The following is a 57,271-nucleotide window of genomic DNA, read 5'->3' on the forward strand; positions in this document are numbered from 1 at the left end:
TCGTCGCCAAACGCTCGAACATAAGTAGAATCAACACCGTGCGCCTTGTCTACAAAATTTAAACCGGACAGTAGTGGCACAAGGCCGAGGATGACGTAGAGTGTTTGGCGACCTGTCGAGCGCCTTTTCCGCGCTGCTGGCTTTTCCGGAAAAGCTGCGAGGTTAAAGTGACAGCCCGCGTCGCTGGCAATGGCCCGCAGACCCTCACCGTATATCCAGCAACCGCTCCAGATAACGCCGTTCGATTTCGCCGGGCGGGTTGTTGCCAAGTTTTTCGCGGATGGCCTCGAGGATTTCGCGGGCGCGCTGCACGTCGATCTCGTCAGGTACCTTCACCTGATCGCCGAAATCCGGGCCAGTGGTGCTGCGCGGGCGTCCAAGCGGGTCGCGGCCGTTCTGGCCACCCTGGCCCGCCATGCCTTCCTGCCCCTGTCCGGGTTGCTGGCCCTGCTGGCGCATGGCCTGCATGATCTGGCCCATCATGTCCTGCGCGCCCTGGCGCAGCGCGTTCAACGCATTGCCCTGACCTTCGACCGCCTGTTCGCCCTGGCTTTGGCCGAGCGCTTCGCCGGCGCCCTGCATTTCCTGCTGCGCCTTGCCGAAGTTTTCGCCCGGTTCCATGCCGAGATCGCGAAGGCCCTGCTGCAATTCGCCGAGCTGCTTGCCGAGCGCGTCCTGCTGCGCCCTCAGGTTTTTCAGCGCCTCGCGCAATTGTTCGGCAGTCATCTGGTCGTTTGGCTGTCCGCCCTGCTGACCATTCTCACCCTGCTGACCCTGCTGACCCTGCTGGCCTTGCTGATCCTGTTGTGGCTGTTGGCCGTTTTCACCCATCTGCGGGTCTTCGCCCTCACCGCCATCCTGCGGGTCGCCACGCTGCATGCGGTCGCGCAGGGCCTGATCAAGCTTGAACGTCTCGTCCATCAGCTTCTGCTGCTGTTGCAGAATTTCGCCAAGCTTGTCGATCTGCTGGCGCATCTTGCTGCTCTGCTGTTGCCCCTGCTGGCCCTGACGCTGTGGCCGGCCCGCCTGCAGGTTGTTCATCATACGCTGCAATTGCGAGAGCATCTCCTGCGCCGCGTCGCGGTTGCCCGAACGGGCGAGGTTCTCGATCTGGTTCATCATGTTTTCCAGATCACGCTGGCGCAGCACGTTTTGGGCCTGGTTGTTCATGTTGGCTTGCGGCGCATTCTGCATGCGCTGCGCAAGTTCACTCATAAATTGCTGCATCGCCTCGCGCAGTTCCTGCATCAGCTTGGCGACCTCCTCGTCGGAGGCATTGCGCTGAAGCGCCTCGGAAAGCGCAGTTTGCGCATCGCGCAGGCGTTTTTCCGCCTGCGAAAGATCGCCATCCTCGATACCCAGCGCGATTTCCCAGAGATAATCGGCGGTGTCCTTCAGCATTTCCTGATTATAGGCGAGCCGCATGCGGGTCTGCGCCGATTGCAGCAGGAGATAATGCGTGGTGTTGGGAATGGTTTCTTCCGGGCGCAGGCCGACCGCCTCATTATACGCGATCGCCCTCGGCACCTGCCGCGTATCGAGCGAGAATATCTGCCGCTGTTCGACAATGGAAGCCGCCAGCGGTTCGGAGAAGTTGCGCCCCGGCAGCACCATCTCGTGCGCGGGGCTGCGGCCGGTCTGGCCGGCACCATCCGTTGCCACCAGCGTGATGCGCACGCGTTTGCCCGCCATCGGATGTTCGGTCAGGTTGCGGCTGGTCAGCCCCTTGATCTCGCGATTGTTCTGCCGTGGCAGATCGAGCTTGAATTCCGGCGGCGGATAAAGCGCGGTGGCGCCCTCAGCAACACCGAGCGGCTCGATGATGGCATGGGCTTCCTTCAGGCCGTAATCATCCTTGGCGGTGAATCCCACTTCCAGCGCGCCATTGACGGCCCGGCGCGGCATGTTGTCGAAGGCGATGGTGGGCGGCTGGTCGGGGATGACGTTGAATACCCATTGCTCACCATTGGCGGTAATCATGCCGCTTTCGGTGACATCAAGGGCGAAGGTGCGCGGCGCGACAGGCTGATCCGGTAAGCGTGTCTGCGTCTGAACGGCCACGTCGCCGCTTGCGCTGTCGACGCGCGGCGCCTCGGGGGCAAGCTTCTGCAGGGCGCCCGCCGTCTCGGGCTCGAAGGTCACTTCCTCACCGCCATCGCCACCCGTCATGCGGATCGTCAGTCTGGAGGATTGCGGCACGGAAACCGCGTCGCGGCTGGTCGCATCGCGTCCGGTCAGGAAAATCGGTGCTCGGCCCGTATAGGCGGGCGGCGTCACCCAGGCGTCGAGACGGATATCGGGATTGAGCGGACCGGCAGCCGGCTGGCTGCGGAAGGCATCGGCCACGGTGCCCGCGCCGTTGGAATAGGAAAAACCGAAGGCGGCAGCCAGAAACAGGGCAGGAATGGCGCGTAGTGCCGAGCGGTCGTGGCGGGCAATATCGGGTTTCGGAAGACCGGCATTGAGCGCGGCGATCCGTTCCGCCATGCGGATCTGGTGTTCTTTCCACAAAGCGCGGGAAAAGGGCGTGTCGAAGGCCGGTTCGTCCTCCTGCACGCCGACCGGCTGGTGCGCCAGACCGTTGCGCTCTTCCAGGAGGCGAGATGCGTCATTGTCCGCCGGCCATTTCAGCCGCAGGATCGGCAGGATGGTGGCGATGAAGCTGAAAACCAGCAGGAAAACGATGCCGAGGCGCAGAAAATCCGGCATCTGCCGGAAAAGACCGAACCATGCGAGCGCCAGAAATACGGCGGCGATGGAGAGCGGCCATAGCGTCTTCGGCGCTATTCTTTCCGAAAGCAGCACTATTTTTGCGAAGAAGCGCTTGGCCACAACCCGGCGGGCAAGGTCTGGCCGCTGCGCGAACGCACCGGTCGGGCGCTTTTTGCCTGTCCTGTCCTCTCCGGCTGTGGTCATCAATCCGTTCTCCCGGTTCTGGCCACGTCAAACGCCATTCCCGGAACGGCGTGTTGCTCATACTATTAGGGACAAGGATAACATTCTTTGTGGCGAAGACGAGGGCAGCCAAGTGCTCACCCCCATTTTTTAGGCAGTTTCGCTCAATTGTGATCGGCAGTTCGGGTCAGTCGAGCCACGCGGGCACGGAATCGAGAGCGATAAGCTCTTCATATGTGCCGCGCGGGCGGATGACGTGGAACTTGTCGCCCTTCACCAGCACTTCCGGCACCAGCAGGCGTGAATTATAGGTGCCTGCCTGCACCGCGCCATAGGCTCCTGCGGAACTCACGGCGATGAGATCACCCGGCTGAGGAGCCGCCATCTCGCGATCCAGCGCCAGATAATCGCCCGTCTCGCAGACCGGACCGACGACATCGGCCTTGATGCGCGGCGCATCCAGTGCGGGCTGCACCACCGGGCGAATACCGTGATAGGCCTCATAAAGCGTCGGGCGGATGAGGTCGTTCATCGCTCCGTCGACGATTACGAAGTTCTTTTCGCCGCCATCCTTCACATAGATCACCTCCGTTACCAGAATGCCGGCATTGCCGACGATCAGGCGTCCGGGTTCGGTGATGATCTTGCAGTTGAGGCTCTTCAGTTCGTTCTTGACGATATGGGCATAGGCATCCGGCAATGGCGGCGGGTTGTTGTCCTCGCGGTAGGGAATGCCGAGGCCGCCGCCGATATCGACATGGCTGATCGTATGGCCATCACCGCGCAGTGCTTCGACCAGTTCGCGCAGCAGCCGGAAGGCATCCTCGAAAGGTTGCAATTCGGTGATCTGGCTGCCGATATGCATATCGATGCCGGTAACGTCGATGCCCGGCAGAGTGGCGGCATGGGCATAGACCGCCCGCGCACGCTCATAGGAAATGCCGAACTTGTTTTCCTTCTTGCCGGTGGAAATCTTGGCGTGGGTGCGCGCATCCACATCCGGATTGATGCGGAAGGAGACATGCGCCCTTTTGCCGGCCTTGACGGCGCGCAGATTGAGAACTTCCAGCTCCGGCTCGGATTCGATGTTGAAGCAGTAGATGCCGGCATCCAGCGCGTAATCCATTTCCGCCACCGTCTTGCCGACGCCGGAGAACATGATGCGGCTTGCGGGCACGCCGGCGCCAAGCGCGCGGCGCAATTCACCGCCCGACACGACGTCGATGCCAGCGCCGAGCTTCGCCAGCGTCTTCAGCACCGCCTGGTTGGAGTTGGCCTTCATGGCGTAACAGACCATGGCGTCCACATCGGCGAAGGCGCCGGAAAACACCTTGTAGTGGCGCTCCAGCGTCGCGGTGGAATAAACGTAGAAGGGCGTGCCGACAGCCTTGGCGATCTCAGGCACGGGCACGTTTTCGGCGTGCAGCACGCCGTCGATATAGCCAAAATGGTTCACGGTTTTTTATCCGTCAGAGAAGCTTGTCGAGGATGAACGGCCGTTCCGCCGTCGCCGGTTTCGTCTCGGTTCCATCGGCATTGCGCTTGTTGCGCATTTCGACCGGCGTGCTCGGCGGATCGATATCGCCTTTTCGCCCGCAGGCACTGAGAACGAGGCCGACGGCGAGCGTCATGCCGATGGGAACGATGAGATTACGCGCGGTTTTTGAAAGCATGAGCCTGTCCAAAGGAAATATGTGCCTCTCTGATAACGAAAAACAGGGCGCTTGTGCACCCTGTTTCTTGTGATCGCAGCGTAACGCGAATTTATGAGAGTGGCGGATCGAAAAACAGGGTCGTTTTCGCATCGGATTTTCCGAAAACGCAGCTCTCTTCTGGTCCGATAGGTTAGTTGCGTCCGCGCCACCAGGCGATCTGCTTTCGCACTTCCGAAGGGGCGGTGCCGCCGAAGCTGGTGCGGCTGGCAACCGATGCCTCGACCGAAAGGACGTCGAAAATGCCGCTGGTGATGGCGGGGTGGATCGCCTGCAGGTCTTCCAGTGAAAGATCGGCCAGATCGCAGCCATTCTTTTCCGCCAGCGCCACGGCATTGCCGGTCACATGGTGGGCATCGCGGAAGGGCAGGCCCGCTTCGCGCACCAGCCAGTCGGCGAGATCGGTGGCGGTGGAGTATCCCGAACCGGCAGCTGCGCGCATGCGGTCCTTGCGCACTTCGAGGTCGCGGATCATGCCAGTCATGGCGGCGATTGCCAGTTCCAGGCTTTCGGCGGAGTCGAAAACCTGTTCCTTGTCTTCCTGCATGTCCTTGGAATAGGCGAGCGGCAGGCCCTTCATGACAGTCAGAAGTGCGACCAGCGAACCGTTGATGCGGCCGGTCTTCGCGCGCACGAGTTCGGCGGCGTCCGGGTTCTTCTTCTGCGGCATGATCGACGAGCCGGTGGAAAAAGCGTCCGACAGGCGAATGAAGCCGAATTGCGGCGTCGACCAGATGACGATTTCTTCAGCGAGACGCGACAGATGCGTGGCGCAGATCGAGGCGATCGACAGGAATTCCAGCGCGAAATCGCGATCGGATACAGTGTCGATGGAATTGCGGGTCGGCTCGCGGAAGCCGAGCGCCTTCGCGGTCATGTGGCGGTCGATGGGATAACCGGTGCCGGCAAGGGCGGCTGCGCCGATCGGGCTTTCGTCCAGATGCTCGATGGCGTGGCGCACGCGGGCGCGGTCACGGCCGAACATTTCCACATAGGCCATGCAATGATGGCCGAAGGTTACGGGCTGGGCCGTCTGCAAATGGGTAAAGCCGGGCATCACTGTATCGGCATTTTCTTCGGCGCGGTCGAGGAAGGCGGCGATGAGCCCGGTCAGCATGCTCTCGGTCTTCTGCAATTCTTCCTTGACCCAGAGGCGGAAATCGAGCGCCACCTGGTCGTTGCGCGAACGGGCGGTATGCAGACGCCCCGCCGCTGTGCCGATGAGGGTGGCAAGACGCGCCTCGATGTTCATGTGAATGTCTTCGAGCTTGCGGGAGAATTCGAAGGTGCCGGCCTCGATTTCTGACAGGATCGTGTTCAGGCCGTGAACGATCTTGTCTTTATCTTCCTGCGAAATAATGCCTTTTTCCGCCAGCATGGTGGCGTGCGCGATTGAGCCGCGGATGTCCTGAGCATAAAGCTTCTTGTCGAAGCCGATGGAGGCATTTATCTCTTCCATGATGGCTGATGGCCCGGAAGCGAAACGTCCGCCCCACATCTGGTTGGAGGATTTCTGATCTGTGCCGTCAGCCATGTTCTCAGTGCCCTGGAGTATTCGATGACAGAAAAAAGGCCGTTCAGGCTTCCTTCCGCCAGATTGGTTGCAATTGCTGCCGTTGCCGGTGTCTTGTGCGGCGCGGGCGCGGTCTGGTTCAGGCATATTGGGTCTGAGAGCCCGGTTCAAGGGGCAGCGGTTGCCGAGGCCGGTTTATGTGAAGGTGCGGCAAAGCGTATCGCCTCGCTGAAACCCCTTCTGAAGGGTCAGGTGGCGGCCATGTCGGCCACGGATACGCCACGCATCATTCCCCTGTCCTTCAAGGGGCCGGAGGCGCAGGAGATGTCGCTTGCCGATCTCAAGGGCAAGGCGGTTCTCCTCAATCTCTGGGCCACCTGGTGTGTCCCGTGCCGGGAGGAAATGCCCGCGCTGAACGCGCTTGAGAAAGAAAAGGGCAGCGACGGTTTCGAGGTCGTTGCCGTCAATATCGACACCGGCGTGGACGAAAAACCGAAAGCCTTCATGGATGAATACAAGATCGACGCGCTGAAACTTTACCGCGATAGTTCCATGGGCGTTTTCAACGTGCTGAAAAAGGAAGGGCTGGCCTTCGGCCTTCCCGCCACGCTGCTCCTGGACGAAAACGGCTGCCTGCTCGCCGCCATGAACGGCCCGGCCGCCTGGGACAGCGAGGATGCCAAGGCGTTGATATCGGCAGTGAAGGCCAAATAATTTTTCCAGCCCGTGCGGGAGGGATTTCCCCTCCCGTCGTCTCGCATAATGTCCGAGGAATATCTCTTGCGCCTTAGCGCGTCGGAACGGGTGTCTCGCCGCGATAATCGTAAAAACCGCGACCGGATTTGCGGCCGAGCCAGCCGGCTTCGACATATTTCACCAGCAGCGGGCAGGGGCGGTATTTGCTGTCGGCCAGACCGTCATGCAGCACTTGCATGATCGACAAACAGGTGTCGAGACCGATGAAATCGGCAAGCTGCAGCGGTCCCATCGGGTGGTTAGCGCCGAGCCTCATGGCGGTGTCGATGGCTTCCACCGAGCCGACGCCCTCGTAAAGCGTGTAGATCGCCTCGTTGATCATCGGCAGAAGGATGCGGTTGACGATGAAGGCCGGGAAATCCTCGGCGACGGTGATCGCCTTTTCCAGCGTCCGTACATAGTCTTTCGCCGCGTCGAAGGTCTTTTCATTGGTGGCGATGCCGCGCACCAGCTCCACCAGTTTCATCACCGGTACCGGGTTCATGAAGTGGATGCCCATGAATTGCTCGGGACGGTCGGTCGCGGAGGCGAGGCGGGTGATGGAGAGCGAAGAGGTGTTGGTGGCCAGCAGCGCCTCGGGCTTCAAGACCGGGCAGATCTGCGCATAGATCTTGCGCTTGATCTCTTCGTTTTCAGTCGCGGCCTCGATGACCAGATCCATCGGCGCCAGATCGTTGACATCAGTCGAGCCGCTGATAAGCGCGAGCGCCTCCTTGCGGGCGTCGTCGGAAAGCTTGCCGTTGGTGACCTGACGGGCGAGATTGCCGTTGATCGTGGCAAGACCGGCTTCGATGCCGTCCTTGGAAAGATCGTAAATATGGACCTTGTAACCGGCGATGGCGGAAACATGCGCGATGCCGCAACCCATCTGACCGGCTCCGATGATACCGATATTTTTAAAGGGGGCGGTCATATGCTGGTCTCCTCATGGGATTTCATCTGCGTCATTGGCGGCGATGTTACGCATATCGCCGCAAAAGAGAAGGCGGCGCGTTCAAAAAACGCGCCGCCTTTGGTTAACTGCTTAAAATCACAGTGCCTTCTGGAGTTCCGGCAGAGCCTCGAACAGGTCTGCGACGAGGCCGTAATCGGCGACCTGGAAGATCGGCGCTTCCTCGTCCTTGTTGATGGCGACGATGACCTTCGAGTCCTTCATGCCGGCCAGATGCTGGATGGCGCCCGAAATGCCGGCAGCGATATAAAGCTGCGGTGCGACGACCTTGCCGGTCTGGCCGACCTGCCAGTCGTTCGGGGCATAACCCGCATCCACCGCCGCGCGCGATGCGCCAACGGCCGCACCGAGCTTGTCAGCGACGGGCAGGATGACTTCCTTGAATTTCTCCGAGGAGCCGAGCGCGCGGCCGCCCGAAATTATGATCTTCGCAGAGGTCAGCTCCGGTCGGTCGGAAGAGGCGAGCGCATCGGAAACGAAGGTGGACAGGCCGGGGTTTTCGGCAGCACCGATGGCTTCTACCGGAGCCGAGCCACCCTCTGCCGCCGCCGCAAAAGCGGTGGGGCGCACGGTGATCACCTTCTTCGCGTCGCTTGCCTGCACCGTCTGGATGGCGTTGCCGGCATAGATCGGACGCTTGAAGGTATCCGGGCTGACGACCTCGATGATTTCCGAGATCTGGGCCACATCGAGAAGAGCCGCCACGCGCGGGGTGACGTTCTTGGCCGAAGCGGTGGCCGGTGCGATGATGACGTCATAGGACGGGCTGAGCGAGACGATCAGCGCTGCCAGCGGCTCGGCGAGCGCGTTGGCATAGGATGCGTCGTCGGCAAGCAGTACCTTGGCGACGCCGGAAAGTTTCGCTGCCGCATCTGCGGCACCCTTCGCACCCGAACCGGCAACGAGCACATGCACGTCGCTTCCCGTCCCCTTGGCAATCTGCGTTGCCGCCGTCAGCGTCTTCGCCGTCAGGTCGGAAAGGGTTGCGTTGTCGTGTTCTGCCAGAAGAAGAATGGCCATAAAAATATCTCCCTTTTCCGAAACCTTAGAGGACGCCGTCGGCTTTGAGCTTTTCGACGAGTTCGGCCACAGAGGCGACCTTGATGCCGGCCTTGCGGCCTGCGGGCTCCTCGGTCTTCAGCACCTTCAGACGCGGCGTGACATCGACGCCGAAATCAGCCGGGGTCTTCTTGTCGAGCGGCTTTTTCTTTGCCTTCATGATGTTCGGCAGCGAGGCGTAACGCGGCTCGTTCAGACGAAGATCGGTGGTGACGACGGCGGGAAGTTTCAGTTCAACCGTCTGCAAACCGCCATCGACTTCGCGGGTCACTGCGACCTTGCCGTCCGATGGCACGACCTTGGAGGCGAAGGTGCCCTGGCCCCAGCCGAGAAGGGCGGCCAGCATCTGACCGGTCTGGTTCGAGTCGTCGTCGATCGCCTGCTTGCCGACGATGACGAGGCCGGGCTGCTCGGTTTCCGCTACGCCCTTCAGGAGCTTGGCGACGGCCAGCGGTTCGACCGTCTCGTCGGTCTCGATCAGGATGGCGCGGTCGGCGCCCATGGCGAGCGCCGTGCGCAGCGTCTCTTCCGCCTTGGCCGGGCCGATCGACACGACCACAACCTCTTCGGCCTTGCCGGCTTCTTTCAGCCGCAACGCCTCTTCCACCGAGATTTCGTCGAACGGGTTCATCGACATCTTCACATTCGCAAGCTCAACGCCCGAACCATCCGACTTCACGCGGATCTTCACGTTGTAATCAACAACTCGTTTGACTGGGACAAGGATCTTCATCGGCGGCTTTCCTCAAACTCCTGTCCGCGAGGTGAAAAGACCGCGCGGACCTCCAAAAAAAGGTTGGCGACATGGATAAGCATTTTTCCCGCAAACACAACGGAACAATGTTCATTATCGCATGCACGCAAGGCATATCTTACGTTGACGTTAACGTAAATAAGTTATCTCTTCGTCACGGGCTCATCCGCTCCCGTCATAGCCCCGTTCGATTTGCGACAACCCTGCCGTTTGCGACGGATTCTTGAACTGTGCCGCCCTCGGCGGAACAATAGTGCGGTCGAACAGGGGAACGCCCCGCCTGCGCATGAAAACCACCATTACCGCACCCGCCAATATGCCGCCTACATGTGCACCCCAGGACACGTTTTCCTCCAGCCCGAGTGCCAGCATCAGGAACTGCTGGCCGATCCACAGCGCCAGCGGAATGAAGGCGGGCAGGGGAAGCGGAATGCGCATGAACACCAGCACCCAGACGCGCACCTTGGGATGCAGGAGAAAGTAGGCCGCGACGACGCCGGAAACCGCGCCCGACGCGCCGATCAGCGGCCCTTCCGAGGTGGGGGCGACGAAGCCGTGCAGCAATGCGCCGGCTATGGCGCAGGCGAGGTAGAAGATCAGGAAACGGAAATGGCCGAGCGCGTCCTCGACATTGTCGCCGAAGACCCACAGAAACAGCATATTCCCGGCCAGATGCCAGAAATCCAGATGCAGGAACGCATAGGTGACGGCGGTCAGATCATCAGGCACAACCTGCAAGGCAGGCTCCAGATAAGCATAATCGAACACCACTGCGGGAATGAAACCGAGGCCGAGCGCTGCCGCATTAGCCTGCACATCGCTGGCGAACACGCCGGTAAACAGCCAGACCAGCACATTGACCACAATCAGGCCAATCGTGACGTATTGCAGCCGGATGTGCTTCAGGGAATTCGCATCGTGCAGCGGTATGAACATCGAATACCCCTTGGTGGCGCAATTGGCGCGCTTTAACGGTTCTTGCCGGGAACCCACAATATGTCGGCCTTGCCCGCATCATTGGCAAAACGGGCGGCGACGAACAGGAAGTCCGACAGACGGTTGGCATATTTCAGGGCCGGCGGGCCGACGATCTCGGCCTCAGCGACCGAAAGCTCCACCATCAGCCGTTCCGCGCGCCGGCAGATGGTGCGCGCCAGGTGCAGATTGGCCGCCGCCGCGTTGCCGCCCGGCAGCACGAAGGAAGTCAAAGGCTCAAGCGTGGCGTTGAGGTCGTCGATTTCGTTTTCCAGCCGCGTGACCTGGCTGTCGACGATGCGAAGCGGCTCGTAGGCGGGCGGTTCATCGGTTTCCGGAGTAGCGAGATCGGCACCGAGGTCGAAAAGGTCGTTCTGGATGCGGAACAGCATGCCATCCAGCTTTTCCAGCCCGCTTGTATAAAGCCGCGCCACGCCGATTGCCGAATTGGTCTCGTCTACCGTGCCATAGGCCTCGACGCGAAGGTCGTGCTTCAGGCGGCGCGGGCCGGAAACCAGCGCCGTCGTGCCCTTGTCGCCGGTGCGGGTGTAGATCTTGTTCAGCTTCACCATGTCAGCGGCCGCCGCCGGTGAGCCACAGGGTGAGCATGATCAGCACGATGGCAATGGCCTGCAACAGCAGGCGAAGCTGCATCAACTTGTTGGAGCGGTTGGCGTCTTGGCCCTTCAGCATGTTGAAAAGGCCTCGTATCAGCACGATGACAACGAGGCCCATGACGATAAGGGCCAGAACGGTGGTAAAGCCGGACATTTAGGGGTAACTCCTCCTCAATCGAATCTGCGCAACAGACGATAGAACAGGCCGGCAGGCAAGAGCCGTTTCAGCAACAGCCCCTGTTTGGCTGGAACGGTAACGGGATAATGCGGTTTCGGCTTTGCTGCGGTCAAGGCGTGTTTCAGCACGGTATAAACGGCGTCGGGGCCGAGCTTGTGGCGGCTGACCGGGCCGGACCCGTCCATCCGCGCCAGCTGGCGCTTGTATTCCGCCGCATGGGCCGAGTTTTCCAGATCGATGTTATCCTTGATGTGAGCGAGCGCCGTCGTGGTGAATTTGGAGGCGATCGGTCCCGGCTCGATCAGGCTCACATGGATGCCGCTGCCCTGAAGTTCCATGCGCAGCGTGACGCCCAGTCCCTCGATGGCGAATTTCGATGCCGTATAGGCGCCGCGATATCGATAGGGAACGAGGCCGAGAATGGAGGAGCAATGTACGATGCGCCCCGAACCGCGCTTGCGCATGAAGGGAATGACCCGCCGCGTCAGATCGTGCCAGCCGAAGACGTTGGTTTCAAATTGCCGGCGCAGCGCCTCCACCGGCAGATCCTCCACCGCGCCCGGCTGGCCATAGGCGCCGTTGTTGAAGAGCGCATCGATGCGGCCTCCGGTTCTGGCCGCGACCGTTTCCACCAGGGCGGCGATGGTTTCCGGCTTGGTATAATCCATGATCAGGGTTTCGATGTCCTGATTTTCGAGTGCGGCCATATCGGCGATGCGTCGCACGGTGGCGAATACCCGCCAGCCGTCGCGGTGAAGCGCGCCGGCGCAATGGGCGCCGATGCCCGAGGAACATCCGGTAATGATGATGACGGGTTTTTCAGGCATCTATGCCGCTCCGGGAAGCCGAATGTCGCTCTGGCCCGATGGTCCGGCCCATGAAAATTGCATTGCGCAAAATCCGTGCTCGGCCGGAACCGAAAGGGGGACTTGTGCGCTGTACAAAGCAGAGGTGATTTCCCATATTCGGGACGAAGTTACAAATGAAATGCCGATGAATGGAGGCGACATGGTTGCCGCAGTGCGCCTGGCAGGCAAGGTTGCTTTCGATGCCTATTCCCATTTCGCCGAGGATGACGGCTGGGCGATGGCGAGCCATATGGCGCTTTCCATTCTTCTGGCGCTGTTCCCTTTCCTGATCTTCGGCACGGCTCTGGCCGGTTTTCTCGGGGCAGACCAGTTTTCCGAAACGGCGGTGCATCTGATTTTCGACACCTGGCCGGAAGCGATCGCCGGGCCGTTGGCGGCGCAGGTGCAACAGGTCCTGACCATTCCGCGCGGCGGGCTGCTGACGATTTCGGTGCTGGCGGCCGCATATTTCGCCTCCAACGGCGTCGAGGCGCTCCGAATCTCGTTAAACCGCGCCTATCGCGTCACCGAAACGCGCTGGTGGTACATCACCCGCCTGCTCAGCCTGCTTTATGTGCTGATCGCGGTGATCGTCTTTGCCGGCATCAGTATCGTGCTCGTCGCCGTGCCGGTCGCCATGTCGTTTGCGGAGCAGCGATTTCCCTGGCTGACGGATGTGTTGAACACCGTCTCCAGCCTCGGACTTTACGGTACAATCGTGATGTTGACGGTGGGGCTGGTGGCGGCGCATCTCTGGCTTCCGGCCGGCAAACGCCGCATCTGGGATGTCTGGCCCGGCATTCTGCTGACGATGATCTTCTGGGTCATCGGTGCCGCGATCTTTGCCTATTACCTCTCCACCTTCGCAAATTATGCCGCCACCTATGCCGGTCTTGCCTCGGTCATGGTGGTTCTGGTGTTTCTTTACATGGTGGGCGTCATCTTCATGCTGGGCGCGGAGGTGAATGCCGCCCTGATGAAATACAAGGTCCGGCAGATCATTCGCCGCAATATGGGCGGAAGCAGCGCGCGCCGCGGGCAGGTTCTAGAGGAGGCCGACAAGCCGGCGGATATCTGAAGGCGTTTTACCTTCCGATCGAAGAGAGGAAAGGCCGGTGCTGCCCTCGCTTTTCGAAAGCTTGCGCCCATCCGCGCCCAAAATCAGCCGATGGTGATGATAGGCGGGTTGCGGCAGGCCCAGCAATTGCTGCAACAGCCGGTGAATGGCGGTTGCGTAAAACAGATCCATGCCGCGTACCACATGGGTTATGCCTTGCAGTGCATCATCCACTACCACGGAAAGATGGTAGCTGGAGGGTGCATCGGGACGCGACAGCACCACATCACCCCAGAGCGCCGGCAAAGCTTCGATATCCCCGGTCTCTTCGTCGCCGCTTTCGCGCCAGAACAGCGGCTTGCCCATGGTGCGGATCGCCTTTTCCATATCGAGCCGCCAGGCGTGCTGTCTGCCTGACGCCAGCATCGCCGCCCGTTCCGCCTGCGGCCTTTGCCGGTCGATCGCCGGATAAAGCGGTGCGCCGTCGGGGTCGCGTGGCCAGGCCGTGCCCTGCGCCTCAAAGGCCCTGACGATGGCTTTCGTCTCGCCCCGGCTCAAAAAAGCCGGATAGGCGAGGCCTGCCTCGACCAGCCTGTCCAGTGCCGCGCGATAGTCATCGAAATGTTCCGATTGCCGCCGCACCGGTCTTTCCCATTCCAGCCCCAGCCAGCCAAGATCATCATAGATCGCCTGCTCCAGCTCCGGGGTGCAGCGCGTCTGGTCGATATCCTCCATGCGCAGCAGAAAACGGCCGCCATTTTCCAGCGCCATGTCGTGGTTCAGCAGAGCGGAGAGGGCATGGCCCAGATGCAGGGAGCCATTGGGGCTCGGCGCAAAACGATAAACCGGTTTTTGACGGATGGGCGAAGGCATGGTTTCTTCTGCCATGTTTTGAAGCGCCTCGCCACCCGGTGCCGGGCCAACGTGAATATGGACTGTGCGGATATGAAAATTATCAGGGGCCTCGACGATATCAACGAAGGTCTGGAACATCTTGCCCGCCTCGATCCGGCTCTCAGCCTTATTATCGAAAAAGCCGGTCCGCTGGAGTTGCGCATTCACGAGCCCGGCTTTGCGGGCCTTGCCCACATCGTCGTGTCGCAAATGGTCTCGCGCGCCAGCGCCAACGCCATATGGGCGCGTATCCTTGCCGGCACCGGCGCTGAGGTGACGGCGGAAAACTATCTGGCCGTGCCGGAGGAGTTGCGCGCCAGTTTCGGCCTTTCGCGGGCCAAGGCGACGACGCTGGAAGGGCTGGCGCGCGCCGTCGCGGAAGGGCAGATCGATCTTGACGGCGTGGTGCGCAGCGAGGCGGGTGTTGCCCTTTCCGAACTGGTGGCGCTCCGTGGCATCGGCCCGTGGACGGCAGAGGTTTACCTCATGTTCTGCGGCGGCCATCCGGATATATTTCCCGTCGGCGATGTGGCGCTGCGGGCGGCTGTCGGTCACGCGCTTTCTCTGGAAGCCCGACCGGATGCGAAATGGCTGGCGGAACGGGCGGAACTCTGGACGCCTTGGCGCTCCGTCGCCGCCCGGCTGTTCTGGGCCTACTACGCTGCCGTCATGCGGCGCGCAATGGTGCCGCTGCCCTGAGGCAAGTGCTGGATGCGGCACAAATTCTAGGTTATGGGTCGTGTTGAAAACGGGATGGAGGAAACATGCCCAGCATTCTGGAGCAATTGCAGACGCGCCGCGACGAAGCGCGGCTCGGCGGCGGTGTCAAGCGCATCGAGGCGCAGCATGGCAAGGGCAAGCTGACGGCGCGTGAGCGTATCGATGTGCTGCTGGATGAAGGTTCCTTCGAGGAATACGACATGTACGTCACCCACCGGGCGGTGGATTTCGGCATGGCGAGCCAGAAGATCGCAGGCGACGGCGTCGTTACCGGCTGGGGCACCATCAACGGCCGGCAGGTCTATGTTTTCAGCCAAGATTTCACCGTGCTCGGCGGCTCTCTGTCGGAAACCCATGCCCAGAAAATCTGCAAGATTATGGATATGGCGGTCCGCAACGGCGCGCCGGTAATCGGGCTCAACGACAGCGGCGGCGCGCGCATTCAGGAAGGCGTCGCATCGCTCGGCGGTTATGCCGATGTGTTCAAGCGCAATGTCATCGCCTCCGGTGTCGTGCCGCAAATCTCCGTCATCATGGGGCCGTGTGCCGGTGGTGCCGTCTATTCGCCTGCCATGACCGATTTCATCTTCATGGTGCGCGACACTTCCTACATGTTCGTGACCGGGCCGGATGTGGTCAAAACCGTGACCAACGAGATCGTCACGGCGGAAGAGCTGGGCGGCGCTTCCACCCACACGAAGAAATCCTCCGTTGCCGACGGCGCTTATGAGAACGACATCGAGACGCTGGAACATGTGCGGCTGCTGTTCGATTTCCTGCCGTTGAACAATCGCGAAAAACCACCGGCCCGGCCTTTTCACGACGATCCGGCGCGGCTGGAAGCGCGTCTCGACACGCTGATCCCCGACAGTTCCAACAAGCCATACGACATGAAGGAGCTGATCCACGCGCTTGCCGACGAGGGTGATTTCTTCGAGTTGCAGGAGGCTTTCGCCAGAAACATCATCACCGGTTTCATGCGTCTGGAAGGCCAGACAGTCGGCGTCGTCGCCAACCAGCCGATGGTGCTGGCGGGGTGTCTGGATATCGACAGTTCCCGCAAGGCTGCCCGCTTCGTGCGGTTCTGCGACGCTTTCAATATTCCGCTGCTGACGCTGGTGGATGTGCCGGGTTTCCTGCCCGGTACGGCGCAGGAATTTGGCGGCGTCATCAAGCATGGCGCGAAACTGCTGTTTGCCTATTCGGAGGCGACGGTGCCGATGGTGACGCTGATTACCCGCAAGGCCTATGGCGGTGCTTATGACGTGATGGCGTCGAAGCATATCGGTGCGGATGTGAATTATGCCTGGCCGACGGCGGAAATCGCCGTGATGGGCGCGAAGGGCGCTGCGGAAATCCTCTATCGCTCGGAACTTTCCGATCCGGACAAGATTGCGGCGCGCACAAAAGAATATGAGGAGCGTTTCGCCAATCCCTTCGTGGCGGCGGAGCGCGGTTTCATTGATGAAGTCATCATGCCGCACTCCTCGCGCCGCCGCATCGCCCGTGCGTTTGCCTCGCTGCGGGGCAAAAACGTCGAAACCCGCTGGAAGAAACACGATACTATTCCGCTCTGACCTGCTCCGGGACTGGAAAAATGCTTCGGCCACCTTACTATATGTTTGTTCAGGCGCCCGGAACTTCGGATGCCCTCCCGAAACGCACAAGGACTGATTTTATGGCCGAGAATTCCTCCGCAGATAATTTTCCCGCCGGATATGAAGTGCCCAAGGTCTGGACCTGGGACAAGGGCAATGGCGGCCAGTTCGCCAATATCAACCGCCCGATCGCCGGTCCCACCCATGACAAGGAACTGCCGGTCGGCAAACATCCTTTGCAGCTTTATTCGCTGGCGACGCCGAACGGCCAGAAGGTCTCGATCATGCTGGAGGAATTGCTGGCCGCCGGCCACAGGGGCGCCGAATATGATGCGTGGCTGATCAAGATCGGCGAAGGCGACCAGTTCGGCTCCGGTTTTGTCGGCGTCAATCCGAACTCCAAGATCCCGGCGCTGATGGATCATTCGACATCAGAGCCGACGCGGGTTTTCGAAAGCGGCTCCATCCTCGTTTATCTCGCGGAAAAATTCGGTGCTTTCCTGCCGAAAGAGGGCAATGCCCGCACGCAGGCGCTGAACTGGCTGTTCTGGCAGATGGGGTCCGCCCCCTTCCTCGGCGGCGGCTTTGGCCACTTCTACGCCTATGCGCCGATCAAGATCAAATATGCTATCGACCGTTACGCCATGGAAGTGAAACGCCAGCTTGACGTGCTGGACCGGCATCTGGCCGACAACCGCTATCTGGCGGGTTCGGAATATACGATCGCCGACATGGCCGTCTGGCCCTGGTATGGCAAGATCGCGCTCGGCCAAGCCTATGGCGATGCCGGTGCGTTTCTTGAAGCGGATGGTTATAAGAACGTCATGCGCTGGACGCTTGAAATCGGCGAACGCCCTGCGGTGAAACGCGGCGTGATCGTCAACAAAACCTCGGGCGATCCGTCCGAACAATTACATGAACGCCACGATGCCTCCGACTTCGAGCAGAAGACGCAGGACAAGATCGGCAAGGCATAACGAAAAGACTTAAAAGGACAAAAGATGGCGAACCTGCCCGAAATGACCAAACACAAGGGATTTCCATCCGGCATGCCGAGCACGGGTGTGCAGTTCACCATCCGCCGCGCCAATCCCAAAGGGGTAACGCCGGTCAAGGCGATACCCCGAAGGGCGCGGGACGATTCCAGGGAACACCGCATCGATGCGGCCTTCCTGCACTCGCTCTGGCACCATTTCGGTGCCGAGCCTTTCGAGCGCGGCAATCTCGACGCCGCCCGCCTCAGCCTCCTGTTCGGGCGCGAGGTCTTGCCGGCGGAAAAGAATTTCGATCCGCTTTCTTACCAGGCGATGCTTGTCATCGACGAGCGCGTAGCACGGCAGAATTTCCCGGAATCCTTCGAGAATTTTTTCGAGATTTGAGTGTGCTGTCATCCGCCAACAGGGAATGAAAATTCGATGTCGACAGCTACCAGCAAGTTCCTGAGCTATGTTCTACGCCATGCGCCCGAAAGCATCGACCTCACCCTGGATGCTCAGGGTTGGGCGGATGTCGGAGACCTATTGGCAAAAGCGAATGCGAGCGGCACGCCAGTCGACGAGGCGGGTCTGCGGGTGGTCGTTGCCGAAAGCGACAAGAAGCGTTTCACGTTCTCGGAAGACGGTCGCCGCATCCGCGCCGCGCAAGGGCATTCCGTGAAGGTAGATCTTGGCATCGCCCCTGTCGAGCCGCCTTCGAAGCTCTTTCACGGCACGGCGACGCGCTTTCTTGAGGCGATCCTGCAGGAAGGACTGCGCCCGGGCAGCCGGCAGCAGGTTCATCTCTCGGCAGACAGCGTGACCGCGCATGCCGTCGGCCAGCGGCACGGAAAACCCGCCATTCTACTTGTTGACGCTGGCCGGATGTTTGCCGATGGCCACAGCTTTTATCAGGCCGACAATGGTGTCTGGCTGACCGATGCTGTCCCTGTTGCATATCTAGTGCTGATTGAAAATGATGCTGCGGAAGGCGATGGCAAATGATCAAAAAAATCCTCATCGCCAATCGCGGCGAGATTGCCTGCCGGGTCATCAAGACGGCGAAGAAGATGGGCATTGCGACGGTTGCCGTCTATTCGGATGCGGATGCCAATGCGTTGCATGTGAAGATGGCGGATGAGGCCGTTCATATCGGTCCGGCTCCCTCGTCGCAGTCCTATATCGTCATCGATAAAATCCTCGAGGCGATAGAGAAGACCGGGGCGGATGCGGTGCATCCTGGCTATGGTTTCCTGTCGGAAAACGCCGCCTTTGCCGAGGCGCTGGAGAAGGCGGGTGTCATCTTCATCGGCCCGCCGGTTGGCGCCATCAAGGCCATGGGCGACAAGATCACCTCCAAGAAACTCGCGGCGGAAGCGGGCGTTTCCACTGTGCCCGGCCATATGGGGTTGATCGGCGATGCCGAAGAGGCTGTCAGGATCGCTTCCGAGATCGGTTATCCCGTGATGGTCAAGGCGTCTGCCGGCGGCGGCGGCAAGGGTATGCGCGTTGCCTTCAATGACGCAGAGGCGCGCGAGGGGTTTCAATCCTCCAAGAATGAGGCGAAGTCCTCTTTCGGCGATGACCGCATTTTCATCGAGAAGTTCGTCACCCAGCCGCGCCATATCGAAATTCAGGTGCTGGGCGACAGGCACGGCAACATTCTTTATCTCGGCGAGCGGGAATGCTCCATTCAGCGACGTAACCAGAAGGTCATCGAGGAAGCGCCGTCGCCTTTTCTCGATGCGGCGACGCGCAAAGCCATGGGCGAGCAGGCCGTCGCTCTGGCGAGAGCAGTCGGCTACCATTCGGCCGGCACGGTAGAATTCATCGTCGACGGCGAGCGCAATTTCTACTTTCTGGAAATGAACACCCGCCTGCAGGTGGAGCATCCGGTGACGGAACTCGTCACCGGCATCGATCTGGTCGAGCAGATGATCCGCGTGGCATCAGGCGAGAAGCTGTCCTTCGGGCAGCCGGATATCAAACTCAATGGCTGGGCGATTGAAAGCCGGCTTTATGCCGAGGATCCCTATCGCAACTTCCTGCCGTCGATTGGTCGGCTGACGCGGTATCGCCCGCCGGAAGAGGGCGAGCAGGAAAACGGCACTGTCATCCGCAACGATACCGGTGTTTTCGAAGGCGGGGAAATCTCGATGTATTACGATCCGATGATCGCCAAGCTGTGCAGCTGGGCCAAGGATCGTGAAACCGCTATCGATGCCATGGGGCAGGCGCTTGATCGTTTCGAGGTGGAGGGCATCGGCCACAATCTGCCATTCCTCTCAGCCGTCATGCAGCATGAGCGTTTTCGGGCCGGGCGACTGACGACCGGCTTTATTGCCGAGGAGTTTCCGGAGGGCTTTTCCGGGGTCGAACCGGATGAGGCCTCCGCGCGCAAGCTTTCCGCCATCGCCGCCATCATCCAGCAGCGACTTCAGAACCGCGCGGTTGAGATTTCCGGCACCATCGGCAATCACCGACGTGTCGTTGGCCATGAGTGGACCGTCTCGTTCGGGCCATCTCGCTACAGTGTCGGCGTTGAAACCGGCGCGGATGGAACCGCGATGCGTTTTGAAGACGGCGAGGCGCTGACGGTCGATACCGGCTGGCTTCCTGGCCAAAGGCTTGGTCTCTTCATGGTGGCGGGCGAGGTGATTGCCGCCAAGGTCGATCTCGTCGGCGCGGCAATTCGCCTGCGCTGGCGGGGCATTGACGTCGTGGCCCGTGTGCGCAGCCCGCGCGTGGCGGAACTGGCGCTGCTGATGCCGGAAAAACTGCCGGCGGATACCTCGAAACTGCTGCTCTGCCCCATGCCGGGCATCATCACCGGTATCTCTGTTGGCGAAGGTGACGAGGTGGAGGTCGGGCAGGCATTGGCAACGGTGGAGGCGATGAAGATGGAAAACATCCTGCGCGCTGAAAAACGTGGCCGCGTCTCGAAAGTTTCGGCAAAGCCGGGCGACAGTCTTGCGGTGGATGAGGTCATTCTTGAATTCGAATAGGCTTGCGACCGTTTTCAGGAACGGATGAGGATGGGAGCGGTTTACGGCGGCGGCTGGTTTTAAGGGGCACTGGATTTCGGCCAAGATTTCCCGTCACTGTGCTAAAAATGAAATGCAGAGGGAGAGATGCATGTCGGGTGAAAAAACGGTGCGGGATTGGCTGCAGCTCGCTGAAAAGGAGCTGAAGCGTTCACCGGAAACACTCGTCTGGCATACGCCCGAAGGCATAGAGGTCAAACCGCTTTACACGGCTGACGATCTGCAAAAGGTTTCTCATCTCGACGGCCTTCCGGGCTTTGCGCCCTTCACGCGCGGTCCGCGTGCCACCATGTATGCCGGGCGGCCGTGGACGATCCGCCAATATGCCGGTTTTTCCACAGCGGAAGCCTCCAATGCGTTCTACCGCAAGGCGCTGGCAGCCGGTCAGCAGGGCGTTTCCGTGGCCTTCGATCTTGCCACCCATCGCGGTTATGACAGCGATCACGTGCGTGTCGAAGGTGATGTCGGCAAGGCCGGTGTGGCGATCGACAGCGTCGAGGACATGAAAATCCTGTTCGACGGCATTCCGCTCGAAAAAGTCTCGGTGTCGATGACCATGAATGGCGCGGTCATTCCGGTGCTCGCCAATTTCATCGTTGCGGGGGAGGAGCAAGGCGTTGCGCGCGCTGCCCTTTCCGGCACCATTCAGAACGATATCCTCAAGGAGTTCATGGTCCGCAACACCTATATCTACCCGCCGGAACCTTCGATGCGGATCATTGCTGATATCATCGAATATACGGCGAAAGAGATGCCGAAATTCAATTCCATTTCGATATCCGGCTATCACATGCAGGAGGCGGGTGCGACGCTGGTGCAGGAGCTGGCCTTCACGCTGGCGGATGGTCGGGAATATGTGCGGGCCGCCCTTGCCAAGGGGCTGAATGTCGATGATTTCGCCGGCCGCCTGTCGTTCTTCTTCGCCATCGGCATGAATTTCTTCATGGAGGCGGCAAAGCTGCGCGCCGCACGCTTCCTCTGGTCGCGTATCATGGAAGAATTCAAGCCGCAAAATGCCTCGTCGCTGATGCTGCGCACCCATTGCCAGACATCCGGCGTCTCTCTTCAGGAACAGGACCCTTACAACAACATCGTCCGCACCGCGTTTGAGGCAATGTCCGCCGTGCTCGGCGGCACGCAGTCGCTGCACACCAATTCCTTTGATGAGGCTATCGCCCTTCCGACGGAATTTTCCGCTCGCATCGCCCGCAATACCCAGCTTATCCTTCAGCACGAAACCGGCGTTACGAAGGTGGTCGATCCGCTGGCCGGTTCCTATTACGTCGAAAGCCTGACGGATGAACTGGCGCAAAAGGCCTGGGCGCTGATCGAGGAGGTGGAGGCGCTTGGCGGCATGACCAAGGCGGTGGCCGAAGGCTTACCGAAACGGTTGATCGAGGAGGCGGCAACGCGCCGTCAGGCAGCGGTGGACAAGGGCGAGGAAGTCATCGTCGGCGTCAACCGTTATCGGCTGGAAACCGAGGAGGATATCGACGTTCTCAATATCGACAACGCCGCCGTGCGTGCCTCGCAGATCCGCCGTCTTGAGGATACCAAGCGACGTCGCAACGGTGGAGAGGTCGCCGCAGCGCTGGAGGCGCTTTCGGAAGTCGCCCGCAGCGGCGAGGGTAATATTCTCGAGGCGGCGGTCGTGGCGGCTCGCGCCCGCGCCACGGTTGGCGAGATTTCCGATGCGTTGCGCGCCTCCTTCGGCGATCACGCCGCCGTGCCGGAAGTGGTGAGCGACATTTACGGTGAAGCGTATAAGGATGAGCCGGAGCTGGCCACGCTCGCCGCCCGGCTTTCCGGTGTCGTCGAGAGGATCGGTACGAAACCGCGCATCATGGTCGCCAAGCTCGGGCAGGACGGACATGATCGCGGCGCGAAAGTCATCGCGTCAGCTTTCGGCGATATCGGTTTCGATGTACTGGCCGGGCCGCTGTTCCAGACGCCGGGGGAAGCGGCCGATCTCGCTATTCAGAACAAGGTGCATGTGGTCGGCATGTCGTCGCTCGCCGCCGGTCACAAGACGCTTGCGCCGCAACTGGTCGAGGCGCTGAAGCAGAAGGGCGCGGAAGACATCATCGTCGTCGTCGGCGGCGTCATTCCGCGTCAGGATTATCAGTTCCTGCTCGATCACGGTGTGTCCGCGATTTTCGGACCCGGCACCAATGTCATGGATGCGGCCAACAAGGTTCTCGACCTGCTTGAAGGCATCCGGCGGAACGCGTGAGGGGAAGACGGCAATGTTTGGAAAACTGAACCACGTCGCCATTGCGGTTCCAGATCTCGATACCGCCATCGCCCGCTACAGAGCGCTCGGCGCTCGGGTTTCCGAGCCGCAATCCCTGCCCGAACACGGCGTGACGGTAGTTTTCATCCAGGCGGAAAACACCAAGATCGAACTCCTGCATCCGCTCGGCGAAAATTCGCCGATTGCCACCTTCCTCGAAAGAAATCCGGGCGGCGGCACGCACCATCTGTGCTTCGAGGTGACGGATATTCTGGCGGCGCGCGACGATCTCGTCCAAAAAGGCATCCGCATTCTGGGCGATGGTGAACCGAAGACCGGCGCGCATGGCAATCCCGTTCTCTTCCTGCATCCGAAGGACATGGGCGGCGTGCTTTACGAGCTTGAGCAAGTTTCCCCGACACACGTCTGAAACACAGACCCCGTAAGACGCTGGCCATGTGGCAGACGGTCAGTAGCGGCCGTTCGCCTTTGCCGGAACGTGTTTCGTTTGTTTTCTTTTGACATTCGTTTTATTTTCGTTTTTATGGCGATTGACTTTCAACGATGGGGAGAAATTCCCCCGGCGCTGTCGTGGAGGCTCTATGTCCAGCGAGAATATTTTCGATCTTTTTGTCATCGGTGGCGGCATCAATGGCTGCGGCATTGCCCGCGACGCGGTGGGCAGAGGCTATTCCGTGGCGCTCGCGGAGAAGGGCGATTTCGCCTCCGGCACCTCGTCCGCTGCCACCAAGCTCATCCATGGCGGCTTGCGCTATCTCGAACATTACGAGTTTCGTTTGGTTCGCGAAGCGCTGATGGAGCGTGAAATCCTGTGGGCCATGGCCCCGCACGTCATCTGGCCAATGCGCTTCGTTCTGCCGCTTCAGAAGGGCGGCGTGCGCCCTGCATGGATGGTTCGGCTCGGCCTGTTTCTTTATGACAATCTCGGCGGGCGCAAGCTTTTGCCGCCAACCCGCACGGTCGATCTTCGGCAAGATCCGGCAGGCAAGCCGCTGAAGCCGGTTTTTGCAAAGGCTTTCGAATATTCCGACGGCTGGGTGGACGATGCCCGCTTCGTCGTCTTGAACGCACGCGATGCAGCGGATCGCGGTGCGACGATCATGAACCGCACGCGGGTCGTTTCCGCGCGGCGCGAAGGCGGGTTATGGCTTATCGAAACGCTGGACGAAAAAACCGGACGGTCGGCCACGCACAAAGCGCGCATGCTGGTGAATGCCGCCGGCCCATGGGTGGACAATGTGCTGTCCGGCGTCTTCGGCCGCAATGATGTGCACAACGTTCGCCTCGTGCAGGGCAGCCACATCATCGTGCGCAAGAAATTTTCCGATCCGCGTGCCTATTTCTTCCAGAACCCGGACAACCGCATCATCTTCGCCATTCCCTATGAGCGGGACTTTACGCTGATCGGCACCACTGACCGCGATTACAAGGGCGATCCCGCCAAGGTGCGTATCTCTGAGGACGAGATTTCCTATCTCTGTAATGCGGCCAGCGAATATTTCAGCGAACCGGTAAAGCCGGAAGATACCGTCTGGGCCTATTCCGGCGTGCGTCCGCTTTTCGACGATGGAGCTTCGAAAGCGCAGGAAGCCACACGGGATTATGTGCTCAAGGTTGAAGAGGGCGAAGCGCCGCTTCTCAATATCTTCGGCGGCAAGCTGACGACCTATCGGCGGCTGGCGGAACATGCGCTGGAAAAGATCGGCGCGGCTATCGGCGAGAAGGGCAAACCCTGGACGGCGGGTTCCCATCTACCGGGTGGCAATTTCGGCGTGGAGAAATATGAAGCCGAGGTGAGGGCGCTGGTCTCCCTCTATCCTTTCCTCGGCGACCGCCATGCCGAGCGGCTTGTTAGAAACTACGGCACGAAGGCTGCGGAACTGCTCGGAGCCGCCACCGATGTTTCCGGTCTCGGCCGGCATTTTGGCGGCACGCTTTACGAATGCGAAGTGCGCTGGCTGGTGGAGCACGAATGGGCGTTTGCTGCCGAGGATATTCTCTGGCGGCGCACGAAACAGGGTCTGCGGTTGAGCAAGGACGACGCCGTCGCTCTGGACGAATTCGTGGCTACGCTGACGGGCCGTCCGGAAAAAGTCGAAGCTTTGGCGGAACAGGCCTGAGCCTGCGGGTTGCCTGGTCAGCTTGCGGAATTTCTGACCAATTTCTGAGGGCCGTCGGCGCTTAATATATAGTCGTCGGCGGCCGAAAGCGCGTGTTCCATATGCCCTTCGAACACCAGTTCCGGTTCGTTGGGCGCGATGCCTATTTTCGGCATTCCGCCGAAACGCACCGCTTGCGATTGCGCAAGGCCGTCGTGAAGGCCGCTTTCCAGAAGATCGAAATAGCGTGTGCCGGGACCGGTGATGAAAACCGGCATGTGGCCATGCAGGCTGAACAGCCGCGAAAGGCCGTTGCCGAGCGCAAGCCCGGCAGTGCGGAAGGCGAGCCGCGCCATGCGCCCGCCGGCGCGGGCTGAAGCCGCGATCTTGTCCACCTCCGCAATCGGTACGAATTTTGCAGGTTCCGCCTGTGGCGGGGCCTCGAAAGCCGAACGCAGGATCGCGTAAAACCCGGAATAGGCCTCGATACAGCCTCTGGTGCCGCAGCGGCACAACGCGCCGTCGGCCAGATGCAGCATATGGCCGAAATTGGGTGCGCTGACCTCGATCGCGCCATCCGTGGTGGCACGAGCAATGCCGAGACCGATGCTGTGGCCGAGGGAAAGAGTAACGAGCGCCTCCGGTGTCTGGCCTTCATGCGCCTGTTCCCGCATCCAGATGGCCTTTGCGGCAAGCAGCGTCTCGTTGTTCAACGTCACGCGAATGCGGCCGTCTTGCGAAATGAGCTGCTGGAAATCTATCTTTTCGTTGCCGAGCACCGGCGACCAGACGAGCACCGCCGCTGCCGCGTCCACCAGTCCCTTGCTGCTGATCGATACCTGAAGAATATCGTGCAGGTTGATGCGCGAGCGCTCCGTAAGTCTCGCCAGACCCGCCAGTATAGAGCCACCGAAAGAGCCTTTTTCAACTGCCATCCTCTGCTCGGTAAACCGGTCCACCAGCTTGCCGGCATAATCGACCAGCGAATATTGCACGCTGTCGGAAGAGATGATGACGATGGCGACATGGCAGAAGGCGCCGCTTGCCGCAAAGAGGATACGGGGCCGCCCGCGCCCGGCGGCGGCAAGCTGTTCTTTGCGCAGGATCAGTCCGGCACGCTCGAGTTCCATGGTAATGGCGGAGACCGTGGCGGAGGCAAGCCCAGTGAAGGAAGACATGTCCGTATGGGAAAGGCTGCCGCGCAGGCGCAACGCCGCCATAACCGACAGGCTGTTTTTCTGGCGCACCAGTTCCGTGCTTGCAATGGCGGACATGGGCTGGGGTATGCTCCCTGAACGGCTTTTTTCCTGTCGTGCTTACCCCGTCTGATGGCGCATGCCACATACAGGATCAAGACACCCGGATGCTGTCCCCAGCCGTTGTTGACAGCATTGGGAATCTCTGACATTAATTTTCTCGACTGTCGAGAAAATTGTGAAACCACAGAGACCGGCAGCTTTTTCCGGGCGTTTTCCCTGCATGGAGGTGCAGGCTTCGCCCTTACCGGGAGGACATCATGAATTCATTTGCCAAGCTTTTGGCGGGTACCGCTGTACTCGTTTCCCTGCACACAGCAGCCATCGCGGCCGATCTCGTCGTTGGCGTTTCCTGGTCGAATTTCCAGGAAGAGCGCTGGAAGACGGATGAGGCGGCAATCAAGGCAGCGCTCGACAAGGCCGGTGCGAAATACATTTCCGCCGATGCGCAGTCATCCGCCGCAAAGCAGTTGACCGACGTCGAATCGCTGATTTCCCAAGGCGCCAATGCGCTCATCATCCTTGCACAGGACAGCGACGCAATTGGCCCGGCCGTTGAAAAGGCCGTCGCCGAGGGCATTCCGGTGGTCGGTTACGACCGCCTGATCGAAAACAAGAACGCCTTCTATATCACCTTCGACAACAAGGAAGTCGGACGCCTTCAGGCAGCCGAAGTCTTCAAGGTCAAGCCGGAAGGCAACTACGTCTTCATCAAGGGTTCGTCTTCCGATCCGAATGCGGACTTTCTTTTTGCCGGACAGCAGGAAGTCCTGAAGGCGGCCGTCGATGCGGGCAAGATCAAGAATGTCGGCGAGGCCTATACCGATGGCTGGAAGCCGGAAAATGCCCAGAAGAACATGGAACAGTTCCTGACCAAGAACAACAACAAGGTCGATGCGGTCGTCGCGTCGAACGACGGCACGGCCGGTGGCGCAATCGCTGCTCTTGCTGCGCAGGGCATGGCGGGCTCGGTTCCCGTCTCCGGTCAGGATGCGGACTTCGCCGCGCTCAACCGTGTAGCGCTCGGCACGCAGACGGTATCTGTCTGGAAGGACAGCCGCGAACTCGGCAAGGAAGCTGCCGGCATCGCGCTGGAACTCGCGGGCGGCAAGAAGATGACGGAAATCAAGGGCGTCGCCGCCTTTGATGGCGGTCCGAAAAAAGTGACGATGCAGTCGGTTTTCCTCAAGCCCATCGCCATTACCAAGGACAATCTGAACGTTGTCATCGATGCCGGCTGGATCAAGAAGGAAACGGCCTGCCAGGGTGTGAAGGCCGGATCCGTCAAGGCCTGCAACTGAGACCGATAGGTTGACGTTTGGGCGCCGCGCCACGGCATGTGGCGCGGCGCCTTTCAGATGTAAGGAGGACCGGCAGTCCATGGCCGACATGACACAATCCAATTCCACAGCGTCCCCCAAGACGGAAAAGACGGGCTCGATTTCGCGTTTCATCAGTGCCACGGAGCTTGATACCCGGCTGCTCGGCATGGTCGGTGCGCTTCTTCTGATCTGGATCGGTTTCCATATCCTTTCGGGCGGGCTGTTCCTGACGCCGAGAAACCTCTGGAACCTCTCCGTCCAGACCGCATCCGTCGCGGTGATGGCGACAGGCATGGTGCTTGTCATCGTCACCCGCAACATCGATCTGTCGGTCGGGTCGATCCTCGGTTTTTCCGGCATGATCATGGGTGTCATGCAGGCGGAAATCCTGCCGCAGCTCCTCGGCTTCGAACATTGGGCGACATGGATCGTCACGCTTCTGGTCGGCATTCTCGTCGGCGGCGCGATCGGCATGCTGCAAGGCTCGATCATCGCCTTCCTGAATGTGCCGTCCTTCATCGTCACGCTCGGCGGTCTGCTGGTCTGGCGCGGCGGCACCTGGTTCGTCACCAGCGGTCGCACCGTGGCGCCGATGGATTCCACCTTCCGCCTGATGGGCGGCGGCACCAGCGGCTCGATCGGTGAGACATGGAGCTGGGTCGCTGCCATCGTCGCCTGCGTCGCCATCGTTGCGGCGATCCTGAATTCCCGTCACCAGCGCCGCCGGTTCGGTTTTCCGCTGCGGCCCGTCTGGGCGGAATATTTTCTGGTGGCACTCGGCTGCTTCGTCGTTATCGGCTTCGTGGCGGTGGTCAACAGCTATCCCTGGCCGATCAACATCGCCCGCAACTATGCCGAAGCAAGTGGCATAGCCTGGCCGGAAGGCGGTCTGTTCATTCCGCACGGCATAGCCATTCCCGTGTTGATGGCGCTCGCCGTCGGGGCAGTGATGACTTTCATCGCCACGCGGCTGCGCTTCGGACGTTATGTCTTCGCCATCGGCGGCAACCCTGAAGCGGCGGAACTCGCCGGCATCAAGACCCGCTGGGTCACGGTGAAGATATTCACGCTGATGGGCGTCCTGTGCGCCATCGCTGCGGCGATCTCGACGGCCCGCCTCAACGCGGCCACCAATGCCCAGGGTGAACTGGACGAACTTTATACGATCGCGGCGGCGGTTATCGGCGGCACCTCGCTCGCCGGCGGCGTCGGCACCATTGCGGGCGCGATGCTCGGCGCGCTCGTCATGCAATCGCTGCAATCCGGCATGGTGCTCGTGGGCATCGATACGCCTTTCCAGCGCATCGTCGTCGGTGTGGTTCTGGTCGTCGCCGTCTGGCTCGACACCATTTACCGCGCTCGCGCCAAGTAAGAACCGAGGAGAACTCCTATGACGGACCAAGTCACGCCCCTCGTGGAAATGCGCAATATTTCCATTTCCTTCGGCGGTATCCATGCGGTGGAAAACGCCTCTGTCGATCTTTTCCCCGGCGAGGTGGTTGCCCTTCTCGGCCACAATGGTGCGGGAAAATCGACACTCATCAAGATATTGTCCGGTGCATACCGGCGGGATGAGGGCGATATCCTCATCAACGGCGAGGATGTGGATATTCGCAATCCCCGCGACGCCAAGAAATATGGCATCGAAACCATCTACCAGACGCTGGCCGTGGCGGATAATGTCGATGCGGCGGCCAATCTTTATCTCGGTCGCGAGTTGAAGACGAAATGGGGCACATTGGACGATGTCGCAATGGAGGCCTCGGCCCGCGAGGTCATGGGGCGTCTCAACCCCAACTTCCGGCGGTTCAAGGAGCCGGTGAAGGCGTTGTCTGGCGGCCAGCGACAATCCGTCGCCATCGCCCGCGCCATTCTTTTCGACGCCCGCATCCTTATCATGGATGAGCCGACGGCAGCGCTCGGGCCGCAGGAAACGGCGCAGGTCGGCGATCTCGTCAAGGAGCTGAAACGGCAGGGCATAGGCATCTTCCTCATCAGCCACGATATCCATGACGTCTTCGATCTGGCCGACCGGGTCTTCGTCATGAAAAACGGCAAGGTGGTCGGCCATGCGCGTACGGAAGATGTTACGAAGGACGAGGTTCTCGGCATGATCATTCTGGGCAAGGTGCCGCCAGGTGCTGTGGCGGGTCCGGGCGCGGTTGTCGCCTGATCGGTTCAGATCGAATATTCGAGATTTGTTATGCCCATACTGAGTGAAGCCCGGTAAAACCGGGCCTCATCATTCATCGCTTCCGTGAAAAAATCCCTGGGAGGGGCGTGCGGACAATTGCGTCCTGCGGAAACGTGCCCTCTGGTGGATTTACGCCATTGCGGATGTTTCAATGCAGATCGGCGTGTGCGAGGCTGCTGCTGTTTATCTCTGCGCTTGTCAGCGGCAGACCCTGCTTGTTGATGTCCTGAGCCAGCGACAGCAATGCCATTTCGAGGAAATAGGTCGACATGCCCAATTCCATCGATTTAGAACGCTGGCAAAGATAGGAAACCATCCTTCCAAGCGCCAGAATGTCGTCCGCATCGTCCTGTTCAAATATTGCTGTGGTAGATGCCGCCATGCTTCCCTCTCGACAGTCGATAATATGATAACGCGTTGATCCCCGCGTTGTTCATTTTCGACCACATCGAGCGTCACGCGAGCGTCACACCTGCGTCAATCATCGCTCTTGTTTTCCTGAGCGCCGGTATTTTCCGCCGTTTCGGTCGTTGCAAGCGATGTCACGAGGGCGACGATGCTTTTGCGCACGGTTGCGTTCTTGATCCGGGCGAAGGCCTGATTGAGCGAAAAACCTTCATTCGACGCCACGAATGATTGCATGGCATTGATGGAGCCAAGGGCCGGATTGGCGTTTCCGACATCCGGTGTGGCATTGGCGAACAAAGAGCTGACCTCGACGCCGAGAACCGATGCGATGGCCTGCAGGCGTGACGCGCCGACGCGATTGGCGCCCTTTTCGTATTTCTGTACCTGCTGAAAGGTGATGCCCAGCCGGCCCGCCAGTGCACTTTGACTCATGCCGAGCGACTTGCGGCGCATTCTGATTTGTGTACCGACATGCACATCAATCGGGCTGGGTAGTTTGGGTTGCAGCATGGATTCCTCCAGTTGTGAGGGGCTTAATTTGGATAATTGTCAATTAATATTGTTGAAGGTAGACATTCAACACAATTTCCACGGGTATTACGAGGCGTTACTGACAAAATAAGGCGGTTTTCTGTTTATATGCTATGTGCCGGGCCACGGTGTATCACCTTTGTCGCACACCGCAATGCCCCGTTTCTGCTTGTAAAACGGCTCCATCCCTCCACGCCGATGGCATAAAAGCCGAGTTTTTCCCATATTTGCCGGTTTTCTTCGTCGAAATCCTCGAATGCTTCCGTATCGCCGAAATGCGGGATCCAGACGAATGGCTGCTTTTGACCGGGCCGCATGACATTTTCCAGAAGGATATTGTTGTAAAGCCGGGGCAGGCATTTGTTCGTATCGATGGCGGGTGAAACCGGAATGGGATTTCGAATGATCGCGAAGCCTTGCCGCGCTAGCGAAAGGGCGGAGGCGTCCAGTTTTCGTTTCAAATCCGTGGTTGAACGGGCTTCGCAGCCGCCCTGCGCCACCGGATCGGCGACAAGCAATAGCGGGCGGCCATCACGACGAAGGCCCGTGACTGAAACGAACTGGTCGACGTGGAAACCGCACTGATGCATTTTCCCGGCGATCAATACAGGATCGGACGTTTCAACCGGGGAAAGATCGGAAGCTGAATTCCCGAGGTCTTCGGGCCTATATCCGAAGCTGTGTACGGTTCTGCCGTCGAGAGCCTGAACCCGGCGCCATTGTTGCGGGTGCCCGACCGCCGCATTGCTTGCGATCCCCCTGTCGTCCCGCAGGCTGGAATGGCCCACCAGTCGGAAGTCCGGGCCGACCAGCTGGTTGCCGCCCGGCAAAATGACCTGCGAAGTGGTGACTGCAAGCCCGAGACGGTTGGCCAGCTCGCCAGAGATGGCGTCTTCCGCCGCTGAAACCAGTTCGGTCGCGCCCCTCTCGCCGGTCCGGACGTGGAACATATCCTGTATCCACGGATGCGAAATGTTGTGATGTGCGTCGAGCGCTACCAGTTCCGCGGCACAGCGGATTACCAGCCTGTCGAGCCAGTTTTGCGCGGAGGTGAGACAGGCGCGATTGATCAGAACAAATGTGGTGATATCGGAAGGCAGAGCCGAAAGCAGGTTTCCGATTGGAACGAGCGGTGAAACGTTATGGTCAGCCCCGTTGTCCGCAAAAAACGGTGCGGGCAGCGCAAGCGCGATCGTGCGGATCAGTCCACCACAATCGGGCACGAAAGACAGGGACCGGGCAGCGGTCAAGACGCTTTTCCCCCCGCCATGCGCCGTCCGGCCAATTGCTGGAAAAACACCGTATTCTGGAGCTTCCATGATAGTGGCGGCGGAGATGGCAACGCCCTGCTGCCAATCATGCCTAAAAGCCTGGCCGCATCGTTTCGTTTGACGGATACCGCATTTTCGGCCAGAAAATTTGCAGTCTCGGGGCTGAGGTTTGCCTCAGTTGCGATTGCGCGCCATGTTCTGCGGGTAAAATGCAGCTTGCGGGCAGCGCGCAGCAAGGCGTCGTGTTCCTCTGGGTCGATAGCGATGCGGCACGCTTCCAGCGTCGCTTCGGTATCGACCAGCGCGATCGTAAGCGGGTGATAATCGAGTTCGCCGGGCGCGTGGCTGACCGCCACATCGGCGTCGGAAAACCTCCGTCCGTCCCGATAGGCTTCGAAGATTTCGCCGATGCCGATCATGCCGAAGGCCACGCATTCCGCCGCCCTCAGCGCACCCATGCTGGCCGCGCCGACAACGGTGACGCCGTCTGATAGCGCAAACAGGATTTCCTTGTGCCAGACGGCGGCGCAATCGCCGTAAAGGCCGTCGATCAGCCCGATGATCCGGGCACCCTGTTGCACAGCGCCAAAAATATCACCACAGGAGGCGGGGCCGCGAAGATCGACCCCGGAAATCCCTTCGCGTGCGATGCCGTGGATGGACGGCCCCGCAAAAACCACCGGCTTCATCAAAGACCTCCGAGGTTCAGGAACCGGTCAAGCGTCCGCAGTGAGATCTGTTGCAGACCGCCGCCCGCAGGTGTGAGGCCGCTTGCCAGAACCCGCACGACATGCAGGCCGGATATTCCCGTTTCCAGCGGAAAGACATAGATGTCCTCGATCCCGCTGGAGAAGAGATGCTCCGCAAGCTGACGCCATGGCGGCAGAGCCGTGTCGCGATCCGCGAAATCGAGATTGGCCGGGAGCCGTTCCACCGGCCGTGACGCGGATACGGCAGGTGGAGCTACAAACATACCCCGCTGGTAGCGTAGGGGAGAAAGGTCGTCTCTTGCCCCGCTGATGTCAGTCAATCGCGACTGCACCGCCTCCAGTAGCGCCGCAATTGCGGCGTCATAAGTACCAAACCGGCAGGCCGCGCCGGCAGCACTGCGGGTCGCAAGCCCGTCCTGCGCGTGAATGGAACGGGGTAAGCTTGCCATGACCACCGGCACGCCGAGCGCATTCGTCAGGTCAAAGAAGCGCGGCGGCAGTCCGATATCTGAGAGATGTCGAACAAGGGTGTCGAAAGAAGTATCGATTCCCGGCGGAAACAGGACCGGTTCCGGCGCGATATTGCGGGTTTCGAAAGTGTCTATGAGAAAGCAGGCATCATTTTCGACGAGTTCGAGCAAAGCGTGGAGAACCGCATGTTCATGGTCGAAGCCGGCGGCGAGACCTTGCGAACTCATCAGGAAGGCCCGTCGGTCCCACGGGAAATCCGCGCGGAAATCCATGCCGACCAGCTCATAAGGGGCAAAAACGTCGCGCTGTCGGCCTATGGATATTCCTTTCACCCAGGCGCGTTCGGTTTGCAGATTAAGAGTGTCCGGGTCGACCCGGCCGATGGTTTCGAAGGGAACAATCGGAGCGCCCTTGTCCCGCATCTCCTGAATGGAGCCGAAATCGGCGATGTGTTTGCGGGTGTCTTCGGCAACGGCACCTTCGATCGCCTCCATGATCGCCGAAAGGCGAGCCTGTTCCGCGACAAGTCCCTTGCCCTGCGATACCGACAGTCCGCGTGAATTGGGCCGCGCGGCAAACCACACGGGTACGCCGATAATGTCGAGACCGGTCACGTCGCCGACACGGGTAATCCCGAACCGCCGAAGCAGTTCGGGATCGAAGAACGAAGCGTCCGCATGTCTTGAAGCCGCCGTCGCTGAAATGGGAGCACCGTCGGCGGCCAAGGCTGCGGGGCCGCGATCAGGGCGCAGCGTTGGTGTCGTCGGCAAGGATGGCGTCGAACAGTTCGCCGGTGATGGCGCCCGCCGGGCCGACCGCCTGAAGGGCCGACTCGATCGGTGCCAGTACCATGCGGTTGAAATCCCAGCCGGTGTCGATCACTTCGCCGACAAGGGCGAAATCGGCCTCGGAAACCACGGCGCCGCCGGCGAGGAGGGCTTCGATGCCCTGAATCTGGACCTGATCCAGCTCGGTTTCGGGCAGGCCGTCCTGGCGGACGAGCATGGACTTTGCGGCCGCCGCAACGCGTGCATAGCCGTCCACACCGGGATGGCTCGCCTCATAGGCGGCAATCGTCTCATGCGAAACGGACGCAACCTTGAGCGGCGCCGTACGAATGAAGAGAATGCCGAAATCCTTTTTTCCAACAATGAAGAAATGCGAGGACATAATATCTCCTATTTGATCCCAGCTAATCGAAGTGCGTCATAGAATTTTTTATTCGCTACCGGGTCACGGTCTGGAGACAGGCTACTGATCTCCTTCGCCGTCATACCCGGATAGTTTTCCTGAAGCCTGCCGCCGGTTTCCCGTGCGGCGGCCAAATCGCCGTGGAGCGCGTGGCTTGCGGTCAGGACACGCAGTGCCGGCTCATCATTTTCCATCCGCGCGCATAATTCCACCGCCGTGCCGTAGTCTTCGCGCTTGAACGCGATGCTGGCGCCCGCCCACCAGTAGATGTCCGGTGCGAGCGGATTGAGGTCGATGGCCTGTTGAAATTTCTCCCATGCGGTCTCGGCATCGCCGAAATGAGCGAGCGCGTCGGCATGCTGGAGCAACAGGTCGGCGGAGTTGGGCGCAAGCGCCTCCGCCTCGAAAAACCTTTCGGCAGATATATCGAAATCCCGCTGGTAGAGCGCCACCACGGCGCACATCCAGTGGCCGACGCCAAGTGCCGGATCGATCTCGACGGAGGCGTCCGCCTCCGCCTTGGCGCGGTGCAGCAGATGCGGGTCGTTGCCGCCCAGCATCAGCCATTCCAGTTGCAGGCTCTGCGCCACGCGGGCGCGGGCGACCGCCATGCTGTTGTCGAGATCGACGGCCCGGCGGAACATCGAGCGGGCTCTTCGAAGAAGCGGCAGGTCGCACTTGCCGCGCAGAAGCTGCTGGCCCTCCAGCAATTGCCGGTAGGCCTCGCCGCTGTGGTTGCGGTCCGGCTCCACCTGAAGCCGCTCGATCTCGCGGGCAAGTCCCGCAGCCACCTGTTTGGACAGCAGGCGAAAGGCGGCGTGGATATGCCGCTCGGTCAAGACAGCCTCCAGCGACCAGACGATTTCGCCGGTTGCCTCCTCGATCAGCGCCACCGACATGCGGGCATCGTCGAAAACCGTCGACATGATGCGGTAGTCCGCCCGCAACATGGCGTAACTGTCGTCGGCCCGGTCGTGTGTCAGTGCAAAAGTGCTGTGCGGCGAAAGGACCGTAAAGGTCCGGTACCGAACGAGACTATTGGCGACATCCTCGACAAAGGCATTCATTACCGGCGATACCGGCAGCCCGTCCACCCGCACCGGCCGGCCGAAGGCGACGCGCGGTTTTGCCGGGGATTTTCGGCGGTTGCCCTCATCCGGCTCGGCGGGGGCCACGATCGTCGAGGCGAGGCTTTGTATCCGGCGCCTGAGCGCTACGGTTTCGGCTTCCGGAGAGCGCTCTTCCTGGCGGAGTTGTTCCATCAGAAGCTGGAAAATTCCCTCGCAGGCGCTGGTGTTTCCCACCCGCGCATAGGCCGCCATGGCGGCGCGGTAGGTTTCCTCGCGCTCCGGCTCAATCTTGAGCGCGCATTCGGCAAGTGCTGCGATATTGTTTGAACTGGCGCGGCCAAAGCGCGTCAACGCCTCCAGAAGCTGCGTGTAGTTCGAAAAGAACAGATCCTTGAGACGGCGGCGTTCCGACAGCAGCCAGAGGTAAAGATGATCCTGTCCAGTCTCCAGCCCCTCCAGCAGATCGCCGCCGAATGCGAGCAGGGCATGCAGCTGCCGCATCGGGTCGTCGGCCCTTGCGTCGGCTAGAAAGATCGCAAGATCGGTGCGTTGCGCCAGCTTTCCGGCCTTCAGATCGTTTCCCTCGGTCAGAAGGATGGGGTCATCTCCGTTGGGTAGCTTCTGAAGGCGCAGGATCAGCTGCCGCAAATTGCCGAGAGCCCTTTTTTGCTCGACGTTTTCCCATAACAGCGACGCGGCCTGCTGGCGGGAAAGGGACTGGTTGGGAGCAAGGATCAGCGCAGCGGTGAGAGCAAAGCCCTTGGACGGGAAAAACGCTTCCCGCACCGCATCACAGCGCGGGGTGCCAAAAAGCCGGATTGGTATCAGTTCAGCGTTTCCAGCCACTTTTGTTCCCCCATGATTCACCATCTAACAACGTGTCCGGGAAATTGAAAGTCAATCATAGCGTTCCATTTGACGCTGGTGTGACGCCGCCTGGTTATTGTCTTGAACAGAAGCGTGGGCGACGGGCGGAAAACAGCAATCATGCACCAGGCAGCCATCGGGAATTTCGAATTGATAGCGTTTAACGGAAGCTACATGGCGTTCGAGCCGCGTACCGAACCTTACCAGCGTGCCGACGATGTCGGATATGCGGTCAGCGAATTCATGTGGTTCAAGGGCCGTCCATTCTATCCTGTTTCGGCGTTGGCCCATGCGAAAGTCGCCCATGCCAGATTGTCGGCGGAGAAATGCGACGACGAAGACGAGGACAATCTCGATATTCTTTTCCGCATGCCAATGGTGGCCGGCGGGCATTTTTTCGAGATCGTGCTGCGTTCGAATGAAGGCACTTCCTACGGTGGCTGGCTGTGGGGAGAAGAGTTGGAAATACTGAACGAGATCGTCAACGGCTATCGCGTTCTGGCGGGGAAATTCGACGACAGGCTGATCCGGTTCGAATATTCGAAGCGATTTCAACGCTACCGGACGGCCGAGCCGCTTCCGGTGGAGAAATCCGTATTTCTGATCCAGCGCGAAGCCAAGCCTAATGCCGGCAGACGCGATTTGTCTGGCGGCCCGGCGCGCTAATGGCCGGGAGGGCGCCGATGCGTTCTGGGGGACGCAAAAGCGCGCGACAAGATGGGGGGCGGCGGCAGGCGCGGCGTACAGTGCGCCTGCCGCAAACATACCGGTAAGCCCATAGGTCTATCGGGAAGCACCTTTGAATATTTTTATTTTTATTGTGTGGAAGATTTATGATGCCCAATGAAGGTAATATGCGTAACAGGCGGGTGTCATCGCGGCTTCTGGCGATGAGTTGCGCCTCGGGCGACGACGTGCTTTCCCATCCCGGGCGCGTCGATGAGGAGCCGCGTCCGTTCGCTCCGAACGACGGGCTTTATGTTGTGGGGGAGGCGGTTCCCAGGACAGCGTTCAGGTCCCGTCCACCGGAAAACGGGGCGGGGGAAGACGTTTTCCACGCGAGAGAAAATAGCAATACGATCATCGACGTCGATATCAGGATTGCGAAATGGGCCTGGGCCGTGCTGGTGATCGGGCACTGCTGGCTGATCTATTTCATGGTGCAGAGCCTCGGTTGAGGCTTCTCCCGGCGTGTATGCTTCGGCCTTCACCGCATTTCGCCGACGCCGTGCAGGATCATCGCCGCCGCACCGAAGGCAACGGGGTCTGTCGCAACCACTTCAGGCAGCAGGATCTTCGGCTGTATCACCTTTGCGCCATCGAACGGGTCCGAGCGTTCGTAATCCAGCCATTCCGCCAGCCTCTCGCGCACGATCCTCGGTAAAGTGCCGCCGACAAAGATGGCGGTGGGCGCCAGAACGGCGCTGACGGCGAAGGCAAGCCTGGCGACCTGCGGTCCCGCCTGCTCAAGCCATGCGTCAAACACGGCGGAATTGCACGACAGATAGTCCGTCCAGACATCGGGCGCACGTCCTGAAGGTTTCTCTCCCACATGCGCGAGGCACCATCCCGCCAGATCTTCGAAGGAGGGTCGCGAGGCGTTTCGGCCGCGCAAGGCGCCGATCTCGCCGGCATTGCCGAGATAACCTCGATAAAGCTCGTTCCTGATGATGATGCCGCCGCCGATCCCTTCGGACAGATAGAGATAGGCAAAGTTTTCGTGCCCGTCCGCATTGCCGAGCGTAAGTTCGCCCATAGTGGCGGCATTTGCGTCATTTTCGATGATGACCGGGCAGCGCAACGCCTCGCGCAGCATGGCTGAAAGGTCCGAACCCGCCCAGGAAATCACCTCTTCGGCAAGGTCGAGCGACATGGCTTCCTTGCGAAAGCGGGTCGGCATGGCGATCGCCGCGCCGATCAGCTCGTTTCTGTCGATCGTGTTCTTTGTCAGCAACTCTTCGGATCCGTCCTGAAGCGCCCGCTGGACATCGGAAAACGCGTCATAGGAGCCGCGCAACTGCAATTCGCCGACGATCTCTCCGCTGAAATTCAAGAGCGTCAACATTACCGAATAACGATTGGCGTGCGCGCCAAGGGCGTAGCCGACGGTTTTCTTGAGCGTGAGGTCGATATGGGGCGCGCCGCGACCCTCCTGCCGGCGCGCGCCTTCCTCGATAAGACCGCGCTCGAGCAGATTGCGCGTCATCATGCTGACGGCCGCCGGCGTTATGCTGCAGTGCTCGGCAAGCTCGACCCGCGAAGCCGAACCTTTGCGCCGGATGTAACCGAGAAGCGCGCCCTGTGTTGCGCCAATACCCGCCAGCCCGCCGTTGCGTCTCTCAGTCAAAGTTTCGCTCTCCCCGCTTTACCTAGGGAAATGTCATGAAGCTGTTAATTAAGCAACTTAATTAAATAATCAGTTTCAACGGGAATGGATCCTATGTTCAAGTCTCTCACCTTGATGGCCACGGTCGCTCTCGGCACGCTTTTGCCGGCCATCGCCTTTGCCGAAGACATCAACATCAAGCTCTGGACGCTCGCCGACAAGAATGCGCCCGGCCGTGTCACCAATATCGAAGCCGCCGCCGGCGTCATGAATGCCCAGTTCAAGGCAGCGGGTGTCGACAAGCGCATCGTCATCGACATCAACAACAGCACCGTTCAGGGTTGGGACTCCTTCGCGCTCGACACGCTGAAGGCGTTTTCGGTGGGGCAGGGACCGGATATCTACATTCTGCCGCATGAGTGGATCGGCCAGTTCGCGCAGGACGGTTATGCGATGCCGATGGAAGAAAAGATCGCCGCCGCTCCCTGGGTTTACGGCGATATCCTGCCGGTTCTGTGGGATTCGGCCAAGGCGACGGACGGCAAGATTTACGGTATTCCGCAGGATGCGGAAATCCGCATGTTCTTCTACAATAAGGACATGCTGCGCAAGATCGGCAAGGACGAAGCCTTCATCGAAGGCCTGCCGGCCAAGGTCGACGCCGGTGAATTCACGCTCGACGATCTGACGGCGCTGTCGAAGGAAGTGGTGGACGGCAAGGCCGCCCAATACGGCATGCTGCACCGCCCGAATGTCGGCATCGATTATCTGATGGTGTTCCAGTCCTATGGCGTGAAGTTCATGGACGAAAAGACCGGCAAGCTGATGTTCCCCAAGGCCGAAATGGCCAAGGCGCTCGGCTGGTACGAGCGTAACGCCAAGCAGGGCGTGACGCCGGTCGACAATACCGCCATGAGCTGGGAGGCGATCCAGACCGCCTTCAAGCAGGAAAAGGCCTTCATCTTCCATCAGGGTGTGTGGGCGGTTGCCTGGCAGGTGGGTGAAAAGAACGGCGCAACCTGGCCAACTGACGGCAAGGGATATTTCAACAAGATCGGCTGGATTTCCGCTCCGGCAGCCGAAAAAGGCGGCAAGCCGGTCAACCTGTCGCATCCGCTGCTCTATACCCTCAATCCGAAGAGCAAAAATGCCGATATTGCTGCTGATCTCGTGGCGCTTGCGACATTGCCCTATTTCAACAACGAACACGCCGTGACCTCCTATCACACGGCAATCAGCAACGCGCAGACGGCCATGCCGAAATACCGCGACAACTGGGTTCTGTCTGCCGCGTCGCCGATGATGAAATACGCGCAGTTCGTGCCCAACCACACCAAGTTCGGCAGCTATAACAAGGTGCTGTTCAGCGGTCTGCAGGCGGTTGAGACCGGCAAGATGACGGCCGCGCAGGCGGTTGATTTCATCGCCGACGAACTTGACCTGCAATTCGGTGCGGAAATCGAAATCCGCGACGCCGCAAGCAACTGAGTTTGCCCGAAACCATGCCGCCCGGCTTTGCCGGGCGGCCTTTCCGCGTTCCCACCGGTATATCGAAATGTCCCAATTCCAGCTTCGGGCGCGCCGCCCGGCCCGGCCGATCCTTTATCTGGCCCCGGCTCTTGCCTTGCTCGGCCTGTTCTTTCTGGCTCCGATTGTCGTCAATCTGGTGATCGCCTTTACCGATATGGGCGCAAACCTGAAGGTGGGTAAATTCACGGTCGAGAATTTCCAGCGCATATTTCAGCGGGACGTTCGGCTACCGATGGTGCTCTTGACGACGCTGATCTATGTCGGCGCGACGCTGTTCATCTTCAATATCGGGCTTGGCGCGCTTCTGGCTGTCACGACGACGGCAATACCGGACCGGCTCGGCAATTTCTTTCGCGGTCTGTGGCTTTTGCCACGCATGAGCCCGGCCGTGCTTTACGGTGTGCTGTGGATCTGGATCGCTGATCCCACCTCATCCGGCCTGCTCAACCAATTTCTCGGCGCGCTCGGCGTACCCGCTCTCAACCTGCGCAACGACTTTCCGCTGTTTCTGGTGGTGGTGGCGAACGGGGTCGTCGGCGCGTCCTTCTCCATGGTCATCCTCACATCGGCCATCCGCTCCATACCCTCGCATCTGGCCAATGCGGCGCGCGTCGATGGCGCCAGCGAATGGGGCGTGCTTCGCCATGTCGTTGCACCGGCGCTCTCGGCGCCGATCCGTTTCATCACGCTCTATCAGGCGCTCTCGCTGATGACGACCTATGAATATATCCTGCTGATCACGAGCGGCGGCCCCGTCTACGATTCCACGACCTATGCGCTTTACATCTACCGGCGGGCTTTCGAAAACGGCGCTTATGCCTATGGCGCGGCGCTCGCGCTTGGCCTGATGGCCATCGGCGTTGCCGTCACCCTCGTTCAATGGCGCCTCAGCAATATGCGCTCGACCTTTGCTCCCGCCAAAATCGAGGTGCTGTGATGACACTCGCTCACACCCACACCAGACGCGCCCTTGATCTGAAGCCGGACTGGGCGCGTCTTGAAAGGCGTAGCCTCGCCCATCGCGCCGGTTTCGTTCCCGTCATCCTCGTGTTCCTGACGGTGGTTTCGGTTCCGGTTCTCCTGCCTTATCTGTGGCTGCTGGTGAAGTCGCTGACCACTTCCGACGACAATCTCAGCCGGCTTGTGTTGTGGCGCAGCGGTGCAATCGCCGCCCTTGCTTATGGCGGGGCGATTGCAGTCGCTCTTGTTTCCACGCGTTTGCGCAATCCCGCGCTGTTGTGGCTTGCATTTGGCACCGTGGTTGCGGCGCTCGTCTTCGTGCTGGTGCTGCCGCATCTGACTATCGACAACTACAGCTTCCTGTGGAGCCGAGATATCGAGAAAACCGGCACCACGTTCATTGCGCTGATGCCGTCGGTCTGGACTGCTATGCGCAATTCGCTGCTATTTGCCGCTTCCCAGACGCTTATCGTTGCGCTGGTCGCAACGCCTGCCGCCTATGCGCTGTCGCGCTTTACCTTTGCCGGGCGTGAAAACGTGCTGCGTGGGCTTTTGCTGCTGCATGCCTTTCCGGCACTCGCGCTTACCGTCGCGATCTTCGTGCAGCTGCATTACATGGGCCTGCTCAACAATCTCTTCGGCGTCGTGCTGGTGATGAGTGCGCTGGAGCTGCCGTTTGCGATCTTCGTTCTCAAGGGCTTCTTCGACAATGTTCCCTGGGACATCGAAATGAGCGCCGTCACCGATGGCGCGACCCGTTTCCAGGCCTTCCGCATGGTGGTTCTGCCGCAGGTGAGAAGCGGGCTGATCGCGGTTGCCACCTTCACCTTTCTGCGTGGCTGGGAGGAGTATGTCTTCGTTCAGACCCTGCTCATCGAAAAAAGCCAGATGACGATGAGCCTCTATCTCTTCTTCGTGGCACAGGACAGCGCCGGTGTGAATTACGGCATGATCGCCGCCGTCGGCATCATCTATCTGCTGCCTGTGCTGATCATTTACGTTTTCACGCAGAAATACATCACCCAGATGAGTTTCGGCGGGATCAAAGGATAATCGCCATGGCCAGGATCACCCTTAACAATGTCAGCAAAAGCTGGGGCGAGACCCGGGTTCTGCAACCGATGACGCTTTCCATCGAAGATGGCGAATTCGTCGCCGTTCTCGGCCCTTCCGGATGCGGAAAATCGACAACCCTTTTCCTGCTTGCCGGACTTTACGCGCCGACCGGCGGAGAGATCGCCTTCGACGGCCACAACGTCAACCGCATCGATGCGCGCGATCGCAATGTCGGCATCGTCTTCCAGTCCTATGCGCTTTATCCCAACCTGACGGTGCGGCAGAATATTGCCTTTCCGTTGCGTTTCAAGAATGTTCAGCGTGAGGACGCGGCGCGGCGGGTAGAGGAGGCGGCAAGCCTCGTGCAGATCAGCGCGCTGCTCGACCGGCGGCCATCACAGCTTTCCGGCGGCCAGCAGCAGCGTGTTGCGCTCGCCCGGGCGCTGGTCAAGGAACCGAACATCCTGCTTCTGGATGAACCGCTTTCCAATCTAGATGCGACCCTGCGCATCACCATGCGCGCGGAACTCAAAAGCCTGCAGAAGCGACTGAAGATCACCACGCTGATCGTCACCCATGACCAGATCGAGGCGATCACCATGGCGGACAGGATCATCTGCATGAACAACGGCGCCATCGCCCAGATCGGCACGCCCGATGATCTGTATCGTCGGCCCGACAATCTGTTCGTGGCCGGTTTCATCGGCACGCCGCCGATGAATCTCTTGAAGGGATCGACGCAAGGCGGGCAGATGCAGATTGGCGATGTCCTGCTCGACCTCAATACCCGCTGTGACGGCGAAGTCACCTTTGGCCTGCGCCCTGAAGATATCGCCCTCATCACATCGTCGGAGGCGCGGCTTGCGGGGCAGGTAACTACCGTCGAGCCCATGGGGCGTGAGGTCTTTTACACGATCGACACGCCAGCAGGCATGATCCATGCGCTGGAATATGGCGAGACGATACGTCATTCGCCGGGCGATCATGTCGGGATCAGCTGCAAATCCGCCCTGACGCTCGTGTTCGATGCCACCGGCAACCGTATCGCCGGACTGCATGCCGATCTTTCCCACCATTCGACTATCCCGGCGCGTGAACCGGAACCCGTAAACTGACAGGAACTTCCATGCCTAAAATCGTCTCCCATCGCGGTGCCAATCAGTTCGCACCCGAGAACACCTTTGCCGCCGCCGACCTCGCTTTGCGGCAGGGTGCGGATTACATCGAGCTTGACGTGCGCGAGAGCGCGGATGGCGTGCTTTATGTCTTTCACGACGAAACGCTTGATCGCACCACCGATGGTACGGGTCCGATTGGCCATGCGCTGTCGAGCGAGATCGATGCGCTGGACGCCGGCAGCTGGTTCGGTGAAAGCTTCAAAGGTGCGACTGTACCGCGGCTCGATGCCTATCTCAGCCATTTGCGCGGCCGCTGCGGCGTCTATGTCGAGCTGAAATATTGCGATCCCGTCAAGGTGGTAGCGCTGGTACGTGGCCTCGGCATGGTGCGCGATACTTTCTTTTTCTCCTTTTCCGAAGAAATGCGCCGGGGCCTGGCCGCCGCCGCGCCTGAATTCCGCAAGATGATGACGCTCGACATCGCCAAGTCGCCTTCGCTGGCGGCGGCCGTGCACCACGCCTCGATCATAGAGATCACACCGGCGCAGATGCGCAGGCCCGGACTTGTCGGGGCGTGCCGCAACGCGGGCCTCGAGGTCATGGTCTATTACGGCGGCGATGACGCAGACCTTCATAATGAGATCGCATTGGCCGGGGTAGATTACGTCAACATCGACCGCCCGGACCTGTTCGATGCGGCGCGGCGCACCGCGCGACTACCTGAACTCGCATGACCTTCCTCACCCCCTGGAGATGATGATATGAGTAATCTTATTGGTACTGGCTTCAACGCCAGCTCGGATGACGGCGAATTGGCCACTCTCGAAAGCGATCTGCGTGCGCTTGCCGAAATTGGCTGCGACACCGTCGAAATCGCTGTCACGAGCCTCGATCTGATCGCGGGTGGCCGCATCATCGAGGAGCGCGCCGAACGGTTTGTGGCGCTCGCGAAACAGTTTGACTTCCGCTACACCGTGCATGGTCTGGTTTCGTCCAACTTCATGGATCCGGTGACGTGCCGCTACCAGGTCGATGCCGCCAAGGCGCTTGCTGTCCTGTGCGACCGTATCGGCGCGGGCATCCTCGTTCAGCATAGCGGTGCCCTGCGTGCCGACCAGATCGCCGAGCGGGCCGATGCCGATGCCCGTGAGCGGGAAGCGCTTTTCGAGCTTGCGGAATTCTGCAAGCCCTATGGCGTGCGCGTCGCGCTTGAAAATATCTTCTCCACCGAACCCGGCCAATATCGCCAGACACCGGCCGAGGTGGCTCAGACCGTGAAGGCCGTTGGCCACGACAATGTCGTGGCGCTGATCGACTTCAGCCACGCCTATCTCGAATCCACCTATCGCGGGCTCGATTTCCGCGAACAGCTTCGCGCCATGGCGCCGGTCGCCGGCCATCTGCATGTCCACGATTCCTTCGGCCGGCCGCAGGGCTTTTATCAGCCGTATTTCGATCAGGAAAATACGGCGCTCGGCATCGGCGATCTGCATATGCCGCTTGGCTGGGGCGATATCGAATGGCAGGGAATCTTCTCGGAACTGACCTTCCTGCCGGGCACCGTGCTGATGATGGAAATCGGTCGCCGCTATCGGGCCGAACAGCCGGCAAGCCTTGAAACGGCGCGGCGCCTCATGTCGCTCTACGCCGATCGGATGCAGATCGCGGCAGAATGACGAACCCGAAAAGGGCGCAGCCCCAATAGGCTGAAGCCTGAAACGCCGGCAGTTCTGGACGCAACTGCCGGCGTTTTTCGTTACGCGGCCCAGTCGGACAGCGAATAGGCTTTGATGTAATCGATCATCATGTGCGAGCCGTCGCTGAAATCAACGGTCGACGGTGTCCCCGCCATACCGCCGACGGCAAGATTGACGACCATATACATGGGGTCATGCATGTCGGCAGGCGTATCTGTCTGCGCGACGGCGACATCGTCGAAATACCAGGTTATGTGTTCCGCATCCCACAACACGCCATAGGTGTGAAACCCTTCCGTGCTCGGCACGCTGACATTGTTGATGACCGAAGTCTGTTCGCCCGTCGCATTGGAGTGGGTGGACATAATGAGCGTATTGGGGTTCTGGCCCCGCATTTCCACGACATCGAGTTCCGGTGGCCAGGAACCGTCTTCCGGCAAAAGCCAGAAGGCTGGCCATGCGCCCCGGTCGGTCGGCATATCGGCGCGGATTTCGAAATACCCATAGGTCTGGCTGAATGACGAATAGGTGTTCAGCATGCCCGACGTATAGTCGTAACCATCGACCTCGCCGGCAATCGATTGCGGGGTTTCCTCGGCCGTGATGGTCAGGACGCCGTTGTTGATGCTGAAGGGATTGACCTCAGATGTACCCGCATAAGCGGGGTTGATATACCATTGCGCTTCGCCATTCGTGGTCAGCGAGCTTCCCTTTTCCGGTGCCCACCAATATTTGGCGTCCCAGGTTCCCTGATTGCCGCTGCGGAGTGAAAGCGCGTCGAATTCGTCGACAAAGGTCTGGGTCAGGGATGACCGGTCGAGGCTGAGTTCGAACTGGTCGGCCTGAAGGTCATCGATGGTCGTTCCGGCAAGCACGACGGCTTCACCATTTGCGAAGTTCAGCCAGAGATTGCTGCCCTGCTGGGTGGCATTGCTGGCGAGCTGATCGAAGGACGTGATGCCGTAACCGTTAAGCCGGATCGTGTCGTTGGCGCTGAAATCCGTGATGAGGTCGGTGCCGTTGCCGCTGGTAAAAACGAATGTGTCCGCGCCGCCGCCGCCAATCAGTACGTCGTTACCGGCTCCGCCATCGATCGTCTGGCTGCCCGATCCGCCGGTGATGATGTTGTCGAGCGAATTTCCGAAGGCATAACGGCCGTCGCCGGTCACCCTGAGATTCTCGAAATTGTCGGGCAGGGTGTAGCTCATCCATGTGTCGATCGTGTCGATACCTGCTCCGGCATTTTCGACGGCGCGATTGATGCTGGAATAGAGATAATAGATATCATCGCCCGTGCCGCCCGCCATCGTCACGTTGACGGAACTGTCGCCCCACATGGAATCATTGCCGGCGGTGCCTGTCAGCAGCGGGCCGGAACCTGTGGCGGAAAAAAATCCGGTGGAACTGTCGCTGTAATAGAGTGTGTCTCCAAGCGCATTCAATACTGTCCGGGCCATTGACCGTCTCCTGTGCGTTAGCGTTGGCTCCCTCACTCCTCTTGGCAGACACTCTAACAGGGCAAAAAGCCTCCTGTTAGAGCCAGAAATGAGGGGTGCGTGTTGCATTCGAAAACGCCGCGCAAAACGGCGATCTGACTAACGGGACATGTCGCGACCGGCCAATCTCGGTGTCTTTCGTGTCCGTTCGGGACCTGCGGCCGGTTTATGGGGGGCGTGCTCTTGCAGTGTCACAGTGGGAAATGGCAAGATCGGCGCGGGATGGGAGATGTCCGAAATGGCATCTCAGGCAAATGGAGTGCCCGGATTGAGTGTTGCCTTTACCAAGGAAGACAGTGCCGAAACCGCTGCCGAAACGGTGCTCCCGGATCGGGTGATTTCGCCTCATCCCAATTTGGTGACAGAGACCGGACTGAAAGCGCTGGAACAGCAGCTGCAATTGGCGCGTGAAGCCTGCGAAGCGGCCAATACCGTCGAAGACGTCAATGAAAGACGTCGGCTTTCTGCCAATCCTCTGCGGGACATTCGGTACTTCGCGGAGCGCGTTCGCACCGCTCAGCCGATGCCGAGCCCGCCCGCGAATGGCATTGTCGCTTTCGGCAGCCTGGTGACGTTCAGCCGCGATGACGGGCGAACGCAACGGTTCCGGATCGTCGGTGAGGATGAGGCCGATCCCGCTGCGGGATCGATGTCCTATGTCTCACCCGTCGCGAGGGTGCTGATGGGGAAAATGGCGGGTGATGTTGTCAGTCTGGGCGGCAGGGAGATTGAAGTCATCGAGGTCGCCTAAAGCGCCCTGCCTGCAAACGGAATAAATTTTAGAAGCAAAAAAGATGTGCGGACTTAGATGTCCCGTCAGAGGGCTCAGGACTCATTAGTCGAGCCAGTAGCAGCAAGTTGCTGCGATGAGGATTGGGATAGGAAGGTGTGGGCGCATCGGTTGTATCTGGTGGCGATGCGCCTCCAATCCTTGATCCTGCCGCACATGCTCTCGATACGATATCGTTGCCTATAGAGGACTTTATCGTAGTCGGCCGGGTTGCGTCGCTTCTTGCGTGGTGGAATGCAGGGATGGCGTCAGCAAAAACAAATCACTCATGGCAAAATCCTCCTGCCATGAGTGAATCGAAACAACGTCAAATTGGGAAGGCGATTAATTAACAGGGCCTGAGCCCAGGCAGGGATCAGTGAAAGAGTTTAGCCAATCAGTTTAAAAAGATAGCGACCGTAACTGCTCTTTCCGTAGAGCTCCGCGAGTTTTCGCAATTGATCTTCGCTTATGAAGCCCATGCGATAGGCTATTTCTTCTGGACAGGAGACCTTAAAGCCTTGGCGGCGTTCGAGCGTCGCTACGAATTCGCTCGCTTCCAGGAGGCTATCTGGCGTTCCGGTGTCGAGCCAGGCGTAACCACGCCCCATAAGTTCGACGTTGAGTTTTCCACGTTCGAGATAGATGCGGTTTACGTCGGTGATCTCCAACTCACCTCGTGCCGAAGGCTTCAGGTTAGCGGCGATGTCGACCACGTCGCTATCGTAAAAATAAAGCCCGGTCACTGCCCAGTCGGATTTCGGCACGGTTGGCTTTTCCTCGATCGAAATCGCCTTCATGGAGTTGCCAAATTCAACGACGCCGTATCGCTCTGGATCATTGACCTGGTAGGCGAACACCGTTGCTCCGTCCAATCCATTGATGGCATCTTTGATCATGTCACTGATACCATGACCGTAGAAGATGTTGTCACCCAGGATGAGACACGAAGGTGAGGAGCCTATGAAATCTGCGCCGATGACGAAGGCTTGGGCAAGACCGTCGGGCGTAGGTTGTACCGCATAAGTCAGTGAAATTCCGAAGCGCGAACCGTCACCCAAAAGAGTCTGGAAGGTCGGTAGGTCGCGGGGCGTTGAGATTATCAATATATCACGGATACCAGCCAGCATCAGTGTCGACAGTGGGTAAAAAATCATTGGTTTATCGTAGATAGGCATGAGTTGCTTTGAGAGGACCGCAGTCATCGGATGCAACCGTGTTCCGCTTCCGCCGGCAAGTATGATGCCTTTCATGTCGTATTGCTCCGTCTGTTTTGATGAAGTGACTTATGCTCGTAATTCAGCGAGCAATCGTTCGACGACCTGAGCCGTTGAACTCTGCCAGGGCGGTAAAATGATACCGTGCAGTTCCCGAAGTCGCGAGCAATCGAGCCGCGAGTTTGCCGGACGTCTTGCGGGAGTTGGATACTCGCTTGTTGCGATCTTCTTCACCGTCGCAAAAGGGCCATTTCGCAATCGGGCCTGGAAAAATATCTCTTCGGCAAAGTCGGCCCAGCTTGTGGCACCGTCCCCACTCATATGGAACGTGCCGCGAAGCGTGCGCGAGTTGTCTGACAGAAGATTGGAGGCCATCGTGAGTATGCCATCGGCAATATCGAGAGCCGAGGTTGGATTGCCGATCTGATCATCGACAACTGAGAGGTTGTCGCGTGTTTCCGCCAGCCGTAGCATCGTCTTCAGGAAGTTCTTGCCGAATGGACTGTAAACCCAAGCAGTACGAAGGATCACGTGCTCTTCCGTTGCGGCGCGAACCGCTATTTCTCCCGCGAGCTTGGAACGTCCGTAAACCCCGATCGGAGCGACGATATCGTCTTCCAAATACGGGGTGCTTTTTAAGCCATCGAAAACATAGTCGGTGGAAATGTGAATGATTGGCACGCCAAGCCGGTGGGCGGCCTTTGCAATCTCTCCAGCAGAAAGACCATTCATGCGTGTAGCAAGATCTTCCTCCGATTCAGCCTGATCGACCGCCGTAAATGCCGCCGCAGAAACGATAATGTCTGGCGACGCCATCTCAATCGCCGCGCCCACAGTTGAAGGATCGGCGAGGTCAAATTGAGGTCGGCCCAGCGAAAAAACGTCGAAACGCCCATCAAGCGCGGCACGTTCAGTCAGCGCCGTTGCGATCTGTCCGTATCTTCCCGTCACAAGCAGTCGCGGGCTCATGACGCGAGCTCGCCCTGCTTTTCCATCAGTCCGAGCCTTGTTCCAGAGTAACCTTGCCTCAATGGCTCCCACCACCAGCGGTTGTCCAAAAACCACTTGATAGTTTTTTCGATACCGGTGTCGAAGTTTTCTTGCGCAGTCCATCCAAGCTCGACATTGAGCTTGGTAGCATCAATGGCATATCGAGCATCGTGGCCGGGGCGGTCAGTCACATAGGTGATCAGCCGTGAATGCGGCGCACCTGCTGGATTGAGGTCATCCATCAAGACACAAATTCGCTCGACGACATCAATATTGCGTCTTTCGTTTCGGCCGCCCACATTATAGGTCTCCCCAATCCGGCCCTTCTCGGAGATGAGATCGAGCGCGCGGGCGTGGTCCTCGACGTAAAGCCAGTCGCGAACATTGGCGCCTTTCCCGTAGATTGGCAGTGGTTTTCCCTCGAGCGCGTTAAGGATCACGAGCGGAATGAGTTTTTCCGGGAAATGGTAGGGCCCGTAATTGTTGGAGCAATTGGATACTATTACCGGAAGACCATAGGTGCGGGCCCAGGCTTTCGCCAGATGATCGGAAGAAGCCTTGGATGCCGAGTAAGGCGAACTTGGATCGTAGGGCGTCTCCTCCGTGAAAAGACCTTCATCACCGAGCGAGCCGTAGACTTCATCGGTGGATACGTGCAGGAATCGAAAGGCCTCTTTTTCGCCCGGCTGCAAGCTCGACCAAAAATGACGTGCACATTCGAGCATATTGAATGTGCCTAATACGTTGGTCTCGGCAAAATCGCGTGCACCGGTGATCGAGCGATCCACGTGGCTCTCAGCTGCAAGATGCATCACACGCTGCGGACGGAAGGCCTCGAACGCATCACTAATCGCCGAAGTGTCACATATATCCGCTTTCAGAAAACGATGCCTGGGGTGATCTTTAACCGTCCGAAGGGAGGTCAGCGTGCCCGCATAGGTCAGCTTGTCGACCGTCAACACCTCGTAGCCCTTGTCGAGCACCAAGTGGCGAACAACAGCAGAACCTATAAAGCCGGCTCCTCCGGTTACCAGAACGCGCATATGAAGCTACCCTTCCAAATTAACCGACAGAACGCTGTGAATAGGTGAAGAGGGCGCCAAGCTCCGCCAACCTGGGTTGGCGGCGATCTTTGGCCGATAAGACCGCTTTGCTGATTGGGATCGGCCAGTTTATGCCGATTTCAGGATCGTCGTATGCGAGACCGCGATCATGTTCAGGACTATAGTAGTCGGTTACCTTGTAGCTGACTTTGGTGTTTGCCTCGAGTGTGCAAAAGGCATGCGCGAAGCCAGGCGGAACCCAGAGCATTCGCCCGTTGTCGGCAGTCAGTTCGGCCGTTACGTGGCGTGCATAAGTCGGCGATCCAGTACGGATATCGACTGCTACATCGAGGATGGAACCCACGATACAGGAGACGAGTTTGCCCTGTGCTTTAGGTTCCAGCTGGAAATGTAGTCCACGGATCGTGCCGGCATCTGCTGACAGGGATTGATTATCCTGGACGAAGTCGAAATTTCCGACGGCCTCCGCGAACAGGCTCTTACGAAAAGACTCCATAAAGTAACCGCGTTCATCCCCGAATTTCTTCGGGGTGATCAAAACCAGTTCGGGTATATCCAGTCGTTCGAAATGCATTCTTCGTCTTCCGCTCGTTCTATTGTGCTTCAGAGATCAATAGGCTTTGTCGTAAACATGGTTGCTTGGCTGTTCTTCCGACCACCGTTTTTTACGCCCACTGCGTACAACATGGGCAATTCCGGGCGAGCGAAACAGTGGGACGTGGAAGCGTCGTGCAAATAACAACAGGCTGCGGATATGTGCCCGGCCGACGAAACTTAAGGGACTTGCTGCGCTTTGACGCTGATGATCGTGGACGAGTGGAAGGCCGGGGAAATAGACAACACGACGGCCGCTCATCCAGGTGCGTGCGCAGAGGTCCACGTCTTCCATGTAGAGGAAATAGTTCTCCTCCATGCCGCCGAGCCGATTGAAAAGATCGCGTCTTATTATGAAGCCCGTTCCCATCACCCATTCGGCATTGAACGGTTCGCCTCTATCTGTTTCCTCGACCATTAAATGCCGGTTTATGCGTTCCTTCATCAACTTGCGAAGTTGACTGAAGCGTCGCGTGGCGATGTCTAATGCGGAATAGAAGCGGCGAGCGCCGTATTGGCGACTACCGTCTGGATTGATCAAATCCAGGCCGGCAATTCCAATGTCCGGCATGGAGTCCATTTGATCGAGTACAGGCGTCACGCTGTCCATGTCGAAATAGGTGTCGGGGTTCAGTACCAGCAGATAGTCCGCATCTATTCCTGCAGCACCAAAATTAACACCGGCACCGAAACCGCCGTTGATCAGTGACGACTTGATTTCAATATCCGGCATAGCGGTTTGCATCAGGCGCAACGAGTCGCCGCCCGAGCAATTCTCAACCACAGTAATGTTTTCAGGCCTGGCAATGCCCTGTTCCCGTATCGAACTGATACTGCGGATCGTCAATTCTGGTGTACGGAAATTGACAAGTATGACGTGTAGTCTTTGTCGTTTGACCATATTACTCATCATCTTTCCGAATCCACCTGGATGGCGGCTCCCTTCACGAGTTCCCAAAGGCGTTGAGCTGAGACGCCCCAATCGAAATCTTCCCGCCTCTTGCGGCCGTTCGTGATAAGGCGTTGCCGAAGCGTTTCGTCAGATGTGATCCGATCCAACCCTTCCCTGATCTCGTCCAGTGATTGCGGATCCACCAGGAGCGCACCCCCGCCAGCGACTTCCGGCATGGCGGAAACGTTTGAGGTCACCACTGGCACCCCGCAGGCATATGCCTCGACGATAGGGAGTCCGAAACCCTCGAACAGCGAGACATAGGCTACCGCCAGGGCTCCTCTGTATAATGGGGGGATTTGCTCGGACGGCAGGCGTCCTGTGAAAATTACACTTCGGTCAACACCAAGCTCAGCGGCTATCGCGTGAAGCTCATCATTGCGATTTCCGGTCAAAACCAGCCTTATTCCCCGGCCAGGCAGGCTGGAGGCCGCATAGGCTCGTATTAGCCGGTCCAGGTTCTTGTAACTGCGGTGATTGCCGCCGTAGAAGACATAGGGATAGCCGGGGCTATGCCGCACTCCATCTTCACGGAACATCGGTTCAGTGCCGTTATAGACAAGATGCACCTTGTCCTCGGGCATTCCAGACCAGTCTATGAATTCCTGTCTTGTGTATTCTGAAACACAAATTACTGCCGCGCAGCGCCGGTATAGCGGCCGATAGACGAGATCATAATAAGTGCGCTTGGCTTTACCGTAGAAACGGCGATGCGTCAGGTCGTGCACAACGACCACCGAGGGAAGTTTGGTGACGAGCGGCGGTACGAAGCCCGCGCTGAAAAATACACCTCTGCCGCCGCGGCCGGTAAGGGAGCGACTGATCGCGAGCGGTGACAAAGGAGAGCCTATCCGTCCGCGTACCGCAATATCGACTATACGCAAATCGGCCGGAAGCCGGGCTTCAATTTCGGCTTGCACCTTTCCTATGCCCGTTTCTTCAGGCCACCGCCGGTCTGCAAAAACAGTCGTGGTGGGCGCGTATGTGTCACCACTTTTCAGACGCACGTTACTGGTCCCTTGGTTGTTGTGCCGGAGTTAGTAATTGTGTCGTTCGTGCAGGTTCGGGCTATCGGCCCAGCCGCGCAGGCGCTCGTAAAACGCGCAGGCGCGGTAACGCGCTTGCCCCAGCTTTCCTTTGGCAAGAGCTGCCAAAGCGCCAGCGAGCGGGCGCCCCGCCAGATAGGCTACGAACCAGAGCGGATACGCCTCCATGCGCATAACCCTCCCAAAACCCCGGTTGTAAAGGCGCCCACGCTTCATCGCCGCCTCGTCGAAAATAGCCAGTGGTTCGGGATGCATGATGCGGAGTGCCGGATCATAGAAACCCTTTGCGCCCTTACGCAGAGCGCGGAGCAACAGTTCCGTTTCTTCGCCAGCGCCCCAGACGGTACCGGAGCCAACACCCAGATGTTCATTGAACCGGCCCGCTTTGTTTAGCGTCGGCAAGCGGTAGAACGTTGTGTAGGAGGTTTGGCTGGTCCAGATGTTAAAACGATTGATGACATGCGGCACCATGCCCCAGCGGCCCTGCGAAGGCTCGCCAGCCGGCGTTATGCTCATACCAGTGTAGACGCCCATTTCCTCATCATCGAGGAAGGCTGTATGCACGCGTTTCAACGTATCCTTTGGGTAGATACAGTCGTCGTCAGGGAAGGCAACGATATCGCCGGTAACGTGCTCAAGCCCCAGGTTCCGGCCACGCGAAAGCCCTTTGCGGCTGTCCCGGATGTAAATGACCGGAAGACTGCCCTCAAAGCTCTTGACGACCTTCTCCGTACTGTCATCGGAACTCTGATCGACAACAATAATCTGGATGGCCGGTATTGATTGGTTCTTCAGGGATTCCAAAAGCTCGCCGATTTGTCTGGGGCGATGCATTGTGGACGTCACAAGCGATATATTCAAAAGTAACCCTATCAAATATGTATTTTTCTAAAATAATATAAAAATAAAAAAGTAGTCGAATATGAATTGAACCGTAGTCTATCAATTTGTTTCGCTATCGCAAGATGAAGTTTTGCATTGCACCAAAAATATCGGAATATCTTTAATGACGAAGGTCCTGATTAACGAACCTTTCGCCATGCGGATTTTATGAATTGCACAACCATTTCACGCTCGGAGGATGAAAGGATCAACACCATATAAATAAAGACCCAGATCAGGCACACGGATTTCAGAGCACCATAATATTCCAGATCACGCCCGAGTAATTCAAACAACGAAACGGGTAGAAGGCAAGGCAGGACGAGGCCAAGATTCTTCCAGTAAACTGTCGCCCGGCCGGCAGCCCAGTAAAGAATTACCCCATCGAGAAGGGCACGGAAAACCCACGCGCCAGCGGCACCGACTACGCCAGCATGAGCGACGGAGAAGTACAGAAGCGGAACGAAAACAATAAACTCAATCGTATAGGCAATGGTTGGCACGCCCGCCCTGCCGCGTGACTGAAAGAACGCAAGTGGCATGAATGTCATTGCGTAGAACCAGAATCCGGCCATAAGTATAGTGCCCGGAGGGACCGCCTGTTCGGCAATTTCCCGACCAACCCAAAGGTCCAGGAAGGGCTGAAGCAACACCAGGCCCCCCACGGTAATCGGGGTGACAGCAAGAAACATCACTCGGCTTCCGAATTCGAGTATTTGCCGAGCTTCTTCATCATGTTTGGCTGCTGCGAAGCGGGGAAATAATACCGAGAACCAGCTGTATGGAATAAGCGTGACCCTGATGATCACATTGTAGGGCAGGCTGTATATAGCAACGGCATGCAAGGACGAAACGGCACCGATAACAAACCTGTCCATGGTGAGCATGAGTTGGTTGATAACGCCTGACACCATCGTCCAGCCACCGAAGCTGAGCATGGGGCGAACATCGGCAGCACTAAAACGGGGTATCCGCGCTTCTGTTGACTGTGATAGACAGTAGGCGAAGAGCAGCAGAAGACCCCCCAGCCTTCCAAGAAGCGCGCCCACCGCGAGCCATGGAAGTTCGACAGAAATCAGCCATCCGGCCAGTAGTGGAGCGGTCTGAAACAGGATAGTACCTGCTGACTGGGCGATATTTAGTTTCCCGAACTGTTCTCGCCCCTGGAGATACCCAGTAAGCACCGACGAAATGGTCACGAGCGGCAAAATAGCCACGAGCGTCAGAAGCGCCTTCCTGATTTCGCCGCTTAGATCAGAGCTGACGGAAAAAATCTGATCAAAGAAGAAGCGGCTGATGCCGTAAGCCACGAGCGCGCCGGCGAGACCACCGACGGTGCTAAGTGCGAGCCCGGTCCAAAAAAAATCGGCCCTCCGATGCTCGTCATTTTCGCGCGCTACCGCACTGGCGACCGTTCGCCCGAAACCAAAGTCAAAAATGCCGAGATATCCAAGTAACAACCATATAAGGGATAATATGCCGAAACGTTCCAACCCGATCAGATGAAGGTAGAATGGTGTGACGATTAGCGTAACAGCCATCGGAACGAGGCCACCGGCTATGTTGGCCGAAAGGCCAATTATTAGTCTCGAGCTCATGGTCCCTCCAGGGCTCAAGCGGATGTGACTAATGGCGACCCTGAGAGCCACTTGGAATGATATCGATGGAGTTTCCTGTATTTGTTATTGCGATCGTCGAAATATATTGGCTTTGAAAGCAATGATGACAAAATCATGCCGTGCAAACGATCAGTCCTGACGCTTTCAAACTTCTGAAAGTGTTCGACACCGTTATTGATCACCCCGTTCCTCAGGAAGTACCAGGCCTTGTAGCTGGGAACCCATCGCGGAAGGGGATTTAGACGCCGCCAGACGCAAAAGATCTGGTATAAAGCCCTGTCTCGAGAAGATTGGGTGTCATCCCAATCGAAGCCAGCTCTTGCGATGGATGGATTATTGTCCCCCTCCAAGTCCACACGTACTTGTTGGAGTTCGCCAGTCCCTCCAGTATGAAGAAATGGGAAAAATTCCGCGTTTTCCCAAAGTTCATGGGCCATATCGGGCAATACATCACCCGACACGCCACTTGTAACCAGAAATTCAAACGATTCCTGGTCTCGCACGAATAATGTCAGATTGTTGTGCCCGCTGAATTTTTCGGCTGCTTCTTCGTACTTTCTGCGATCGCCAAACTGAATCGATTGTGGAAATACAATCGCTTTAACGCCGCTATATCGCTCTAGCAGTGCTTCACGAAGCTTTTGGTGATGCGGCCAGACATCTCCAAAACTCCCACCTCCATGAAATGCCAAAATTGCACCGTCAGCGACGTCTTTGTCGAGCTGGGAGATGCGTCTTCCGAGTATAAATTCGTCAGATTCATAATAATATTTCCCGAGATCTCCGATTGCGTAGCGACTTATTACATTGATATTGTATTTTGAAAAAAAAGCTTCGATACCAATGTTAATCAGCAGGTCGCCTGTGTTGAAATGTGCGGGGTAGTCAATGTAGGCAATCTTCGATCCAACCCCAATACATTCATTAATCGTCGAGAGCTTGGATTTAAGATCCTGCATTACAGTAGCATGCGCTTGGATCTCACTATGAATTGGTGCCGACATGGCTTATCATCCGTTTTGTAAAGATTTATGAGAAACAATGAATAAAAAAACTCCTTTTCGCATATGCGAAATAAATCGCTTTGGCCAGATAAATTTACAGCCGATGATTTAGCGTGAAATCTGCCTCGAAGAACTGATCTGAGCCGGTTTCCGAGACGTCAGCCAAACCCAGGAAAATTTTACTTATCGTAGCTGCGCAAATTTCCGCACCATCTCTTCCGGATGTGTCGATCGCTCAGTGATTTGCCTTGCCCGTACGGGAGCAAGCCGTAGAAACCTATCCTGCGATACCAAAAATCCCATGAAAAAATAGACCAGTTCGGACTGGTGTAGCGGGTTAAGCAGCGATAGCGCTGCAATCGGCGCCAACACCTTGGTGGCGGAGTTTCCTACTCCGGCGAAGATCACTAACCACAGAGCAAAGCCGAACGGGCCAGCTATAATCCAGAGGTCAAGCGGAACGGAGAACACCGAGTTTGTGCCCTCTCCCAGCCCTTTTACCACGATCCAGGTGTTAGAGAAAAACGCTTCCACAAACCCCAAGCCGTAGCCTGTCGGGTTGGCTCGTAACAGATCGAGACTAACGGTGAACGCAAGCCCACGTTCTTCCTCAAGTTTAACTGCCAATCTATCGCCGGTGAATTCTTCCGCAAAAATTGACAGGTAAAACATTGCGCCGATGATGACAGGCAGGATTCTTATCCACAAAGGCAGTCTTGACTGTAGGAGAAAGACGATCCCAACAGCGACGAACGTCGTCT

General features: G+C 58.7%; 55 protein-coding genes and 1 pseudogene (1 of these 56 cut by a window edge). 23 read left to right on the top strand and 33 right to left on the bottom strand.

The features are described 5' to 3' along the window. Positions 1–204: 204 nt before the first annotated feature. From QSK43_RS23630 to argH, 4 genes are all read right to left on the bottom strand, one after another. Positions 205–2,916 (bottom strand): TIGR02302 family protein, encoded by a 2,712-nt coding sequence (locus QSK43_RS23630; protein ID WP_332305517.1) that lies wholly within the window; start codon positions 2,914–2,916, stop codon positions 205–207. A 166-nt stretch (positions 2,917–3,082) separates the two neighbouring features. Continuing rightward, positions 3,083–4,351, bottom strand: coding sequence for a diaminopimelate decarboxylase (gene lysA, locus QSK43_RS23635; RefSeq protein WP_045017360.1), 1,269 nt, complete (start codon positions 4,349–4,351; stop codon positions 3,083–3,085). A 13-nt stretch (positions 4,352–4,364) separates the two neighbouring features. Then, entirely contained in the window at positions 4,365–4,568 is a 204-nt protein-coding gene (gene lptM, locus QSK43_RS23640; protein WP_045017363.1) for an LPS translocon maturation chaperone LptM, read from the bottom strand. Between the two features lie 172 nt (positions 4,569–4,740). Beyond that, positions 4,741–6,141: an argininosuccinate lyase gene (gene argH / locus QSK43_RS23645; protein WP_332305518.1), complete on the bottom strand. Its 1,401-nt coding sequence runs from the start codon at positions 6,139–6,141 to the stop codon at positions 4,741–4,743. Positions 6,142–6,165: 24 nt separating this feature from the next. On the opposite strand from argH, the gene tlpA reads away from it, so the two are divergent. After that, positions 6,166–6,834, top strand: coding sequence for a thiol:disulfide interchange protein TlpA (gene tlpA, locus QSK43_RS23650; protein WP_332305519.1), 669 nt, complete (start codon positions 6,166–6,168; stop codon positions 6,832–6,834). A 73-nt stretch (positions 6,835–6,907) separates the two neighbouring features. Here the strand turns inward: tlpA and QSK43_RS23655 are convergent, their stop codons facing one another. From QSK43_RS23655 to QSK43_RS23685, 7 genes are all read right to left on the bottom strand, one after another. Next, on the bottom strand, positions 6,908–7,789 hold the full coding sequence (locus QSK43_RS23655) for a 3-hydroxybutyryl-CoA dehydrogenase (RefSeq protein ID WP_045017368.1): 882 nt from the start codon (positions 7,787–7,789) through the stop codon (positions 6,908–6,910). Between the two features lie 117 nt (positions 7,790–7,906). Continuing rightward, the gene (locus QSK43_RS23660; protein ID WP_332305520.1) at positions 7,907–8,848 is read right to left on the bottom strand and encodes an electron transfer flavoprotein subunit alpha/FixB family protein; all 942 of its coding nucleotides are present in this window, start codon (positions 8,846–8,848) and stop codon (positions 7,907–7,909) included. A 25-nt stretch (positions 8,849–8,873) separates the two neighbouring features. After that, positions 8,874–9,620: an electron transfer flavoprotein subunit beta/FixA family protein gene (locus tag QSK43_RS23665; protein ID WP_332305521.1), complete on the bottom strand. Its 747-nt coding sequence runs from the start codon at positions 9,618–9,620 to the stop codon at positions 8,874–8,876. Positions 9,621–9,803: 183 nt separating this feature from the next. Then, positions 9,804–10,577 (bottom strand): rhomboid family intramembrane serine protease, encoded by a 774-nt coding sequence (locus tag QSK43_RS23670; protein ID WP_045017375.1) that lies wholly within the window; start codon positions 10,575–10,577, stop codon positions 9,804–9,806. Positions 10,578–10,609: 32 nt separating this feature from the next. Continuing rightward, complete coding sequence (locus tag QSK43_RS23675) at positions 10,610–11,188, bottom strand: cob(I)yrinic acid a,c-diamide adenosyltransferase (RefSeq protein WP_045017377.1); 579 nt, start codon at positions 11,186–11,188, stop codon at positions 10,610–10,612. A gap of 1 nt (position 11,189) precedes the next feature. Further along, a complete protein-coding gene (locus QSK43_RS23680) occupies positions 11,190–11,387 on the bottom strand; it encodes a twin transmembrane helix small protein (RefSeq protein ID WP_003497428.1) in 198 nt (65 codons plus the stop codon). A gap of 17 nt (positions 11,388–11,404) precedes the next feature. Further along, a complete protein-coding gene (locus QSK43_RS23685; RefSeq protein WP_332305522.1) occupies positions 11,405–12,238 on the bottom strand; it encodes an SDR family oxidoreductase in 834 nt (277 codons plus the stop codon). A 181-nt stretch (positions 12,239–12,419) separates the two neighbouring features. Here QSK43_RS23685 and QSK43_RS23690 point away from each other — a divergent pair, with 181 nt between their 5' ends. Continuing rightward, entirely contained in the window at positions 12,420–13,337 is a 918-nt protein-coding gene (locus tag QSK43_RS23690; RefSeq protein WP_045017830.1) for a YihY/virulence factor BrkB family protein, read from the top strand. Here QSK43_RS23690 and gluQRS read toward each other — a convergent pair. Then, on the bottom strand, positions 13,305–14,204 hold the full coding sequence (gluQRS, locus tag QSK43_RS23695) for a tRNA glutamyl-Q(34) synthetase GluQRS (RefSeq protein ID WP_332305523.1): 900 nt from the start codon (positions 14,202–14,204) through the stop codon (positions 13,305–13,307). The genes QSK43_RS23690 and gluQRS overlap by 33 nt on opposite strands. Before the next feature lie 57 nt (positions 14,205–14,261). Between gluQRS and QSK43_RS23700 the strand changes: the two genes are divergently transcribed. From QSK43_RS23700 to QSK43_RS23740, 9 genes are all read left to right on the top strand, one after another. Beyond that, positions 14,262–14,909: a DNA-3-methyladenine glycosylase family protein gene (locus QSK43_RS23700; protein ID WP_332305524.1), complete on the top strand. Its 648-nt coding sequence runs from the start codon at positions 14,262–14,264 to the stop codon at positions 14,907–14,909. A gap of 65 nt (positions 14,910–14,974) precedes the next feature. Beyond that, positions 14,975–16,507: an acyl-CoA carboxylase subunit beta gene (locus tag QSK43_RS23705; RefSeq protein WP_332305525.1), complete on the top strand. Its 1,533-nt coding sequence runs from the start codon at positions 14,975–14,977 to the stop codon at positions 16,505–16,507. A gap of 101 nt (positions 16,508–16,608) precedes the next feature. Then, positions 16,609–17,505 carry a glutathione-dependent disulfide-bond oxidoreductase gene (gene yghU, locus QSK43_RS23710; RefSeq protein ID WP_332305526.1) on the top strand — a complete coding sequence of 299 codons (897 nt, stop codon included), beginning with the start codon at positions 16,609–16,611 and terminating at the stop codon, positions 17,503–17,505. Positions 17,506–17,529: 24 nt separating this feature from the next. Further along, positions 17,530–17,907 (top strand): hypothetical protein, encoded by a 378-nt coding sequence (locus tag QSK43_RS23715; protein WP_045017386.1) that lies wholly within the window; start codon positions 17,530–17,532, stop codon positions 17,905–17,907. Positions 17,908–17,943: 36 nt separating this feature from the next. Continuing rightward, entirely contained in the window at positions 17,944–18,507 is a 564-nt protein-coding gene (locus QSK43_RS23720; RefSeq protein WP_332305527.1) for an RNA 2'-phosphotransferase, read from the top strand. After that, positions 18,504–20,507, top strand: coding sequence for an acetyl/propionyl/methylcrotonyl-CoA carboxylase subunit alpha (locus QSK43_RS23725; protein ID WP_332305528.1), 2,004 nt, complete (start codon positions 18,504–18,506; stop codon positions 20,505–20,507). The genes QSK43_RS23720 and QSK43_RS23725 overlap by 4 nt, the downstream gene beginning before the upstream one ends. A gap of 130 nt (positions 20,508–20,637) precedes the next feature. Further along, complete coding sequence (scpA, locus tag QSK43_RS23730; protein WP_332305529.1) at positions 20,638–22,779, top strand: methylmalonyl-CoA mutase; 2,142 nt, start codon at positions 20,638–20,640, stop codon at positions 22,777–22,779. Between the two features lie 13 nt (positions 22,780–22,792). After that, positions 22,793–23,209, top strand: a complete 417-nt coding sequence (gene mce, locus QSK43_RS23735; RefSeq protein WP_332305530.1) for a methylmalonyl-CoA epimerase — start codon at positions 22,793–22,795, stop codon at positions 23,207–23,209. Between the two features lie 172 nt (positions 23,210–23,381). Further along, the gene (locus QSK43_RS23740) at positions 23,382–24,920 is read left to right on the top strand and encodes a glycerol-3-phosphate dehydrogenase (protein WP_332305531.1); all 1,539 of its coding nucleotides are present in this window, start codon (positions 23,382–23,384) and stop codon (positions 24,918–24,920) included. A 17-nt stretch (positions 24,921–24,937) separates the two neighbouring features. Here the strand turns inward: QSK43_RS23740 and QSK43_RS23745 are convergent, their stop codons facing one another. Then, positions 24,938–26,173: an ROK family protein gene (locus tag QSK43_RS23745; RefSeq protein WP_332305532.1), complete on the bottom strand. Its 1,236-nt coding sequence runs from the start codon at positions 26,171–26,173 to the stop codon at positions 24,938–24,940. Positions 26,174–26,415: 242 nt separating this feature from the next. On the opposite strand from QSK43_RS23745, the gene xylF reads away from it, so the two are divergent. The 3 genes from xylF (at position 26,416) to QSK43_RS23760 (ending at position 29,650) form a co-directional block, all read left to right on the top strand. Further along, entirely contained in the window at positions 26,416–27,456 is a 1,041-nt protein-coding gene (gene xylF, locus QSK43_RS23750) for a D-xylose ABC transporter substrate-binding protein (protein ID WP_332305533.1), read from the top strand. 79 nt (positions 27,457–27,535) lie between these two features. After that, a complete protein-coding gene (locus QSK43_RS23755; protein WP_332305534.1) occupies positions 27,536–28,849 on the top strand; it encodes a sugar ABC transporter permease in 1,314 nt (437 codons plus the stop codon). A gap of 18 nt (positions 28,850–28,867) precedes the next feature. Further along, positions 28,868–29,650 (top strand): ATP-binding cassette domain-containing protein, encoded by a 783-nt coding sequence (locus QSK43_RS23760; protein ID WP_332305535.1) that lies wholly within the window; start codon positions 28,868–28,870, stop codon positions 29,648–29,650. A 169-nt stretch (positions 29,651–29,819) separates the two neighbouring features. Here the strand turns inward: QSK43_RS23760 and QSK43_RS23765 are convergent, their stop codons facing one another. From QSK43_RS23765 to QSK43_RS23795, 7 genes are all read right to left on the bottom strand, one after another. Next, positions 29,820–30,053: a hypothetical protein gene (locus tag QSK43_RS23765; RefSeq protein ID WP_332305536.1), complete on the bottom strand. Its 234-nt coding sequence runs from the start codon at positions 30,051–30,053 to the stop codon at positions 29,820–29,822. 95 nt (positions 30,054–30,148) lie between these two features. Continuing rightward, positions 30,149–30,589 carry a helix-turn-helix domain-containing protein gene (locus QSK43_RS23770; protein ID WP_045017405.1) on the bottom strand — a complete coding sequence of 147 codons (441 nt, stop codon included), beginning with the start codon at positions 30,587–30,589 and terminating at the stop codon, positions 30,149–30,151. Positions 30,590–30,714: 125 nt separating this feature from the next. Continuing rightward, positions 30,715–31,860: a hypothetical protein gene (locus QSK43_RS23775; protein ID WP_332305537.1), complete on the bottom strand. Its 1,146-nt coding sequence runs from the start codon at positions 31,858–31,860 to the stop codon at positions 30,715–30,717. Continuing rightward, complete coding sequence (locus QSK43_RS23780) at positions 31,857–32,570, bottom strand: TfuA-like protein (protein WP_332305538.1); 714 nt, start codon at positions 32,568–32,570, stop codon at positions 31,857–31,859. Before QSK43_RS23780 ends, QSK43_RS23775 begins: the two co-directional genes overlap by 4 nt. Beyond that, positions 32,570–33,766 carry a YcaO-like family protein gene (locus tag QSK43_RS23785; RefSeq protein WP_332305596.1) on the bottom strand — a complete coding sequence of 399 codons (1,197 nt, stop codon included), beginning with the start codon at positions 33,764–33,766 and terminating at the stop codon, positions 32,570–32,572. Before QSK43_RS23785 ends, QSK43_RS23780 begins: the two co-directional genes overlap by 1 nt. A gap of 37 nt (positions 33,767–33,803) precedes the next feature. Beyond that, positions 33,804–34,232 carry a hypothetical protein gene (locus QSK43_RS23790; RefSeq protein ID WP_045017409.1) on the bottom strand — a complete coding sequence of 143 codons (429 nt, stop codon included), beginning with the start codon at positions 34,230–34,232 and terminating at the stop codon, positions 33,804–33,806. Between the two features lie 8 nt (positions 34,233–34,240). Then, the gene (locus QSK43_RS23795) at positions 34,241–36,193 is read right to left on the bottom strand and encodes a BTAD domain-containing putative transcriptional regulator (protein ID WP_332305539.1); all 1,953 of its coding nucleotides are present in this window, start codon (positions 36,191–36,193) and stop codon (positions 34,241–34,243) included. Positions 36,194–36,364: 171 nt separating this feature from the next. Here QSK43_RS23795 and QSK43_RS23800 point away from each other — a divergent pair, with 171 nt between their 5' ends. Both QSK43_RS23800 and QSK43_RS23805 read left to right on the top strand, forming a co-directional pair. Continuing rightward, complete coding sequence (locus QSK43_RS23800; RefSeq protein WP_332305597.1) at positions 36,365–36,856, top strand: hypothetical protein; 492 nt, start codon at positions 36,365–36,367, stop codon at positions 36,854–36,856. 170 nt (positions 36,857–37,026) lie between these two features. Next, positions 37,027–37,368, top strand: coding sequence for a hypothetical protein (locus tag QSK43_RS23805; RefSeq protein WP_332305540.1), 342 nt, complete (start codon positions 37,027–37,029; stop codon positions 37,366–37,368). A 29-nt stretch (positions 37,369–37,397) separates the two neighbouring features. On the opposite strand, the gene QSK43_RS23810 is transcribed toward QSK43_RS23805, so the two are convergent. Beyond that, a complete protein-coding gene (locus QSK43_RS23810; RefSeq protein ID WP_332305541.1) occupies positions 37,398–38,537 on the bottom strand; it encodes an ROK family transcriptional regulator in 1,140 nt (379 codons plus the stop codon). Between the two features lie 93 nt (positions 38,538–38,630). On the opposite strand from QSK43_RS23810, the gene QSK43_RS23815 reads away from it, so the two are divergent. The 6 genes from QSK43_RS23815 to QSK43_RS23840 all read left to right on the top strand — a co-directional run bounded on the left by QSK43_RS23815 (position 38,631) and on the right by QSK43_RS23840 (position 44,856). Next, complete coding sequence (locus tag QSK43_RS23815; protein WP_045017414.1) at positions 38,631–40,004, top strand: ABC transporter substrate-binding protein; 1,374 nt, start codon at positions 38,631–38,633, stop codon at positions 40,002–40,004. Positions 40,005–40,071: 67 nt separating this feature from the next. After that, positions 40,072–40,983 carry a carbohydrate ABC transporter permease gene (locus QSK43_RS23820; protein ID WP_332305542.1) on the top strand — a complete coding sequence of 304 codons (912 nt, stop codon included), beginning with the start codon at positions 40,072–40,074 and terminating at the stop codon, positions 40,981–40,983. Then, entirely contained in the window at positions 40,983–42,059 is a 1,077-nt protein-coding gene (locus QSK43_RS23825; protein WP_332305543.1) for a carbohydrate ABC transporter permease, read from the top strand. The genes QSK43_RS23820 and QSK43_RS23825 overlap by 1 nt, the downstream gene beginning before the upstream one ends. Before the next feature lie 5 nt (positions 42,060–42,064). Further along, the gene (locus QSK43_RS23830; protein ID WP_332305544.1) at positions 42,065–43,177 is read left to right on the top strand and encodes an ABC transporter ATP-binding protein; all 1,113 of its coding nucleotides are present in this window, start codon (positions 42,065–42,067) and stop codon (positions 43,175–43,177) included. Between the two features lie 11 nt (positions 43,178–43,188). Continuing rightward, on the top strand, positions 43,189–43,914 hold the full coding sequence (gene ugpQ / locus QSK43_RS23835; protein ID WP_332305545.1) for a glycerophosphodiester phosphodiesterase: 726 nt from the start codon (positions 43,189–43,191) through the stop codon (positions 43,912–43,914). A 27-nt stretch (positions 43,915–43,941) separates the two neighbouring features. Next, positions 43,942–44,856 carry a TIM barrel protein gene (locus tag QSK43_RS23840; RefSeq protein WP_332305546.1) on the top strand — a complete coding sequence of 305 codons (915 nt, stop codon included), beginning with the start codon at positions 43,942–43,944 and terminating at the stop codon, positions 44,854–44,856. Positions 44,857–44,936: 80 nt separating this feature from the next. Here the strand turns inward: QSK43_RS23840 and QSK43_RS23845 are convergent, their stop codons facing one another. Continuing rightward, entirely contained in the window at positions 44,937–46,334 is a 1,398-nt protein-coding gene (locus tag QSK43_RS23845) for a family 16 glycosylhydrolase (protein ID WP_332305547.1), read from the bottom strand. A gap of 307 nt (positions 46,335–46,641) precedes the next feature. Here QSK43_RS23845 and greA point away from each other — a divergent pair, with 307 nt between their 5' ends. Beyond that, entirely contained in the window at positions 46,642–47,124 is a 483-nt protein-coding gene (gene greA, locus QSK43_RS23850) for a transcription elongation factor GreA (protein WP_332305598.1), read from the top strand. Positions 47,125–47,208: 84 nt separating this feature from the next. Here the strand turns inward: greA and QSK43_RS23855 are convergent. From QSK43_RS23855 to QSK43_RS23905, 11 genes and pseudogenes are all read right to left on the bottom strand, one after another. Continuing rightward, positions 47,209–47,402, bottom strand: a pseudogene (locus QSK43_RS23855) (transposase); the annotation flags it as partial. A gap of 129 nt (positions 47,403–47,531) precedes the next feature. Further along, on the bottom strand, positions 47,532–48,395 hold the full coding sequence (rfbA, locus tag QSK43_RS23860) for a glucose-1-phosphate thymidylyltransferase RfbA (protein ID WP_332305548.1): 864 nt from the start codon (positions 48,393–48,395) through the stop codon (positions 47,532–47,534). 33 nt (positions 48,396–48,428) lie between these two features. Continuing rightward, positions 48,429–49,328, bottom strand: coding sequence for a dTDP-4-dehydrorhamnose reductase (gene rfbD / locus QSK43_RS23865; protein ID WP_332305549.1), 900 nt, complete (start codon positions 49,326–49,328; stop codon positions 48,429–48,431). Then, positions 49,325–50,392, bottom strand: a complete 1,068-nt coding sequence (gene rfbB / locus QSK43_RS23870) for a dTDP-glucose 4,6-dehydratase (protein WP_332305550.1) — start codon at positions 50,390–50,392, stop codon at positions 49,325–49,327. Before rfbB ends, rfbD begins: the two co-directional genes overlap by 4 nt. A gap of 19 nt (positions 50,393–50,411) precedes the next feature. Next, entirely contained in the window at positions 50,412–50,987 is a 576-nt protein-coding gene (rfbC, locus tag QSK43_RS23875) for a dTDP-4-dehydrorhamnose 3,5-epimerase (protein WP_332305551.1), read from the bottom strand. A 36-nt stretch (positions 50,988–51,023) separates the two neighbouring features. After that, the gene (locus QSK43_RS23880; protein WP_200893612.1) at positions 51,024–51,917 is read right to left on the bottom strand and encodes a glycosyltransferase family 2 protein; all 894 of its coding nucleotides are present in this window, start codon (positions 51,915–51,917) and stop codon (positions 51,024–51,026) included. Beyond that, positions 51,917–52,966, bottom strand: a complete 1,050-nt coding sequence (locus QSK43_RS23885) for a glycosyltransferase family 4 protein (protein ID WP_332305552.1) — start codon at positions 52,964–52,966, stop codon at positions 51,917–51,919. Before QSK43_RS23885 ends, QSK43_RS23880 begins: the two co-directional genes overlap by 1 nt. A gap of 30 nt (positions 52,967–52,996) precedes the next feature. Beyond that, the gene (locus tag QSK43_RS23890; RefSeq protein ID WP_332305599.1) at positions 52,997–53,851 is read right to left on the bottom strand and encodes a glycosyltransferase family 2 protein; all 855 of its coding nucleotides are present in this window, start codon (positions 53,849–53,851) and stop codon (positions 52,997–52,999) included. Positions 53,852–54,027: 176 nt separating this feature from the next. Then, a complete protein-coding gene (locus QSK43_RS23895) occupies positions 54,028–55,485 on the bottom strand; it encodes a flippase (RefSeq protein ID WP_332305553.1) in 1,458 nt (485 codons plus the stop codon). 14 nt (positions 55,486–55,499) lie between these two features. Next, entirely contained in the window at positions 55,500–56,510 is a 1,011-nt protein-coding gene (locus tag QSK43_RS23900) for a polysaccharide pyruvyl transferase family protein (protein ID WP_332305554.1), read from the bottom strand. A gap of 183 nt (positions 56,511–56,693) precedes the next feature. After that, a protein-coding gene (locus tag QSK43_RS23905; RefSeq protein WP_332305555.1) for a hypothetical protein crosses the window boundary here: on the bottom strand, positions 56,694–57,271 show its final stretch. It continues 640 nt past the right edge of the window; only the last 578 of its 1,218 coding nucleotides appear in the window; its start codon lies off the right edge, out of view; its stop codon occupies positions 56,694–56,696.

The organism is Rhizobium sp. GR12 (assembly GCF_036596185.1).
Lineage (GTDB): Bacteria > Pseudomonadota > Alphaproteobacteria > Rhizobiales > Rhizobiaceae > Agrobacterium > Agrobacterium nepotum.

Coding starts and splice junctions, on each gene's coding strand:
- QSK43_RS23660 (WP_332305520.1), bottom strand. CDS start 8,848: ATGGCCATTCTTCTTCTGGCAGAACACGACAACGCAACCCTTTCCGAC.
- lptM (WP_045017363.1), bottom strand. CDS start 4,568: ATGCTTTCAAAAACCGCGCGTAATCTCATCGTTCCCATCGGCATGACG.
- QSK43_RS23770 (WP_045017405.1), bottom strand. CDS start 30,589: ATGCTGCAACCCAAACTACCCAGCCCGATTGATGTGCATGTCGGTACA.
- gluQRS (WP_332305523.1), bottom strand. CDS start 14,204: ATGGCAGAAGAAACCATGCCTTCGCCCATCCGTCAAAAACCGGTTTAT.
- QSK43_RS23670 (WP_045017375.1), bottom strand. CDS start 10,577: ATGTTCATACCGCTGCACGATGCGAATTCCCTGAAGCACATCCGGCTG.
- QSK43_RS23700 (WP_332305524.1), top strand. CDS start 14,262: ATGAAAATTATCAGGGGCCTCGACGATATCAACGAAGGTCTGGAACAT.
- QSK43_RS23760 (WP_332305535.1), top strand. CDS start 28,868: ATGACGGACCAAGTCACGCCCCTCGTGGAAATGCGCAATATTTCCATT.
- QSK43_RS23685 (WP_332305522.1), bottom strand. CDS start 12,238: ATGCCTGAAAAACCCGTCATCATCATTACCGGATGTTCCTCGGGCATC.
- argH (WP_332305518.1), bottom strand. CDS start 6,141: ATGGCTGACGGCACAGATCAGAAATCCTCCAACCAGATGTGGGGCGGA.
- QSK43_RS23630 (WP_332305517.1), bottom strand. CDS start 2,916: ATGACCACAGCCGGAGAGGACAGGACAGGCAAAAAGCGCCCGACCGGT.
- ugpQ (WP_332305545.1), top strand. CDS start 43,189: ATGCCTAAAATCGTCTCCCATCGCGGTGCCAATCAGTTCGCACCCGAG.
- QSK43_RS23715 (WP_045017386.1), top strand. CDS start 17,530: ATGGCGAACCTGCCCGAAATGACCAAACACAAGGGATTTCCATCCGGC.
- QSK43_RS23720 (WP_332305527.1), top strand. CDS start 17,944: ATGTCGACAGCTACCAGCAAGTTCCTGAGCTATGTTCTACGCCATGCG.
- QSK43_RS23820 (WP_332305542.1), top strand. CDS start 40,072: ATGTCCCAATTCCAGCTTCGGGCGCGCCGCCCGGCCCGGCCGATCCTT.
- QSK43_RS23705 (WP_332305525.1), top strand. CDS start 14,975: ATGCCCAGCATTCTGGAGCAATTGCAGACGCGCCGCGACGAAGCGCGG.
- tlpA (WP_332305519.1), top strand. CDS start 6,166: ATGACAGAAAAAAGGCCGTTCAGGCTTCCTTCCGCCAGATTGGTTGCA.
- QSK43_RS23800 (WP_332305597.1), top strand. CDS start 36,365: ATGGCGTTCGAGCCGCGTACCGAACCTTACCAGCGTGCCGACGATGTC.
- xylF (WP_332305533.1), top strand. CDS start 26,416: ATGAATTCATTTGCCAAGCTTTTGGCGGGTACCGCTGTACTCGTTTCC.
- QSK43_RS23840 (WP_332305546.1), top strand. CDS start 43,942: ATGAGTAATCTTATTGGTACTGGCTTCAACGCCAGCTCGGATGACGGC.
- rfbB (WP_332305550.1), bottom strand. CDS start 50,392: ATGCGCGTTCTGGTAACCGGAGGAGCCGGCTTTATAGGTTCTGCTGTT.
- QSK43_RS23815 (WP_045017414.1), top strand. CDS start 38,631: ATGTTCAAGTCTCTCACCTTGATGGCCACGGTCGCTCTCGGCACGCTT.
- QSK43_RS23900 (WP_332305554.1), bottom strand. CDS start 56,510: ATGTCGGCACCAATTCATAGTGAGATCCAAGCGCATGCTACTGTAATG.
- QSK43_RS23795 (WP_332305539.1), bottom strand. CDS start 36,193: ATGGTGAATCATGGGGGAACAAAAGTGGCTGGAAACGCTGAACTGATA.
- QSK43_RS23680 (WP_003497428.1), bottom strand. CDS start 11,387: ATGTCCGGCTTTACCACCGTTCTGGCCCTTATCGTCATGGGCCTCGTT.
- QSK43_RS23725 (WP_332305528.1), top strand. CDS start 18,504: ATGATCAAAAAAATCCTCATCGCCAATCGCGGCGAGATTGCCTGCCGG.
- QSK43_RS23745 (WP_332305532.1), bottom strand. CDS start 26,173: ATGTCCGCCATTGCAAGCACGGAACTGGTGCGCCAGAAAAACAGCCTG.
- QSK43_RS23755 (WP_332305534.1), top strand. CDS start 27,536: ATGGCCGACATGACACAATCCAATTCCACAGCGTCCCCCAAGACGGAA.
- rfbD (WP_332305549.1), bottom strand. CDS start 49,328: ATGAGCCCGCGACTGCTTGTGACGGGAAGATACGGACAGATCGCAACG.
- QSK43_RS23780 (WP_332305538.1), bottom strand. CDS start 32,570: ATGAAGCCGGTGGTTTTTGCGGGGCCGTCCATCCACGGCATCGCACGC.
- scpA (WP_332305529.1), top strand. CDS start 20,638: ATGTCGGGTGAAAAAACGGTGCGGGATTGGCTGCAGCTCGCTGAAAAG.
- QSK43_RS23845 (WP_332305547.1), bottom strand. CDS start 46,334: ATGGCCCGGACAGTATTGAATGCGCTTGGAGACACACTCTATTACAGC.
- rfbA (WP_332305548.1), bottom strand. CDS start 48,395: ATGAAAGGCATCATACTTGCCGGCGGAAGCGGAACACGGTTGCATCCG.
- QSK43_RS23805 (WP_332305540.1), top strand. CDS start 37,027: ATGCCCAATGAAGGTAATATGCGTAACAGGCGGGTGTCATCGCGGCTT.
- QSK43_RS23675 (WP_045017377.1), bottom strand. CDS start 11,188: ATGGTGAAGCTGAACAAGATCTACACCCGCACCGGCGACAAGGGCACG.
- QSK43_RS23690 (WP_045017830.1), top strand. CDS start 12,420: ATGGTTGCCGCAGTGCGCCTGGCAGGCAAGGTTGCTTTCGATGCCTAT.
- mce (WP_332305530.1), top strand. CDS start 22,793: ATGTTTGGAAAACTGAACCACGTCGCCATTGCGGTTCCAGATCTCGAT.
- QSK43_RS23740 (WP_332305531.1), top strand. CDS start 23,382: ATGTCCAGCGAGAATATTTTCGATCTTTTTGTCATCGGTGGCGGCATC.
- QSK43_RS23655 (WP_045017368.1), bottom strand. CDS start 7,789: ATGACCGCCCCCTTTAAAAATATCGGTATCATCGGAGCCGGTCAGATG.
- yghU (WP_332305526.1), top strand. CDS start 16,609: ATGGCCGAGAATTCCTCCGCAGATAATTTTCCCGCCGGATATGAAGTG.
- QSK43_RS23790 (WP_045017409.1), bottom strand. CDS start 34,232: ATGTCCTCGCATTTCTTCATTGTTGGAAAAAAGGATTTCGGCATTCTC.
- QSK43_RS23765 (WP_332305536.1), bottom strand. CDS start 30,053: ATGGCGGCATCTACCACAGCAATATTTGAACAGGACGATGCGGACGAC.
- QSK43_RS23895 (WP_332305553.1), bottom strand. CDS start 55,485: ATGAGCTCGAGACTAATAATTGGCCTTTCGGCCAACATAGCCGGTGGC.
- QSK43_RS23825 (WP_332305543.1), top strand. CDS start 40,983: ATGACACTCGCTCACACCCACACCAGACGCGCCCTTGATCTGAAGCCG.
- QSK43_RS23830 (WP_332305544.1), top strand. CDS start 42,065: ATGGCCAGGATCACCCTTAACAATGTCAGCAAAAGCTGGGGCGAGACC.
- QSK43_RS23665 (WP_332305521.1), bottom strand. CDS start 9,620: ATGAAGATCCTTGTCCCAGTCAAACGAGTTGTTGATTACAACGTGAAG.
- QSK43_RS23880 (WP_200893612.1), bottom strand. CDS start 51,917: ATGAGTAATATGGTCAAACGACAAAGACTACACGTCATACTTGTCAAT.
- rfbC (WP_332305551.1), bottom strand. CDS start 50,987: ATGCATTTCGAACGACTGGATATACCCGAACTGGTTTTGATCACCCCG.